The organism is Mesorhizobium sp. P2_D5 (assembly GCF_056404355.1).
In genome coordinates, this window is sequence record NZ_JBFUEE010000014.1 from 1 (window position 1) to 53,690 (window position 53,690).

Below are 53,690 nucleotides of genomic sequence, written 5' to 3' on the forward strand. Positions count from 1 at the left end.
CAGGCCAGCCACTCCCCGCCGTTTCCTTTCAGGGTGTCACCCGGCGCTACGGAAGTGTGTCTGCGGTGAGCGACGTTACCCTCGACATCTCGTCGGGGGAGTTCTTCGCGCTGCTCGGCTCGAGCGGTTCCGGCAAGACGACGCTCCTCATGCTCCTGGCGGGGTTCGACACGCCAACCGAAGGCCGCGTGCTGATGTCGGGCACGTCCGTCTCGGACGTGCCTCCGCATCGGCGACGGATCGGGGTGGTCTTCCAGAACTATGCGCTTTTCCCGCACATGTCGGCTGCCGAGAACGTTGCCTACCCGCTGAGGATGCGCGGCGTCGCACGTGCCGAGCGCGAGGCGCGAGTGAATGCCGCGCTCGGTCTCGTCAATCTTGCCGATCGCTGGTCTTCATATCCGTCGCAGTTGTCCGGTGGGCAGCAGCAACGCGTGGCGCTCGCCCGCGCTCTCGTTTTCGGCCCCGACCTCCTGCTCATGGACGAACCGCTTGGCGCCCTCGATCGAAGGCTCCGCGACCAGATGCAGCAGGAATTGAAGCGCATTCAGGGCGAGCTCGGCATCACCGTCATCTACGTGACACACGACCAGTCGGAAGCCATGGCCATGGCGAACCGGATCGGGATCATGGCCGGGGGGCGGCTTCTCCAGGTCGCCGATCCGGAAACCATCTACGCCGCACCGTCCAATCACTTCGTGGCACGCTTCCTCGGCGAGTGCTCGATTCTGCGCGTTACCGCGACGGATGGCGGCCGTGGATACGAGATCGCCGGCGTGCGCCAGTCATTGCCGTCCCCCGCGACGGCGCCTTTCGATATTGTGGTGAGGCCGGAGAACGTCTCCGTCCGCTCCGCACCCCAAATCGTATCAGACAGTGCCTTTGGTGTTCCCGCGACGATCCGCGATGTCACCTACCTCGGCGCCGGCTGGCGCGTGGCGCTGGAACTTTCCGACGGGCAGTCCCTGCTCGCCAGCATCACGCGTGGAGATGATGCGGCCGGACACCTGGCTCCCGGCAAACCCGTCATCGCGCGATGGATGCCGGCATCCGTCGCTGTTCTTCCGGCTGAAGGATCTCCCTGAAGCGGATATTAAGGAGGGTGAACCCATGACAACAAACAGACCGCATATTGGTATCTCAGCCGGCTTGCTCGCCGCGGCCAGCGTCTTCTTGTTTGCGCAGGCGGCGCCTGCAGCGGATCCGGCGGAGGTCGTTATCGCTTCCTACGGCGGGGCGTTCCAGGACGCGCAGACAAAGGCTTTCTTCGAGCCATACGCCAAAGCCACGGGTGCCAAAGTTACCGGCACCACCGGCACCGGCTATCCCAAGGTCAAGGCGATGGAGCAGAGCGGCAACATCAGCTGGGACGTCGTCTCCGCCGAGAGCCCCGCTTTTGTGAACGAGGTGAAAGACGGGCTTCTCGAACCACTCGACTATTCTGTCATAAAGGCCGACGGCATCCCGGCCGAGTTTCGCAAGCAGTACGGTGTCGGCTATATCAAGTTCGGTACGAATCTCGCGTGGAGCAAGGAGAAGTTCCCGAACGGCGTGACCGCAGCTCAGTTCTTCGACCCTGCGGTAAAAGCCCGCCGCGTGATGCCGTCGGACCCGACCTACTCCCTCGAGTTCGCTCTGATGGGTGACGGCGTAAAGCCCACTGATCTCTACCCCCTGGATGTGGATCGCGCCTTCAAGGTTATCGATCGGGTCAAGGATCAGATCGTTGGCTACAAGGGTGCCTCAGATCAGCAGGCTCTCATCCAGCAGGGCGAGATCGACTTGGCTTACATCGCGAATGGCCGAGTTAACGACGCCATCAAAGCAGGCGCCAACTGGGCTTATAGTTGGGACGCCTCGCTGTCGGATACAGAATTCTGGGCCGTGATGAAGGGCGCTCCGCATGCAGCCGAGGCGATGAAGTTCATCAACTTCGCCATCCAGCCCGAGCAGCAGGCGGAACTGACCCGGCAGATCCCCTACGGCCCGACCAATGTCGATGCGCTGAAGCTCCTCGACCCAGCCGTCGCCAAGAACCTGCCGAGCAATCCGGACAACGCGAAGCTTGGCGCAGTCCTCGATTCAGAATGGTGGCACGACAACTACGAGTCTGTGAAGGCCCGCTGGTCCACCTACATCATGCAGTGACGGCACGTCGACAGGAGCAAATGAAAATGAGGCGGAACGGGTTGATCAATTGGTGGAGCGTGTTCCTGCTCGCTCCAGCGTTCCTTCTGCTCCTCCTCGCTTTCGCTCTCCCGCTCCTGAATATCGTGCCAGAGGCGTTCGGCGGTGATGCCGTCGGGCGTTTCCTGCGGATTTTTGGGAATCCGTACCCGCAGATCATCGCAACGACGGTGCGCATCAGTCTGGAAGCAACTGCGATAACGCTCGTCGTCTCGTTTCCCTTGGCGTGGCTCTTGAGCCGGGCGAGCGGAGTGAAGGGCCTTCTTCTCGGTCTATTGGTGCTGGTTCCCTTCTTGACCAGCGTGCTGGTGCGGACTTTCGCCTGGTTGGCGATCCTCGGACAGCGTGGCCTTGTCAACGCGACGCTTCTCGGCCTCGGGCTGATTTCGGAGCCGCTCCCCCTTCTCTTCAGCGAGCCGGCGGTCGTTCTAGCCCTGGTGCACTCCTCCATTCCCATGATGGTCTTTGCCCTCGTCAGTGTCCTGCGGCGCATCGACGGGCGCATTCTTCTGGCTGCTCATACGCTCGGCGCCAACCCACTGCGCGCCTGGCTGGGCATGGTTGTCCCGCTTGCAATCCGCGGCATCCAGTCCGGTGTCACCATCATTTTTCTATTCACCATGGCGAGCTTCATTGCGCCTGCCTTCCTCGGTAACCAGCGCCAGCAGATGCTTGCACAAGTGATCCAGTCGGAAATCGAGACTGGGGCTGACTGGGCTTTCGCCGCAGCACTCGGCATTACGCTTGCCGCGACGGCGACGATTGTCGTCATGGCGCTCTCCGCGGTGGCGCGATACTTCTCGCGGTGGCAGCGTCCGGGCTCATTGCCGCCCGCCATGCCGCAACAGGGGGCAGTGCAGGCGGATAAGGCGCTTCTTCGCAAGTCGGTAGCCTTGCCAACCTCGCGTTTCCACATTCCGGCGTTTTGGCACTTCAGCGCGCGGTTTGTCGAACCGGCCTATCTCTGCGCAATATCTGTCTTCATTCTTCTTCCACTGGTCGTGCTCTTCCCGGTGTCGTTCAGTTCGGCGGACGTGCTTATCTTTCCGCCTCCCGGTTATTCGATGCGATGGTTCGAGAAGATCCTCGGCAGCCCGGAATGGATTGCGGCGGCGCTGACCAGTCTTCGCATCGGCGCTGTCACTTGTGTTCTAAGCCTCGTCCTGGCCATTCTCACAGTACTCGGTTTCGGTCGCCATTTCCGGTTTCAGGGTGCTGCCGAAGCCCTGGTACTGGCGCCCTTGAGCGTGCCGGCCGTCGTCTTCGCGCTGGGGGCCTATCTCGCCTTCGCGCGCGTCGGGCTCGTTGATACCGAGGCAGGCATCATCATCGCTCATACGGTTCTGGTCTTTCCCGTGGTCTATCTCGTCGCATCGGCGACACACAGTTCCATTGACCCCTGGCTGTCGCTCGCCGCTGCGAGCCTCGGGGCCAATCCGTGGCGCATCTTTCGCACCATCATCTTCCCACTGCTGCTTCCGGGCCTGGCCGTCGGCGCTCTGCTTGCGATGCTTCTCTCATTCGATGAATCGGTGGCTTCGATCTTCCTCAGCGACCTGTCGGTGAAGACACTGCCGAGAAAGTTGTGGGAGGGGATCCGCTTCAACACAAGCCCCGAATCCGCGGCCGTCTCCGCCATGCTGCTCGGCGCGACATGCGTCGTGGTCATCGTCGGCATGGCGGTTGTCCTCGGGCGCCGTAAAACCGCTCTGTTGTCGTTGCAAGCGCGTTCCTGAACCCGTTTCTTGACCGGTCTCAGAACGGCCCTCGTACAAGCGGCGCAGCTACGAGTGCGGAAACGGAGATCAATCATGTGCAGGACCTACCTCCATCGGAAGTACTGTGGACGCTTCGCTTCTCAGTCGGAGCAGCCGTGTATGCCTCGGTCGAAACTCATTCCAATGTTGATCCCCATCCTGGCCTCGTGGCGGCGGCGGCCAGGACGCTGGTGGGCACCACCTCCCGGGTGCCCACCGGCACCCGCGTGGTCCGGGTGCTGGGCGGCTTCCCCGAAGTCTCGACCATCCATACCACCAATGGCCGCTGGGGCCCGATGCCGTGCTCCGGCGCATCCGGCTCATAGCTCGCATAGCGGCAGCGAAACGAGCCAGCTTCTGGCGACACAGCGCACGACCCGAGCACGACTGACCTAGCTGTGGCCCTGGCCGTTGCTACCGACCAGAAACTGACGGAAGCGGTCCGATCGGCTGGCAGTAAAGAGCTCGCCTGGCGGTCCTTCTTCCTCGACCAGGCCCTTGTGCAGGAATACGACCTTGCTGGAGACATCTCTGGCGAAACCCATCTCGTGGGTTACCACGAGCATCGTCCTGCCTTCTTCGGCAAGCGCGCGCATGACGCGCAGGACCTCGCCGACAAGTTCGGGATCGAGCGCCGAGGTCGGCTCGTCGAACAGCATGACTTTGGGCCGCTGGGTAAGCGCCCGTGCGATCGCCGCTCGTTGCTGCTGGCCGCCGGACAAGTGCGCCGGATAGTGGTTGCGCTTGTCGGCAATACCCACCTTGGCCAGCATCGCCTCCGCCTCCTCAATGCATTCCGCGCGAGGACGTTTCTGGACGTGGATGGGTGCTTCGATGAGGTTCTCGAGGATAGTCATGTGAGACCACAGATTGAACCCTTGAAACACCATGCCGACGCGTGCGCGTATCCCCTGGAGCTGCCGCATGTCGGCCGGCCGCGTCTTCCCGCCCTTTTTCTCAAGCAGGATTGTTTCGCCCCCGACCTCTATGCGCCCTTCATCCGGAATTTCCAGCATGTTGATGCAGCGCAACATCGTCGACTTTCCCGATCCGGAAGAACCAAGGATCGAGACCACGTCTCCCTCCCTGGCCTCAAGGGAGATGCCCTTCAAAACCTCCAGATTGCCGAAACGTTTGCGAAGCCCGGTCCCCTCCTATGGATGAACCGTGAATTCGGCCCACATGCCGGCCCCATAGTGACCAGGCACGTTGCAGATAAGAAGGTATTTTCCTGCCTTCAGTTCGACGGTCAATGTGCCTGATTTGCCCGGATCGAGTTCCGACACCTCGCCCTTGTCGCCAGCCTTGTCTTCGTCGACCCGGTTCTCGGCCTCAAGATAAGGAAGCGGCTTGCCGGGTTCTGCAAGGTACATCACGATCATTTCATGAACCGTATCCTTGGAGTCGTTGATCACTTTGAATGTGACCTCTCCGGCCTTCACCGTGCCCGGCGAAGCCTTGATGCCCATGGTCGCCTTGGTGATATCGAGTCCTGGCGTCGCATAGGCGAGCCCCATCGGCATCTCCATACCCGCGCCCTTGTCCCACATTGAGATTTCGACAAGGGAAGCAGCCCGGACGGCGCCAGCACCGTCAGCCATGAGCATTGCGGCAGCAAGTCCGAGCGCTGCCCTCGTCGATATGGTTTTCATGGCAATCTCCTTCGGGACGGCAGCGGAAGCGCTACACCCCGGCCGTCATCCTGCTCGCGGAGTTACCCGCCGTCCTTGCGCCAAATCAAACTGACCGGCGTGACTGCTCAGTGCCGGATCGAAATTAGCGTCGCCCAGCTGCGAAGAGCGGGTCCTGAAGGAGGCGCGTCCTTTATTGTGCCTCCCTGCCGCCGGTCGAACTGCCGCCCAAGAGGCACGGAATTTGCGTCTCCACCATCACATCAGGATGAGGAGTCAATGATGCGTCAAGATGGAACAACAGCGCGAAAGGCAGCACCACGGCGCGTGCCAGAATGGCGCTTCAACAAGAGAACGTTTGAGGTTCCGTACCTCATGAAGCTCGGCAACATTGGTCGCCAGGAAGCGCTGGCTTTGATCGCCAGGCATGGTGGGGACAGAGACGAAATTACTGCCGAGCTGTTTTCGCGGAGAGGTCGATCTCAATAGCTTTCACAACTAGGTTGGACCCATGACCCACCGAGCGTTCGCCGAGAAACTCGAGGTTGCTGCTGCACATATTTCGGATGTCTCGCGCGGACCTGCAAGTCATGTTGATGAATGCAGCCCTGCGGCTGAGGAACACCTCGGGCCTTGCCTTGGAAGCCGAGGTTGACGAGGCGGTCGACTTGTTGGCGGCGCAGTTGAAGCTTTCGCGGCCTGAAGTGTTGCAAACAATCGTGCGAGATTGGTTGGTCATTGCGGGCCGGCTGGGTGCCGATGCCTTTGATGAGGAGAGCGAGACTGATGGACTGGCCTAGGCTCGGGACCCGCGACGCTCGCTGACTTTATCGCTCTTCGAACTTCGAACTCGCGCGCTTCGATCAGCCGGCGGGCCGCAATGTGTCAAGCCGGGCTTATCGCCACGATGAGGCACTTGCGAGGCGAAGAAGTCCTCCGCCATGCTATCGCTGCAGGATTTGGAGGAATGAGTAGGCGCGGTAGCGATTTTTTGGTCTCTGAGGTTAGCGGACGTCGTGATTGCGCCGTGAAGCAGTCGTTGAAACGATCAAGGCCGACGCCGGAGGCGGCCCTTCACGTTTCAAAGGCTCTGCTCTAGCTCGGCAATCCTTCTCGGGAGGCAAGCGAATTGCAGATCAGCACGAGCTTGCCCTTAACGCCTCCCTGACCGAGCAGCTCCTGGGCGCGACGAGCCTCGGTCAAGGGCATCCGCTCAGCCACCAACGGCTTGATCTTCGCGTCGCGAAGCAGCTCGAGTAAGGCGCCGAGATCTTCGCGGAACCAAGCGAGCTTCCACCGTTTCAAATATTGTATGCTGTAAGGGAGTATGCGTCGTCGGCCTGGTGAAACGAAAGCGCGGACCGCGTACCACGCAGGTCGCAATATCCCGCGAAGACGATAACGCAACCCCCCTGCCAGTTGGCCCTTCTGCAGAAATGAAGTGAAGCCATAGGCTATGACGCGGCCACCAGGCCTTAGAGCCCGAAACGAACGCCAGACATTGGCTTCGCCGACCCCGTCGAAGACGACATCCACGCCGTCGTTTGTCAGGCGATGGATCTCGTTGACGAAGTCGGCCCGCTCGTAGTCGATCGGCGTGGCCCCGAGATCTGATACGATCTGATGAGCTGAAAGAGATGCGGTTCCATACATCTCCAGACCTGCCAGGCGGCCAAGTTGCAGCAGGGCCGTGCCCACTCCGCCGGCCGCGCCATGAATAAGGACCCGTTGTCCCGCTGAGGCATGCCCAAGGCGATGCATCATCTGATAGGCCGTAACGTAGTTCAGCACGAGGCTAACTGCCTCGGCGGGATCAACACCAGTTGGAACCGGAGTGAGTTCAGCTTCCGGCAGGCAGATGAACTGGGCGTAGCCACCATGAATGGGCAGCGCCGCAACCATTCTACCAACCATCGCTCGGGACGCTCCCTCTCCGGCCTCGTCCACGATGCCTACGATGTCCCATCCTGGCGTGAATGGCAGGGTCGTCTTTTCCGGATGAATCCCCTCCCGCATCAATAGCTCTGCGAAGGAGACGCCGGCGGCGATTGTTCGCACCCGCAGCTCACCTGATGCCGGATGGGGGGCCTCTTCCTCCGCAATCTCCAGAACTTCAGGTCCGCCATGGTGGCGAACAACGACGCGCAGAGACTTCATGGCAGGCTCGGTCCAGATTGGACTCCTCCACTGACGGCAAACTCGAACGAAATGGTAGCGGGCGCGGGTATGAAGCGACTTGCTCCAGATCAAACCCACAGAAATCGGTATCCACCCACGAACAGCTGCTTATTTGCGCAGAAAGACATTGGGACGCAGCCTCGACAGTGGCTGGATCAGCTACCATTGGGCGTGAGTGGAAACAAATGACTGTTTGGGCTCACGACCCCGACCCGGCAGGTCGAACGTCCGATATCTTCGTTGCGAAGCCGGAAAGCCGCCATTCCGGTTCCGGCCAAGACGCAACGTCCGAGCAGTGGCTTGGCGATGTAGCGCAAACCGGACCTAGGGAGCGATGGAATAGTTGTGGTCTTCTTGGCCAGGCGAGCGAACCGCAAAACTGCCCGCAGCAAGGCTGATGCTAAAGCATTGATATTCCTGTCGTCAAAACCTGGGGATTTTTGGGGCTTACTCCACAGCTTAGGAGAATAATGGGCATTCAGAGAGCAATTTGCACGCTCAGGGCGCTGTGGCACTCCCCAGCTTTTGGCCACACACCCTGCAAACGCTGGGCTTCAGAGCGCCTGCCAGCGGAGCAGAGAATTGTTTGGACTTTGAAGGTGGTAGAGGGAAAGGCACTGGGAACCAACCTTCTCCACTTCGACCGTGTTCGTATAATCCCTGTCCTGCCGGCGAGACCCCGCTCTATTGGCGCTGGTGGCCCCCTCCCGGCTTTGTCGGCGGCGGGAGTAGGGGTTGGCTTGTGGGGCTCCGTCAAGCCGCACGTCCGGGGAACTGTCTTTCGAGTCGCCGGGTCCGACTGCCTGCCAGATCGCCAGGCTGGATTGTACCCGACAAATCTTGATAGGTTGCCGGTCTGGAGATCGCACGATGAACGAGGTTGAAAAGCTGGCGGTCGAGGTTGTCGCCACCGGCCTCGGCTGGCCCGAGGGCCCAACGGTGCTCCCTGACGGGCGCGTTGTCATCGTCGAAAGCTATCGCAGCCAGCTGACGGCCATAGATCATGATGGAACCGCTCGCCAGTTCGCATATGTTGCGGGAGCGCCCAATGCCTGCGTTCTCGGATCGGATGGCTTGCTCTATGTCTGCCAGAACGGCGGCACGACCGGACCTTGGCGGGCCGCGGAGATGACAAAGCCATCGATCCAGCGAGTTGCCGAAGGCGGAAAGCCGGAAATCCTGCTGACCGAAGTTGCGGGCATTCGGCTGAATGGTCCAAACGATCTCGTATTTGCTGCTGATGGCCGGCTTATCTTCAGCGATCCTGGCACTTACAAACCCAGGAACCCCGACCCCAGCTACATCTTTGCCATCAACCCCGATGGCAGTGCGTACCTTGTTCTCGGCTTCGACGAACCGACCTTCCCGAATGGAGTGGCGGTCGAGGCCGACGGCTCTATCGTCTGGGGCGAGTCCTATACAGGGCGCGTCAAGCGGCAGCGTCCGGATGGTTTCGTCGAAGACCTTGGCCGCTTGCCCGGGACGAACCCGATCCCCGACGGGCTGAAGATCGGTGCCGATGGTCGCCTTTATGTAACGGATATTGCCGCCAACGGGATTCATGTGCTCAGGCCGGACGGCACAGCGGAAGGTTTCTTCATCTGCGGCAAGGCAACGACCAACTGCGTCTTCTCGGGCGAGATGCTTTGGGTGACAAATGCCGGCGTGCTGGCGACCGGCAGCGACCCCTCCTTCGATGGCACCCTCTGCTGCATGCGTGTTCCGGGAGGCGGTGGACCGACGCACCACGGTCGCATCGGCGGTAAGAAGCCGTGAGTAGCTCCTCGACTCTCTCGAACCTAGCCCCTTTGGTCAACGGCGGTGCCCCCGTTGCGGCATCGCATGCTTCGCCGGCAGCGCTGAGGCGCCTGTACAGCGTGGCCGCGGTCCGCGACGCCGCGCGGCGGACTTTGCCGCGCCCGGTGTTCGACTTCGCCGACGGCGGCGCCGAGGATGAGCGAACGCTGCGCCGGAACGAGCAGGCTTTCAACGAGGTTGCCCTTCTGCCGCGACCACTCAATGGAGCGGCAACAAGGGATCTTTCCCTTGACCTCTTCGGAGTGAAGCTTGCCATCCCGCTCGGCATCGCGCCAACCGGCCTGGCCGGTCTGTTCTGGCCCGACGGTGAGTGCGCGGCAGCCCGAGCCGCGGCGGCCGCTGGCACCTTCTACTGCGCCAGCCACGGCTCGGTGTGCACGCTGGAGGACATAGCGGCCACTGGGACCGCTCCGCGGTGGATGCAGGTGTTCGTCTATACCGATCGCGGCTTCACCCGAGAAATGGTGGATCGTGCAAGGGCGTCAGGATACAACGCGCTGGTGCTTACCATCGACAATCAGATGCTCGGCAACCGGGAACGCGACATCCGCAACGGTTTTGCTATCCCGCCGCGCTTCGGCGTGGCCGGGACGCTTGCCGCCGCCACCAAGGCGGTGTGGCTGCTGCGTATGCGCACCCGACTCCCGAAAATGACCTTCGGCAATTACGCGCGCCCCGGCGAGACGGCGACGGTCGGCGCGCTGGCGGGCCGCATGGCCTCACTGCTCGACCCCGGGCTCTCCTGGGCGGACGTTGACTGGCTGCGCACCATTTGGTCCGGACCGTTGTTGCTGAAGGGCATCCTGCATCCCGGCGAAGCCACCGAGGCCGTGGCACGCGGAATCGACGGCATCATCGTGTCTAATCACGGCGGACGCCAGCTCGACGGCGCCGCCGCGTCGCTGGACGCGTTGCCGGCAGTTGTCACAGCTGTCGACGGGCGCATTCCGGTGCTGATTGACGGCGGCATCAGGCGAGGCTCTGACGTCGTCAAGGCATTGGCGCTCGGCGCCTCCTGCTGTCTGATCGGTCGGCCGCAGTTATGGGGGCTCGCGGTCGCCGGCGAGGATGGTGTGCGACACGTGCTCGAACTCTATCGCAAGGAGATCGACCGGGTCATGGCACTGATGGGGGCACGGACCTTGCGCGACCTCGGGCCGGACTGTCTTTCGTTCGTCCAGGCTAGGAGGCTGCCACGTGATTGAAGACCCGCCTTTGCTCACCATCAAGCGCCGTTTCGAACGGCCTGCAGCAGAAATCATCAATGCCTTTTCGGGCGTGCCCGTCAGCCACGTCATCGACGCCATGGGTGGGCGCGGGGCCCTGCACCATGCAATCAAGCCCCTATCGCCAAGTACTGCTACGCTGGTCGGCGTCGCCGTGACATGTCACTGCGGCCCCGCCGACAATCTCGCATTGTTTGGGGCGTTGGATGCCGCCGTGATTGGCGATGTCATTGTTGCGGCCACCGACAGCTTTGCCGGTGCGGCAGTCACTGGGGATCTCGTGCTCGGCATGGCACGGAACAAAGGGATCGCCGGCTTCATCACGGATGGCCTCGTTCGCGATATTGTCGGAATCGAGGCGGTCGGGTTGCCGGTCTACTGTGCTGGGGTCATCGCGAACTCGCCGGCGCGCAATGGTCCAGGCACTGTCGGATTTCCGGTGGTGCTGGGAGGAGTGACTATCTCGCCGGGAGACATACTCGTCGGCGACCGCGATGGCGTCGCCGTGGTGCCCCGCCTGGAAGCTAAGACAGTGCTGGCGCGGCTCGCCGCCGTCAGGGCGGCCGAGCAGGTTCTTGAGGCCCAGGTCCGCCAGGGTCTGGAAGTGCCCGACTTCGCTGAGGTCGTCCTCAGGTCCGACAGGACGCGCTTCGTTGACTGAAATGGGGGCGCCGAATTGCAAAAGAGATTTGAGGGGACGACATGATGGCCGACGAAGTGGCGCCTAACCGCGAGCGCGCGAAGCCCCAGTCATGTCAGTGTCGGTACCGCGGCTTGATGACCACGGTGCCAAGCGAAGCCGAGGCAAGGTCTCTGGGCGGGGCTACATAGGGGGCTCCTGCAAGACATACGCTTTACGTGATGGACATACTTCCGCCAAGGGTGGCATCGAGATCGAAACAAGCTGGAAACAGACCTGGCGGCCAGCGGAATTGGTCGGTTACGAGATCGAGCTATGCCTAGGCCATCGGGGCTTCGCGTCCCGTCAAAGGCGGCTGATGCGTTGGAAGCCACTACCGTCCTAACAGTTTCTACGAGAGGAATTAGCTATGCGATCCGCAACGGTTCTCTCGTCGTTGCTCGCGCCGGCTCTATGGGCGGTTCATCTTTTGCTCGTCGTCTGGGGACTTAACGCCGCGGCACGGTCCGAGCCGGTGTTTTGTTCCAGCGGTTCATCGATCCTGGCGACATCGAACCAGACAACGGGGACCGCGACCGCATGTCCGTTTGTGCTTGCGGGATCATCAAGCAATGGATCGGGGTGATTGGACTTTGGCTTTGCGAACTCAAAGGTATCGAGACCAATATGGGTATCAAGCTCGATGCGGCATTCCGTGCGGCTGGATTGCCCGCGCCCTCAATGCACATGGAGGCGGTGGTTGGGGGAACCAAGGGCGGATTCGAATGGTCAAACCAGACCGCCGAACTTATTGTCACGATGCTGCCGGAAATCCAGAGCCGGGGAGTTGCGACGGCCGCTGAGGTCGATATTGAAACTTTGGGACAGCGCATGCAGCGCGAAATCGAGGCGGGTAGTGTGATCGTGAGTCGCTCGGAAGTGGGCGCCTGGTCGCATGCCTTGAACAAGCCATAACAAGACTGGAGCGACAGGTAGTCCGTAACAATCCTTTCCTGGCTACCATCTCAAACGACTGCTTCGCGCCTCATCTCGGTCGTAGAGGTCAGCCTCGACGCTTCACGAAAGCGGAAATGCTTGCGACCACTTGGAGGTCGTGATCAAGCCAGGATCGGGCATTTCCCCTTGCCGGATTGTAGGCAGTCGATCAGCTCGCATTCTAACCGGCAGCCTTAGGTAGCCCGGCCGAAATGCAGACTGTGGACTGACCTGCATGCTCCATGTCGAGCCGACCGTCTAATGAGCTAACCTCCAAGCTATTCCATTCGAGCAAGTCGCCGTTGACAAGTGTGCGCCTGCTCGTGTTCTATTTCGCAAGCGCACATTTTTCCGCGTAACACATCGCGTCCGGCAAGGCCGGACAAGGGCAGCATGGCCCCGCCGCGTCTCATCGAGCATGGGGTGCGTGTGGGGCCTTTGTTTTTTGAGGTCCGGGTGAAGACGTTCAGGGTCGGTATTCTTTATTCGACCACCGGTCCCTACGGGGCGATCGGGCGCGACTGCCGCGCCGGCGCCGAATTCGCCATCGAGGAACTGGAGAAGGCCGGCAGCCCCGTGCGCATTGAGCCGGTGTTCGGCGATCCGGCCGGGCAGCCGGAGCGCTACCTCGATCTGATCCGTTCGATGCTGCGCGACGAGGGCTGCCGCAATGTGATCGGCACCATCACCTCGCTGTCGCGCAAGGATGTCATCCCGCTGGTCGAGAAATATGACGGGCTGCTCTGGTACATCTGCCCCTATGAAGGTTTCGAGGCCAACGAGAACGTCATCTACACCGGCGCCTGTCCCAACCAGCATCTGATCCCGCTGTTCGACTATATGCTGCCGCGCCACGGCAAGCGCGTCTATCTCGCCGGCGCCAACTATGTCTGGGGCTGGGAGATGAACCGGCTGGCGCGCGAGCTTCTCATGCGCGCCGGCGGCGAGGTGGTGGGCGAGCGCTGCCTGCCGATCGAGGAGACCGATGTCGGCCTGCTCATCGCCGACCTGGAGCGCCATAGGCCGGACTTCATCCTGAACAACATGATCGGCCCTTCGAGCTATGCCTTCCTTGCCGCCGTCAAGCAGCTCGCCGCGCACGATCCCGCCTTCGCGCCGGAGCACTGCCCGGTGCTGAGCTGCGACCTGACCGAATGCGAGCTCGGCGAGATCGAGCCGGGCGTGGCTATCGGCCAGCTCTCGACGGCTTCCTATTTCGAAAGCCTGGCGTCGTTCGAGAACCGCGGCTTCAAGCAACGCGTCGCCGCCCGCTTCGGCGCCGAGCGTCGCGTCTCCAGCTTCTTTGCCGGCGCCTACGCCGCCGTGAAACTTTGCGCCGAGGCGGTGTCGGAGGCCGACCGCGACGACCCTGCCAGCGTGCGCGGCTTCCTGCATGCCCGGCCGCGGCAGACTGTGCTCGGCACGCTGGCCATCGATCCGCGCACCAACCACGCCGCCTTGCCCTTCCATCTGGGCCGCATCAACGAGCGCTCCGGCTTCGACATCATCGCCTCGCATGGCGCCATCGCCGCCGACCCTTATCTCGTCGGCACGCTGCCCATCCAGCACGCCCCGCATCTGAGGGTGGTGCAATGACGCGCACGCCCAATTTCGTTTCCTGGCGCGCCGCGATCCTGCATCGCGCCGACGACAACATCGAGCGCCTGAAGCGGCAGCTTGAACGTCTCGGCGTCACCGTTCTGGTGCAGTGGAAGCCGCTCGATCTTGCCGAGACGCCGGCCGATATCGTCCTGGTCGATGCCGATCAGGGGTGGGACGATCTGTTGCCATGGAATGGCGACGATGCACCGGTTCCGGTGGTGGCACTCCTCGGCTCCGAAGCGCCGGGCCGCATCGCCTGGGCGCTGGCCAAGGGCGCCGGCGCGATCATGGCAAAGCCGGTCGTCGCCTCCTCGGTCTATCCGGCGCTGGTGCTTGCCACACATGCCCATCACGAGCGTACCGCTGTGCGGGCGCGCATTGCCGGCCTGGAGGAGCGCTTGCGGCTCAGGCCGATCGTCCATGACGCTATGCGCTCGATCATGGCCGCGCAGGGTACGGATGAGGACGGCGCCTATCGCATCCTGTGTCGCCTCGCCATGCAGCGCCGACTCACCGTCGAGCATGTCGCCGCGGCCATCGTCGCCGGGCATGAGCCCGTGCCGCGGGCGATGTAGGCGCCGCATGCGGGTTTTGCGCGAACTTGTCAGACGGCCTTCCGCCCTGTTCGGGCTGATCGTGGTCGTCATCGTTTTGCTGGCGGCGATCTTCGCGCCCTGGATCGTGCACTTCTCGCCGGACAACCAGCTCACCGACGGCCTGTCGCTCGAAGGCGCACCGCTGCCACCCAGCGGCGAGCATTTGTTCGGTACCGACACGCTTGGACGCGACCTCTTCTCGCGCGTTCTGTTCGGCGCCCGCACGTCGCTGATCATCGGTCTCGTCGCCAATGGCGTCGCCGTCGCGATCGGCCTTCTCGTCGGGCTGCTCGCCGGCTATCTGCGCGGCACCGTCGGCAATTTGCTGATGCGCTTCACCGACCTGATGATGGCATTCCCGGCGTTGCTGCTCGCCATCGCGCTCGCGGCGTTGCTCAAGCCCAGCCTGTGGATCGTCGCCATGGTCATCGCGCTGGTCAACTGGGTGCAGGTCGCCCGCATCGTCTACACAGAAACGCGCGGCCTGGTGGAGCGCGACTTCATCGTCGCCGAACGTTCGCTCGGCGCCGGCAATGGCCGCATCATCTTCCTGCACATCCTGCCGCATCTGATGCCGACAGCGATCGTCTGGGGCACGCTCGGCATCGCCACCACGGTGCTGCTCGAGGCGACCTTGTCCTTTCTCGGCATCGGCGTGCAGCCGCCACAACCCTCCTGGGGCAACATCATCTTCGAGAGCCAGAGCTATTTCCAGGATGCGCCCTGGCTGGTATTCATCCCCGGCGCGATCATCCTCGCCACCGCCTTGTCGTTCAATTTGATCGGCGACGCCTTGCGCGACATCCTCGACCCGACGCAGCGCGGGAGGCTGTAACGATGGCCGTCTTCCTCGCCCGCCGTCTTGTCCAGGCCGTGCTGATCCTGCTCGGCGTCGCCGCCATCACCTTCCTTCTGCTCTACTACCTGCCGGCCGACCCCGCCGTGCTGATCGCCGGCCGCTCAGCTACGCCGCAGATGGTGGCCGCGATCCGTCATGAGCTCGGCCTCGACCAGCCTTTGATCATGCAGTTCCTGCACTATGTCGGCTCTTTGCTGCATGGCGACCTCGGCCGCTCCTACACGCAGAAGACCGAAGTGCTGCCGCTGATCCTGGCGCGCTTGCCGGCGACGCTCGTGCTCATGGCCGCCGGCATCGTCGTCGAGGTGGCGCTTGGTTTGACCTTCGGCATCATCGCGGCGGTCTGGCGCGGTGGCTTCGTCGACCGTTCGATCATGATGCTGTCCTTCGTCGGCGTCTCGTCGCCGCAATTCGTCGTGGCGCTGCTGCTTTTATACGTCTTTGCCGCCACGCTCGGCTGGTTCCCGATGTCCGGCTTCGGCACCGCGCGGCATGTGGTGCTGCCGGCCCTCACGCTCGGCGTGCTCGGCGCCGGATGGTACGCGCGCATGGTGCGCTCGGCCATGATCGAGGTGCTGCGCCAGGATTATGTGCGCACCGCCCATGCCAAGGGTCTCAGCGGCCGCCGTGTCGTGCTCAGCCATGCGCTGCCCAACGCGCTGTTGCCGATCATCGCCATGGTCGGCATCGACATCGGCCAGTTCATGAGCGGCGTGGTGGTGGTCGAGGCCGTCTATGGCTGGCCCGGTATCGGCCAGCTCGCCTGGCAGGCCATCCAGCAGGTCGACGTGCCCATCATCATGGGCGTCACCCTGGTTTCGGCGCTGGCCATAGTGCTCGGCAATCTGCTCGCCGACTTCATCGCGCCCTTCGTCGACCCGCGCATCCGCAGCCAATAACCAACAAAACCAACAGAGGAGTGAACTCAATGAACAAATTCGCCAAAAGGATGGGCCTGGCGGCCTTGCTCGCCACCTCCGCCCTGGTGCCGGCCAAGCTTGCCTTCGCCGACACGCCGAACAATGGCGGCGACATCATCGTCACCTATAAGGACGACATCGCCACGCTCGACCCGGCCGTCGGTTACGACTGGCAGAACTGGTCGATGATCAACGCGCTGTTCTCGCGCCTCGTCGACTACAAGCCCGGCACGACGGAGCTCGGGCCGGCGCTTGCCGACAGCTACGACATCTCAGACGACGGCAAGATCTACACTTTCAAACTGCATCCGGGCGTCAAGTTCACCAACGGCCGCGAGGTGACGGCGGCGGACGTGAAGTGGTCGATCGAGCGCGCCGTCAACCCGAAGACGCAAGGCCCCGGCGCCGGCTTCTTCCACTCGATCGTCGGCGCCGACAAGATGACCGCCGGCACCGCCGACACGATGGAAGGCATCACCGCGGTCGACGACCACACGGTCAAGTTCACCCTCTCGCAGCCCGACGCCACCTTCCTCAACGTCCTGGCGCTGAACTTCGCTTCCGTCGTGCCGAAGGAGGCCGTGGAAGCCGCCAATGGCGATTTCGGCAAACACCCGGTGGGCTCCGGCGCCTTCACGCTGAAGGAATGGACGATCGGCCAGCGCCTCGTCTTCCAGAAGAACCCCGCCTATTTCGTCAAGGACCGGCCGCATGTCGACAGCTTCACCGTCGAAGTCGGCCAGGAGCCGCTGGTGGCGCTGCTGCGCCTGCAGAAGGGCGAGGTCGATATCGCCGGCGACGGCATCCCGCCGGCGAAATATCTGGAGATGAAGAAGTCGGCCGAGTTCGAGGGCATGATCGTCGACCGCCAGCAGCTCGAGACCAGCTATGTCACCTTGAACACGCAGGTGAAGCCGTTCGACAACGCCAAGGTGCGGCAGGCCGTCAACATGGCCATCAACAAGGACCGCATCGTGCGCATCATCAACGGCCGCGCCACGCCGGCCAGCCAGGTGCTGCCGCCGCTGATGCCGGGCTATGACCAGAACTACAAGGGCTATGCCTACGACCCCGAAAAGGCGAAGGCGCTGCTTGCCGAAGCCGGGTTGAAGGACGGCTTCTCGACACAGATCTACACCTCCAACACCGATCCGCAGCCACGCATCACCCAGGCGATCCAGCAGGATTTGGCGGCGATCGGCGTCAAGGCCGAGATCAAGGCGGTGGCGAACCCGAACGTGATCGCCGCCGGCGGCACGCAGGGGCAGGCGCCGATGGTCTGGTCCGGCGGCCTCGGCTGGATCGCCGACTTCCCGGATCCGTCCGACTTCTACGGGCCGATCCTGGGCTGCGGCAGCGCTGTTGCCGGCGGCTGGAACTGGTCGTGGTACTGCAACAGGGACATCGACGCCCGCGGCCAGGCCGCTGACGCCATGCCGGTACCGGCCAAGGCCGAGGAGCGCAACAAGGCCTGGGCGCAGATCTTCACCGACATCCAGACCAATGAAGCACCCTGGATCCCGGTCTTCAACGAACGCCGCGTGGTGGCCAAGTCCAAGCGCATGGGCGGCCCGGACGAGATCTACATCGATCCCACCCGCGTCATCGATTACGAAGCGATCTACGTGAACAAATAGGCTCTTCTCATCTCCCGGCGGCAGGCATCCGGCTCGCCGCCGGGACCGTCCCATGATGCCGCCTGCACGGGAGGGCGGCTTGCCCAAGACAACGAGAAAAAACCATGTGCGTGAAGTGCGACTACACCATCCATCGCGCCAGCCATCATTTCGGCTGGAACCGCGACTTCGAGCCGGCGCTGACGGCAAGGCCCGGCTCGACAATCCATTTCGAATGTCTCGATTCCTCAGGCGGGCAGTTCAACGCCAGCTCCACGGTCGCGGACGTCAGGACGATGGATTTCGGCAAGGTCAATCCGGTGACCGGACCGGTCTATGTCGAGGGCGCCAAGCCCGGCGATGCGCTGAAGATCACGCTGCGCCATTTCGAACCGTCGGGCCTCGGCTGGACCGCCAACATTCCGGGCTTCGGCCTGCTCGCCGACCAGTTCGAGGAGCCGGCGCTGCACATCTGGAAATATGACGCCGCCGCGATGACGCCGGCACTCTTTGGCCCTGGTGGCCGCGTACCGCTAAAACCCTTCGCCGGCACGATCGGCGTGGCGCCTGCCGAACCCGGCCTGCACTCGGTCGTGCCGCCGCGCCGTGTCGGCGGCAATCTCGACATCCGCGACCTTTCGGCTGGCACCACGCTCTATCTGCCGGTCGAGGTCGAGGGCGCGCTGTTTTCGATCGGCGACACCCACGCCGCTCAAGGCGACGGCGAGGTCTGCGGCACCGCCATCGAGAGCCGTATGGATGTCGAGGCGACGATCGAGCTGGTCAAGGACGCGCGGCTGCAAAGCCCGCGCTTCACCACGCCGGGACCGGTGACCCGCCATCTCGACGCGGCCGGCTACGAGGCCACCACCGGCATCGGGCCGGACCTGATGACCGCGGCGCGCGAAAGCGTCATGCGCATGGTCGACCTGCTTGCCGCGGAGCATGGGCTGAAGCCGGTCGACGCCTACATGCTCTGCTCGGTTTGCGGCGACCTGCGCATCAGCGAGATCGTTGACATGCCGAACTGGGTCGTCTCGTTCTACTTCCCAAGAATCGTCTTCAATTGATGGCGGATGCTTCCGGGCCAAAGCAGGATGCCGTCCTGACCGTCGACAAATTGTCGGTGGACGCGCTGACGCCTGAAGGGGCGAGGCGCGTCATCGACGGCATCAGCTTTGCCTTGGCGCCGGGCGAGACATTGTGCATCGCCGGTGAGTCCGGTTCGGGCAAGTCGGTGACGGCGCTTTCGATCATGCGGCTGTTGCCGCGCACCTCGCTGCGCATCGCCGGCGGCGACATCAGGCTCGATCGCCAGAGCCTGCCGCTCCTGTCCGAGCGCGCCATGCGCGATGTGCGTGGCGGCGAGATCGCCATGATCTTCCAGGAGCCGATGACCTCGCTCAATCCGGTACACTCGATCGGCGCGCAGCTGACCGAGGCGATCCGCACCCATCAGGGCGCGGAAGGCGCCAGCATCGAAAGCCGCGCCCGTGCCATGCTCGACGTCGTCCAGATCAACGACCCGGCGCGGCGCATGAAGCAATATCCGCACGAGCTCTCCGGCGGCATGCGCCAGCGCGTCATGATCGCCATGGCGCTGTCCTGCCGGCCGAAAGTGCTGCTGGCCGACGAGCCGACGACGGCGCTCGACGTGACCGTGCAGGCGCAGATCCTGAAACTGATGCGCGAGTTGAAGCGGGAATTCGGCACCGCCATCATCCTGATTACCCACGACATGGGCGTCGTCGCCGAGATGGCCGACCGGGTGGCCGTGATGCGTGACGGCCGCATCGTCGAGGCAGGCCCGGTGCTCGACATCTTCGAGCGGCCGCAAGCCGAGTACACGCGCGAGCTGCTCGCCGCCGTGCCGCGCCTCGGCGCGTACGCCGCGACCGACGCGCCGCCGAGGGTCACCGCCACCGTCCAACCAGCCGCGCCAGAGGGCGCCGCGCCGGTGCTGTCGGTCAAGAACCTCGTCGTCGATTACGGCGCTTCCGCCAGCCTTTTCCGTCGCCGCGCCGCCGAGGCGCCGGCGGTGCAGGACGTCTCTTTCGACATCATGCCGGGACAGACGCTCGGCCTCGTCGGTGAAAGCGGTTCCGGCAAATCCACCACCGGCAAGGCCGTGCTCGGCCTAGTGCCTTTCACGGGTGCAGTGACCATCGGCGGCGCGGCCATCCAGGGCCTTTCCGCCGCCGCGATGCGGCCGGTGCGCCGCGCCGCGCAGATGATCTTTCAAGATCCTTACGCCTCCCTCGACCCGCGCATGACGGTCGGTGCGGCAATTGCCGAGCCGCTCGCTATTCATAGCATCGGCACCAAGAGCGAGCGGCGTGAGCGAGTGGCCTCGCTTCTCGGACGCGTGGGGCTCGCCGCCGACCATGCCTCGCGCTATCCGCACGAATTTTCCGGCGGCCAGCGCCAGCGCATCTGTATCGCCAGGGCGCTGGCGCTCGAGCCGAAGCTGATCGTCGCTGACGAGAGCGTGGCCGCGCTCGACGTGTCGGTGCGGGCGCGCGTGCTCGACCTGATGCTGGAGCTGCAGGAGACGCTCGGGCTCTCCTATCTGTTCATCTCGCACGACATGGCCGTGGTCGAGCGCATGAGCCACAACGTCGCCGTCATGCGCGCCGGCCGCATCGTCGAGGCTGGCGCACGCCGCGCGGTGCTGTCGTCACCGCGCGAAGCCTACACGCGTGAACTGATCGCCGCCGTGCCTATACCGGTCCCACGCGTCGCAAACCCACAGAAGTAGTGTTGCAGAGACCGGCGCACCAAATCATCTCGGCCGGGTTCCGGGGTGAGCGGGTGGGTGGCTAGTGGCCCTACCGACCTTGGCTAGTTTTTCAGGGACTGAACCTGCCAGCCAAGCGGGGCATAAGAGCCTGAACCTGGGATATGCCAGCCTATAGCCTAGCACAACGCGAGAAGTCCCGATTGAGCGACTGTCGATGTGTCGGGCTTGAAGGCGAGGACACGGCTGAATCGCCGATAGCCATGCGCTCAACTCAGCTGCCTAGGGTGTGGGATACCTGCGGCAATCAGGGAATAACAAGTTCAATCAAGAATGGTCCCGTGCGTCGAAATGACATTTTCACCAGATCCGCAAAACGCCCCATCGTCACCGCCTGCGCTGCTTCGACGCCGTATCCCTTCGCCAGATCGATCCAGCGGATCGACGGGTTCTCCAGGCTCATCATGTCCGCCGCGACGCGCCCGGGATTGGCTCCGACATTTGCAAACTCGCCGAGGAGAATTGCGTATTTGCGGTTGGAAAGAATGATCGTCGTGACGTCCAGATCTTCGCGTGCCTGTGTCCACAATCCTTGTGCGGAATAAAGTGCGGACCCGTCCGCTTGCAGGCTCACGACCCGTCGGCCGGGCGCGCCAATTGCCGCTCCCGTGGCAAGAGGAATACCTGCACCGATTGCGCCGCCCGTAAGCTGCAGCCAGTCGTGCTGGGCCGCACCCTTTGTGCCGGAAAAGAAATCGCGACCGAAACTGACGCTCTCATCGACGATGACGCTTTGCTCGGGTAGAAGGGCGCTCAGCACTTGTGCGACCGCCTGCGAGATGACCGTTCCGGTCGGGGGCGATGGCTTTTCCCTGGCGGTTGGAGAGATCGCATGATCAGCAGCGCCCAGTTCGTCCGCAAGCCGTAAAAGCGCGTCGTTCAGATCGTGTTCCGGTCGGGCAAGGACATGTATGACGGCATCCCTTGGCTCGGCCGAAGCAGGTTTGTCTGGGTAGGCGAAGAACGCCACCGGACGCGTTGCGCCCACCAGGATGACGTTTGAAACGTCCGATAGCACCTTCACGGCCTGGTCTATGGAGTAGGGCAGTCGCGTGACCGGATATCGCCCTTCGCCGCGTTCGATGCGGGCATTCGAAACCGGCGCATAAAGTCTCGCACCGGTTGCGGCGGCGATCCTGCTTGCGAGTTCAAGCTGCGGCGCCCGCAGCGCCATGCCGCCAAGAATGATCGCCGTCTGCCGGCCGGACCGCAGCAGGCGCGTCGCTGTCACCACGGCGTCGGGGCTCACCTGCGGAGCGCTGGATACGGGACGGGACGACCCCACAATGCCGCCGGTACTCCAGCAGACATCCGACGGCAATATGAGGGTAGCTATGCCGCCCGGACTCTGCAGCGAGGCTTCGACGGCGGCCGCGGCATCTTCTCCTACCGTGCGCGAACTCGCTGATGTCCTGACCCATCGCGAAACCGGACGCGACCAGCCTTCGGTATCGGCCGTCAGCGGTGCGTCGAGCGGGCGGTGATAGGTCGCCTGATCGCCCACCAGGTTGACGATTGGCGTGTTCGCGCGGCGTGCGTTGTGAAGGTTAGCGAGACCGTTTGCCAGGCCCGGGCCGCAATGCAGCAAGGTTGCTGCTGGCTTGCCGGTCATTCGTGCATAGCCGTCCGCAGCACCCGTCACAACGCCTTCGAACAGGCCAAGCACACAGCGCATGCCGACAATCCGGTCCAGCGCCGCGACGAAGTGCATTTCGCTGGTTCCCGGATTGGCGAAGCATGTGTTCACCCCGCACGCCAGCAAGGTTCTGACCAGGCTCTCGGCACCGTTCATGGCTTTTTCCGTTCCATCTCTCAAGATGCGGCTTCAGAGGCTGGTTGGGCTCCGTGGTAGCGCGCTACGCCGATCCCGGAGGGAGACGTGACGGCTTTGAGGGCGGAAGCGAGATCCTTGAGTTTCTGGGGTGTGTAGGCATCGTAGTAGGCTTGGTTCTTGCGGCCGATTGCGTGCTCGGCGCTGAAGCTGCCGCCGAAGTCATTGACGACGATATCGACCACCCAGTCGCGGACGCGTCTTTCGAATGTGCTGTCGGCGGCACTGGTGCCGTCCTTCGACGCAACCAGATTGAAATGCACACCGCCATCGCCGATATGGCCGAAATCGCAGATGGAAACGTCTGGGAATTTCTGCGGGATGTCGATCGCCATTCGTTCGCAGAACGCCATCAGTTGGCCACGGCGGAACGAAAGATCAAAAGCGACAAGCTTGCCCAGATGCTTGACCCCTTCGGAAATCGCATGCCGCAGTGACCAGATCTCATGCGGTGGCCCGATGATCGCATCTTCCAGCGGACAATCCTCGCTTTCCCAGATCTCAGCGAGCACGCTTTCCAGTGTCTCGGAGAGAGGCTGCTCGCCCTTACGTGGGTCCCAACTGCGCGTGATCTCGGCCAGAATGACATAATGGGGTATCACGCCGCCCTGGAACGGGTTCCTAAGGGACGGGATATGGGCCAAAGTCGCCGCGATCGCATTCCCCGACATGCCTTCGAAGGCGGTCAGGCAAGCGCCAAGCCTTGCTTCCATGGCATTGAGCAGCGGCATGACCTTGGCCGGATCCTTTGGCACCAAAAGTGCTGCCGCCGTCTGGCGGGGAACCCTCTCCAGATTGAGAACGCATTCCGTGATCAGGCCGAAGGCACCTGACGTGCCGATGAACAATTGCTTCCAGTCGACACCGGTGTTGTTCTTGCGCAGGTCGCAATTCAGGTCGAGGACAGTTCCGTGTTCGTCCGCCAGGACGACTGTCATGCCAAGGGTATTCTTTCGGACATCGCCGAATCTCAGGAAGCGTGCGCCTCCGGTATTGGTCGCTAGCATGCCGCCCAGCCGCGGATCGGCACCGAGATCGATGGGGAAAAACAGTCCGTGTGGTTCCAATCGCGCATTGAGTTCTGAAAGCCGCATTCCTGCATCGGCACGAACGGATCGGTTGTCGAGGTCGAGTTCGAATTGTCTGGTCATCCGGTCGACGCTCAGAACCGCCTGCCGGCCGCTGGCATCGGGTGTCGATGCCGCGACCACCCCGGTGTTTCCCGCCTGCGGTACGATATGGACCCTCTCTCGCACACAATAGGAGATTGCGGCAGCAGCCTCTTGCGTCGTCGCCGGGCGAACAACGAAGGCTGACTTTCCCTGATCGAAGCGGGCGCCGCCTTCATAAGCGGCCATGTCGGTGGCGGTCAGCACGCCATTGTCGCCAAGGATGGCGCGTAGGTCTGCAACATGGCGGTCGATCTGGATGGCTGACATTCTCGTTCCATTGCTTCGCTAGGGTTGGAGCGCATCGGTGCGCCGGCGAAAGTCGATGCGCCTCAACGGGGGGAGCCGAACTGCCCGACAGGTGTTCCAGGCACGGCCACCCTGAAGCTTATCAGCGAGCCGCTGCTGGTCGTGCCGGAGGCAATCGGGGAGAGGGATGTCACAAAGAGGGTTCGCAGATCGCTGCCCCCAAAGCAGGGCATGGTGGGTGCATCGAGCGGGACAGCCACCGGTTCGAGCATTAAGCCGTCCGGCGCTATTCTGTTGAGCCGCCCCGAAGAAACACCAGCGCTCCAGTACGTGCCGTCCTGATCAACGGCCGCGCCGTCCGGCAGGCCCTTGCTCTCGTCGAGAAGGGCGATGATGCGGCCATTCGAGATGTTTCCGGTCGCTGCATCAAAATCGAACGCCTGGATGAAAGGCCCACGCGAGTCAGCGTGATACATGGTCCGTCCATCCGGGCTCCAGGCCAGTCCGTTCGAGACGTAAACCCCATCGAGGACTTTCCTGCTGCGTCCATCGAGCGTGATGCGATGAAGGGCACCTGAAGGCGCCCTTGGCACTGCATCATGCATGCTGCCGACCCAGAAACAGCCATCGGGTCCGACCTTTCCGTCGTTGAGACGATTCATGGTCATTTCCGGCTCTGGATGGACCAGAAAATCCAGACGCTGCGTTGCCGGATCAAAGAGATGGATGCCGCTGCGCAAGGCGACGACGAGTTGGCCTGCCTCTGCCATGCCGATGCTCCCGACCTCGCAAGGCATCTTGTGGTGCGCGACGGTCCCGGAGGTGGGGTCAAGGCTGTAGATGGCAGGGCGCAGGATGTCGACGAACCAGAGGATGGAACGAACGGGATCCCATACCGGACTCTCGCCAATCTCGAGCCCGAAATCGATGCAGGTCTCGAACATATTGGTTGTTGTCGGCACGTCTATCTCCACCTTGCACTCCAGGACGTCGGCATCCGGTGTCATCTCGGCATTTGATATAGCAAAATTGCTGGGCTTGTCGACTGTCGATCTCCGCTGGGGCGGTCATATTTCTTGGAAAGGGGAGTTTTTCGGTGGGATTCTGGATAAAGCTACCCGCGGCGAGCGGTCTTGTACGTAGCCAGAAATCAGCGATTAATCTCCGGAATCGCTTAACAGGAAGGGTTTCATCGCGAAACGCTCTGGGTCGCCGGGTGTGTGTCTTGTCGGCCAAAAAAGAGATTGACAGCCGTTCCTGATTGGCATTTATGATATATCAAATCAAGCCATCTGAATTGAATCAGGCGGACAACAAGGGGAATGAGCAATGATCAAAACAGCTGATATGCCCAGAACCGGGCGTGCAATCCGGACCATGCTTCTGTCGACCACGATGGCTGTGATGGTGGCCTCCTCGCTTGGCGGCGTGTCGGCGCAGGAGAAGCCGTTGATCATTGCGCGCAACCTGGCGGTCAACTCGCTCGATCCGGCGCGGACCTCCTGCGACACCTGCAATATCTTCCTCTATGCCGTCTATGAGACGCTCGTGCGCCTCGGCGACGACAACAAGACCATCAATCCGGCCTTGGCGCAGAAGTGGGAAGTCAATGGCGACAACACCGAGTTCACTTTCCACCTCAATCCGAAGGCTGTTTTTGCCGATGGATCGCCGGTCGAAGCCAAGGATGTGAAATGGTCATGGGAGCGGCTGACCTATTTGCAGGGCGGCATGGCCTGGCTGTTCGAAACGGTGAAATCAATCGAGACGCCGGATGCCCATACGGTCGTCGTCAAACTCTCCCAGCCCGACTCCGAATTTCTGGGAAAGGTGATTGCGCCATATGCTGGCATCGTGAACAGCCATGTTGCCATCGAGCATGGCGCCAAGGCTGGCAAGGATGACGCCGCCACCGACTCCGCCGAGCCCTGGTTCCTCGCCAATTCCGCCGGGAGTGGCCCCTATGCCCTGGAATCCTACAGCCCCAATGATGAACTGCGGTTCAAGCGCAACGCGGCCTATTGGGACAAGCCGGCTGCCATCGATGAGATTGTCATCAAGCAGACGAAGGACTCGGTTGCCCAGGCGCAGGTGCTGCAGAGTGGCGATGTCGACATCGCCATGCAGATCGCGCCCGACACCGCCAAGACGATCAACGCGCCTGGCGTTACCGTGGAGACTGTTCCGTCGTACAATTTCATCTACATGGCGATCAGCCCGGGAGCGAAATCCAACAAGGTGCCGATGGACGCAAAAGTCCGCCAGGCAATCGCCTACGCGCTCGACTACCAGGGCATTATCGACTTCACCATCGGCGGTGCCGGCAAGATGGTGCCGGTGGCGATCCCAAACGGGTTCCCCGGAACCGACGGTCTGCCGGTGCCCGTCCATGACGTGGAGAAGGCAAAAGCCCTTCTCAAGGAAGCGGGACTGGCGGACGGGTTTGACATCGAGTCCGTGTTTCCGAACGAGAATTACTATGGCGTCGACATGTCGACCTTGATGCAGCTCGTCCAGCAGGACCTGGCCAAGGTCAACATCCGGCTCCAACTGAAGCCGGTTACCTTCCCCGTCTGGTTGGACACCGTCAAAGGCGACGGGACATCGCTGACGGCATCCTTCTATGCGCCCGACTATTACGGCACCGACCAGTATGTGAAAACATTCGGAATGATCCCAGGCACGCGCTGGCTGAAGCGTTCGGGAGCGGATCGGGTGCAGGGCGTCACCAACATGAAGGAGAAGGAGCTGTTGGACAAAGCCGTCGCATCGCCCACCGAGGCGCGGGATAAGCTTTACAACGAGATCGCCCTGGAGATGATCAAGGATCGCGTCATCGTCCCGTTGGTCGGGCCGGACACGGTACTTGCCTACAGCAGCAAGGTGCAAGGCATGAAGTACAGCGTTACGTCAGTGCTGCCGTTGCAGGACCTCAGCATCAAGAAATAGCGCCGAGCCGCGGAGTGGCCTGATCGAGAGTTCGAATCCATGCAAGCCTACCGATACGTCTTTCGTCGCTTGATTGGGCTGCCGCCACTACTGCTTGGTGTTCTGACCGTTGCCTTCATCCTGTCGCACGGCACACAGGCCGATCCATTGTCGTCGATCCTGCCGGAGCGCCAGCTCAGCAATCCGGAGGCGGTGGCGGCCGCCAAGGCAAGGTGGGGGCTCGATAAGAGCCCGGTCGAGCAATACGTCCTCTATGTCAAGAACGTCGTCACCGGCGATCTCGGCATCTCCTTTCGCACCAAGCGGCCGGTTTCGCAGGATCTCCTGGCGCGTCTGCCGGCCACGCTTGAACTCGTCATCGCTGCCCTGCTTGTCGGGTCGGTGTCAGGCATTCTACTGGGCGTGCTGGCGGCCAGAATGCGAGACACGATCGTCGATCACCTGGTCAGGTTGTTCGCGCTGCTCGGCTCCTCGCTTCCCGTTTTCTGGTCGGGTCTGGCGGTGCTGTCGATCTTCTCCGTGCAGCTTGGCATCCTGCCGGGACCAGGCAGGCTCGATTCACGTTCCACGCCTCTCGATCCAATTACGGGATTCTATACCGTCGACGCGGTGCTGCACGGCAACATGTCCAGCTTCTTCGAGGCCTTGTCGCATCTGATCCTTCCGGCCGCTGTCCTCGGCTGGTCGATCACCGGCATTATCTCGCGGCTGGTGAGGGCGAGCATGCTCGATGTGCTCGGCCAGGACTACATCATGATGGCCAAGGCGAAGGGCGCGAGCAGCAGGCGCGTCCTCTTCCATCATGCGCTGCGCAATGCACTCATCCCGGCGATCACCGTGATCGGCTATTCCTTCGCTTTCCTGATCACCGGCGCTGTTCTGACCGAGACCATTTTCTCATGGCCCGGCATAGGCTCATACGCCGTGGATTCGGCGCGAGCCCTGGATTATCCGGCGATCATGGGCGTAACGATGCTTGGTGGCGCCGCGTTCCTGCTGACCAATCTCTTGACCGACCTTACCTACGTGCTGGTCGATCCAAGAATCAAACTCCAATAGGCGGCGAGATGGTCAATATCGTTTTCGCCCCATCCCGGCAGCGCCGCCGCCGCCGCGACCTTTGGTCCGTGGTGCCGGGCTATATCGGCCTTGTCATCATCCTGTTCTGGATCATGGCTGCGCTGACGTCGCGATACTGGATACCTTACGCACCGCTCGACATGGTCGGCCGGCGCCTGCAGCCGCCAAGCTTTGCTCACCTGTTAGGTACCGACGCGCTCGGCCGCGATGTGTTTTCGCGCACCATGGCTGGCGCTGTCTATTCGATCCCCATCGCTTTGCTCGTTGTCTCGGTCGGCGCTGTTTTTGGCAGTCTGCTCGGTGCCATCGCCGGCTTCTTTGGCGGCTGGACCAACACGCTTATCATGCGTCTGGTCGACGTGACATTGTCGTTTCCGCCCATGCTTCTGGCCATGGCCGTAGCTGCCTCTCTCGGACCCGGCCTATGGACCGCAACGCTGGCGATGATTGCCGTCTGGTGGCCGCTCTACACGCGGCTGATGCAGGCGCAGGTCATAAGCGTCAAGCAGATGGAGCATGTCGATGCCGCCATCTCATCTGGTGTCAAGCCGCGCCGGCTGCTCATCCGCTACATTCTGCCGCTTTGCTGGACGCCCATTCTGATCAACGCGACGATGGATTTCGGCCAGGTCGTTTTGCTGGCGGCCTCGCTGAGCTTCATCGGACTTGGAGCCGCACCGCCGGCACCCGAATGGGGGGCGATGGTCTCGGACGGCGCGGTCAACTTCTACTACTGGTGGATCGCGGCAGCCCCTGGGATCGCCATTCTGAGTGTCGTGCTGGCGCTGAATTTCATCGGCGACCGGGTGCGCGACATATTGGATCCGAGGAAGCATTCATGAAGGATGAGCCCCTCCTCGATGTCCGGGATCTCAAGATCGCTTTCGACACGCCGTTCGGATATGTCGACGCCGTGCGTGGTGTGTCGTTCTCCATTCGCAAGGGCGAGATCATCAGCCTGGTTGGCGAGTCCGGATCCGGCAAAAGCATCACCATGCGTGCTGTCATGGGACTCTTGCCGCGGTCCGCTCGCATCAGCGGCTCGGTGAAATTGCTCGGCAGCGAATTGATAGGCTGCCCGGCGAAGAAACTCGAGCAACTGCGCGGCTCCAGAATGTCGATGATCTTCCAGGATCCGCTGACCGCCTTGAACCCGGTGCTGACGGTCGGAGACCAGGTCGTGGAGGCGATACGCATCCACAATCCCACGCTCTCGGCGAAACAGGCGCATGACCAGGCGCTTGGGCTGCTTTTCGAAGTCGCGATACCGTTTCCGGAAAGGCGCATGCAGCAATATCCGCACGAATTTTCCGGCGGAATGCGTCAACGTGTGGTGATTGCCATCGCGATCGCGAACAAGCCGGACCTGATCATCGCCGATGAACCGACGACGGCGCTCGACGTCACGGTCCAGGCTCAGATCCTGGAACTCCTGAAGCAGCTCTGCCGCCAGCAGGGCACCGGGCTGGTTCTGATCACGCATGATCTTGGCGTTGTCGCCGGTATGGCCGAAGCTGTCTCGGTGATGTATGCCGGATCGATCGTCGAGCGTGCCGCCGTCGATGATCTGTTCGATCAGCCCGGCCATCCGTATACCCGCGGCCTGTTGGGCTCGCTTCCCGAGATGAAAGGCGAGATCGGCCGTCTCATCGACATCGGCGGTGCTCCGCCGACGGCTCAGACCATGCCGTCGGGTTGCGCGTTCAATCCGCGTTGCCATTTCGCTGTCGATCGGTGCCGGAGCGAATCGCCATTGTTGATGAAGGCCGGTGCCTCGGATGTGGCATGCCATTTGGCATCGATGCTGCCGCAGTACCACAGCCGAAGGAAAACGGCATGACATCGGCCGTCCGCGATGGTTCGGCACCCAATCAAACCGGCGACGAAATGCCTTCGCAGGGAGAGGTACCAGTACTGCTTTCGGTCAAAAACCTGGTCAAGGAATTCGGCACCGGCGGAGCTTTCTCGGGATCGAAGAGCGCGCCGGTCATCCGCGCGGTCGCCGGAGTAAGTTTCGATCTGGCGACAGGAGAGACGCTGGGGCTTGTCGGCGAATCCGGTTGTGGCAAGTCGACGCTAGCGCGCTGCATCCTGCGGCTGTCTCCGCCGACCTCGGGAGAGGTCTTCCTTAATGGCGTGAATCTCGCAAAGCTCAGTGAGGAAGAGATGCGGCGGCAGCGCCGGCATCTGCAGGTGGTGTTTCAGGATCCGTTTGCATCTCTTCATCCGCGCATGCGGATCGGCGAGATCATTTCAGAGCCTCTGGGCCTCCTTGAGATGACGAAGAAGCAACGACTGGATCGCCTTCACGAACTTGTCGACCTGGTCAAACTGAGTATGGAGCATCTTCAGCGCTTCCCGCACGAACTTTCAGGCGGTCAAAGGCAACGCGTGGGCATTGCCCGCGCGCTTGCGGTCAATCCCAAGGTGGTGATCCTGGATGAGCCGGTCTCTGCGCTCGACGTCAGCATTCAGGCCGGCATTTTGAACCTGCTCGCGGATTTGCAGGAACGGCTTGGTCTCTCCTACCTTTTCGTCGCGCACAACCTTTCTACGGTTCGTCACATCTCGAACCGGGTCGCGGTCATGTATCTTGGAAAGATCGTCGAACTCGCGCCAAGGGAACAGATTTTTGATAGCCCCAGACATCCCTACACCCTCGCCTTGCTTTCGGCTGTGCCAACAGCCGATCCAAGGAGCGAGCGTCAGCGAAAGCGGATCGTCTTGAAGGGGGACTTGCCGAGTCCTGCCGCGCCGCCAAGCGGCTGTAGGTTCCGGACCCGATGCTGGAAGGCACAGGAACTATGCGCAACCGAAGAGCCTGTGCTGCGCACGATAGGCAAGTCTACTTTCGCCTGCCATTTTCCTGAGCCAGACACGGGACAAGGTTTGTCCTGAGCGTCAGCGCAGCGATGGAACGCCTGCGCACTTATGCTATGGGAGAAAGAGCTTCTGCAGTTTGACCCCGTCTGATGAGCAGTCATGAACTCCCCAGCGATGGAAGAAATCGATCTGGAGCCTGAGGGGCCCGATGCAAACCGCGACAGTTTGTCGGAGCGCATCTACGCGCGGTTGCGCATCGATTTGATGACCGGACAATACGAGCCCGGGAGCCGGCTCAATATTCGCCGGCTTGCTGCCAACTACGATATGTCTCCAACCCCGGTGCGTGAGGCAATCGTCCAACTCGTTCGCGAGGGCGCGTTGGAATTGCGGCTTGGCCATCAGCCTCGCGTGCCGGTCCTGACCATTCCGCAGTACATCAACATCCGCGAGACCAGGGCGCCGCTCGAACGTCTGGCCGCCGAGCTGGGCGCCGTCCACATCAGCGAGGAAAACATAGAAACCCTGAAGGCGCTACACGACAGGTTCGTTCAATCCGAAAACCAGGAACGCTGGAAGGAAGCCCTGGCGGCCAACCAGGAGTTTCATTTCACCATCTACCGGGCTTCGGGCAATGATGTGCTGGTGCGCTGCATTGAAAATCTGTGGCTGCTGGCCGGCCCGTTTGTGAACAATCAATATCCTCTCGTGCGCAGCGCTGCCCACAGCGTGCATCCGCATCTGCTGATTATCGACGCTCTCGCACGCCGGGCACCCGGCGAAACCGGCGAACTGGTCGTCCGGGATTTGCGCGAAGGGTCTTATGTGATCCTCGAGAAGATCAAGAATGAGGCCAATGCAGGGCATGTGAAAAAGTCTCGGCGCAAGAAAGCCGAGGCTTGATCGGTCCGCTGTCGGCGGCCGCGTTGGCGCGGTGGGTCTCGGCCCTATTTTGAGGGTGTCGCTTTCGTCGCGCGCCGCGCCTTGAGCTTCTCTGCACCTATTACCGCATTCCGGTCCATCATCTTCCAAAGATTGCGCGGACTGGCGCCAAGCTTCTTGACGACCTTGCCGCGCTCGAGCGGCGCGAAGGCCTCGATCGTATTCTTCCGAATGGCTTCCAGGACGATGCCGGCGACAAACTCCGCGGTAACCGGCGTTCCGGCAAAGGACAGGGCCATTGCGTCGTCTTCGGCTTCCTTGTCGAGCATCGGTGTTTCGGTCGAGGTCGGATGGACGATCGTGAATTTCACCGGGCTGCCGCGCTCTTCGAGCGCGAGGGCAAGATGATAGGCACGAAGCGCGTGTTTTGCCGCCGCATAGCTCGCGATGCCAGGAAAGGGCAGGAATGCCGTCATGCTGCAGACGGTGACAAGGTGGCCGTGTCCCTGCGCCTTGAACTTCGGCAAGGCGGCCATCATGCCCCTTACGGGGCCGAAGAAGTTCGTCCGCATCGTGTCCTCGTGCTTCTCCATCGTCAGGTCACGGGCGTAGCCCGTGTGGACGATCGCCGCGTTGTTCACCAGAACGTCGAGGTGTCCGAATTTTTCCCAGACATGATCAAGGACTTGGTCCCACTGCTCTGACGAGCAGATGTCCAGTTTGACCGTTGAGGCGGCGGGACCGATCGACTTCGCAACCGTCGTGGCGCCGGGCAGGTTGATGTCGGCCAGCACCACGGTGTTGCCGGCTTCGGCGGCCAGCCTGGCGAGAGCCGCGCCGATGCCGCTTGCCGCGCCGGTGATGAGAAAGACCTTTGGTTTGGACGGTTTCATTTTGCCTCTGTCTGTTGCGGTCAGGCGCTGCGGCCTGGACGGTAAACTTGCTAGAAGTAGGTGCGGACCGAACTGATCACCTGGTAGTTCTCGTCAACGACGTGCAGTACGCGCCATTTGTCGAAGGTCAGGCACGGGTGCGAGATGCCGAAGCCGACCATGTCGCCAACCGTGAGCGGCGAGGCCGCCGGGATGGTCATGTGACAGTGTTGGTCGTTCAGCCGCGTGACGATATGGTCCGGCGATAGCTTCTGCGGCTTTTCCATACCGCTTCCAGGCCGAAACCACGTCAGCGCCACCGGTTGGTCGTCGTAGGAAACGTCGCGCTTGCCGAGCCCGGCAATCAGCTTTTCGTCCTCCGGCCGGGATTGCACGTAGGCCCAGACTTCGAGGGCCGGCGTAAGCCCACCGCGAGAGTTGGCAAGCTCGGGATTGCGTTCCCTGAGTGCATCGACGGCTTTGGCGTAAAGGACGGAATCGTGCGTTATGTAGCAGCCGGATCGCACCAGAACCATGCTCGGCCGCGACAATGCCGCGGCTCCCAGTCCTTCGACCACCACATCGTAGAAGGCGGAGCCTCCGGCACTCAGGATGATCGGATCTGCCGCAAACAGATTTTCGGCGTCGCAAAGGCGCGCAAGTGAAACCATCTGCCCGACAAAGTTTTCGACAAGCGTCAAAGTCGCCCCATTGTCGGCGCCTTTAAGGAGGCCTTCGAAGCCTTCGATGCCGCGAAGCGCGAGCAGGCCCTCGGTGCTCCCGATGTAACGAGCGAGATCCAGGGCTTCGTCACGGCTGCGGCAGCCGGTACGACCGCCGGGATAACCGAGTTCGACCAGCACTTGCAGGGGGCGGCTCGATCCTGCCTCGCGGGCGGCGTCTGCAATCGCGCGGATGTTCTCCTGCGAGTCTGCCAGAAACAGGAATTCAAAACTCGAATCGGCCGCCAGTTCGCCGATCACATAGTCGATGGCCTGCCGTCCGATGAGCTGGTTGGCCAGGAAGATCCGCTTGACGCCGAAGCTGCGGGCGACCTGGATCTGATGCAGCGTTGAAACGGTAATCGCCCAGGCTCCATCGGCAAGCTGGAGGTCGAACAGGGCAGGGCACATCGTGGTCTTGCCGTGCGGCGAGAGCACCGCGCCGGCATCGGCCAGGAAGGATTTCATCCATGCGCTGTTGTCGCGCACGGCCTTGTCCCTGAGGACCGCAACAGGGAGCGGTAGATCTTCCCGAAGGAGATTCCAGTGTTTCGCCGCGACATCGTCGATCGGTATAGGCCCGCTCACTGGGGGGACGCCTTTGTCCAGGGAGGACAAGGGGAGATCCATGGAGTTTAGAAGCGAGAGCATCGGTCGACAACCTATTTTGATATATGATTGTTACATTCTCCAGCCTGCTTGAGCAAGTAGGAGTTCTCGTCGAAATTGCGCCGGAGGCGACAAAATCGCACTCCGCAGAGAACGTGAAGGTCTTCATTAAACTCGGACACAGTCAGGAAGCGAGAGGATTGCCTAATTTTGATATTTCAAAAATGCCTATCCTCGGTTAATGATGGCTGGCGCCGCGCTCACTGAACCTCGATGGAGATTTTCTTGAAGAACGCCCTCAAAGCCCGGCTCGCGGCCGGCAGGGCCTGCCTGAACGGCTGGCTCGCAATCCCTTCCGGTTTTTCCGCGGAAGTCATGGCACGAGCCGGCTGGCACAGTGTGACGGTAGATCTGCAGCATGGCGTGCAGGATTATCTCAGCATGGTTCAATGTTTTCAGGCCATGGGCGCATATCCCGTGACGCCCATGGTTCGCGTGCCCTGGAACGAGCCTGGTATCATCGGCAAGGTTCTTGATGCCGGAGCGTGGGGTGTCATCTGCCCGATGGTCAACACCGCGGAGGAAGCCAGGGCCTTGGTCGCAGCCTGTCTTTATCCGCCAAAAGGAGATCGCTCGAACGGTCCTGTCCGCGCTGGCGGCTATGGCGAACCAGGCAATCACTATCAAGGGTTCGCCAATGATGAGCTGCTGGTTCTGCCCATGATCGAGACGCGGCAAGCGGCCGATAATCTCGAAGAAATTCTGGATGTACCTGGGATCAGCGGCGTCTATGTCGGCCCGAGCGACATGGGCCTGTCCTTCGGAATGTCCCCGACACTGGATAGGGAAGAGCCGGAGATCCTGGATATCTATGCGAGGATCATAGAAGAGACCCGCAGGCGTGGTCTGATCGCGGGTCTTCACAATGCCGCCCCTGCCTATGCCGGGCGTATGATAGGGCTCGGATTCCGTATCATTACCATAACCAGCGATGCCACCCTCCTTGGCAGGATCGCTCAGGAAACGGTCCGGCAAATTCAGACGGCTGCCGGCGAAGCAGCCCGATGATGTTCGAGGCGCCATCGGAGAGGTTGAGAAAGCTCGGTTTGACGCTGCCGCCGCCAAGAAAGCTGGTCGCCAACTTCCTGCCGTACAAGCGACATGGAGACCTGCTTTTCCTCTCCGGACAAGGCCCTGTGAGCCATGAAGGCGTGAGACATACGGGCAAGGTCGGGCTCGACGTTAGCGTGGGCGAAGCGTACCAGCATGCGCAGCTGGCCGCGCTCAATCTGCTATCCGTCGCGGATGCAGCGGCGGGCTCAATCGACCGTGTCGCAGAGATCGTCAGGGTGCTCGGATTCGTGAACGCGGCTGCAGATTTTACCGGCCATCCTGCCGTCGTGAATGGATGTTCGGACCTGCTTGTTTCAATCTTTGGAGCGCGCGGTATGCACTCACGTTCTGCAAAAGGTGCAGGTTCGCTCCCCAACAACATCACAGTGGAAATCGAAATGGTAGTTGCGCTTTCGCAATAGCGTCTGATCGACGCGAAAGGACGCATATTGGTCGCTAGTTCGACTGTTTGGCTACGGAGCCATACGAAACGATGCGGGAAGATTTCTGACTTGGTCCACGAAAAAACTCAATAAAATCAACATTATTGATACGTCCTCCGGGCCAACCAGTTTCTTTTGATAAAGAACATTTGCTTCGCGGAGGAGGGGCGCACGATAGATGCGACAACATCCAAGGTGGGTGTTTCTCTATGGGGGCGGATTCGGCGGTCACCAGAGTAAGACAAACGCCATCAGTGTGCTACCTATTGTGATACAAAAACAGGGCGCGGCGCTGGGCTCAGTACGCCACCCTCCATCGACCTAATCAATCATTTCTGCGACCGCACCGCCCTATGCAACCAGCTATGCCCACGGGCGCAACGGGGTCGCACTCAATCCCGTCGCCACGCAGCTTTCCAGGCGGCTTCGCTCGCGGCGCCGAGCCGTCAACTGACCTGAATACGGCGGGTCACCTGTCCGTTGCTCTCCCAATAGGTGTGTTTTTTGGCAATCCACGGATCGCTCATCGCCGGCTGAATGTTGCCGCTCTTATCGATCGCGCGCGAGGTGACTGTGTGCTCCCCGGCGGACGGCTTGGGCCAGTCCAGAGACCACATCTTCCAGGCGAACTCCGCCTCATCGGTGCCGTCAATGGTCGCCGGCATCCACGGCCCATCGTCGATCTTCACCTCGACCCGGTCGATCGGCGCACCCCAGGCGGCTCCGACGATCCGGTAGTCGCTGCCGAGATGGGTCACCCGGGCCGGCGCCGATTTGAGGCGTGCCCGTCCGACGGAGGTTTCCGCCCACACGGTCTCGCCATTATGGTCTTCCTCGCGGACCGTGACGTAGTCGCGTCCCATGAACCGGCTCTCGAAGCGCTGGTCGCGCACCTCGATGCGCTTGAGCCATTTCGCGTTCGCGATCCCGTACCAGCCCGGCGCTATCAGCCGCAGCGGGAAGCCGTTGTCGGCCGGCAAGGAAGTTCCGTTCATTTCGTAGCAAAGGATGTTCTTTGGATCCATGGCGTCGGCCAGCGACATGCTGCGCGCGAAATTCTGCTTGAACGTGACCTCGTCGGCTCGTTTGATCTCGCCTTCGTCTGTGCCCCAGAAGACGACCTCGATGCCGCTGTCGAGGACCCCGGCCTCCTTCAGGATCGGGGCGAGCGGCGTACCCGCCCAGCGGGCATTGCCGATTCCGCCGTTGAAAAACGGCAGGCCGGTATTGCCTGAACATTCGATTGTGAAGGTGACTTCCTCGCGCGGCCGGGCCTTGATGTCGGCAAGCGTCAGTGCCATCGGCTTTTTGACCAGGCCGGCGATTTCGAGCTTCCACGTGCTTTCCTCAATCACCGGCCTGTTGAAATGCGCGATTGAAAAGAACTTGTCATTGGGTGTCACCCATGAATCGAGGTCCTCCCAGACAATCTGATTCTTGATGACCTCTGGCACCGGGTTCGGTGGCAGTTGATCGAGCCATTTGACGACTTCCTCGCCGGGCCGTGTCGGAAAAGCGTAAGCCCGCGAGGCGTGAAGGGCGGCGATTGCGGCAAGAGCCACGCTCCCTTGAATAAGTTCTCTGCGTTGAAGATGAGGCATGCTGTTTTCCTCCCAGTTGATCCGGAACGGGCTGCAGCGTGCGTATTGGGCCGTAGCCTGATCACGGACAGGCGCACAATGAACGACTGCCCCACCCGGATCTCCGGACAGTCAGGCAATCAGCGAGGCATCTCAAGCATGTGAAGCATTGGACGAAACTCTGCTCGGGTTTCGTCCTAGGAGAGTGCGCCTTCGAAGAGGAAGTGTCCACAACCTGGACGGGACGTGATAACTTTGTGGCGTTCTAGGCCGATTCCATCCCTGCCATTTGCTGCTCGGGGGAGGTATTAGTCCGCGTCTGGCGCTCATTGCTCATGCCCGTTAGCGAGGATTATCAGCTAAGCGGCAGGAGCCAAGAGCTACGCTTCGGGTTTGCTTGGACGCCGACATAACCGGCGCAGCCCACGAGGCCACGGGCCACCTTGGGCGGCATCGGCGCCATGGTGGCACCGGACCACCAATATCTGATTGGCCGGTCTTGAGCGGCCATATCTTTAGATATGGTTGGAACACACAACCGTTGGAACTGCGGGTTTGCTGGTTGGGAACCCTTGGAAAGCGTTGGAGCACTCCAGTTGGAAGGACCGTTGGAAGCGGTTGGAACATTGAATCGGTGCGGCTGAGTTTCGCGCCTCCCACCCCATGCAAGCACAGCTATGAGCTCCGCGTGTATGGTGCGCTGCGCGACCTCCGGACCCTTGTCAGTGATGCCGCGAAGGTCGCGCTCAAACCTATTGCGCCCGTTCAGTTGCGAGCGTCGCATGACGCAATCATCGGACGCACGGATCGCTCTGGTTTGCGCGGATGCTGGCACAAATTGGATTTCGGAGGCCGCTTTGCGTAGCCGTCGACTTTGTGCCCGTCCCCGAAATTTCGAAAATAATGCGTTGCCGAAATATGCGGACTTGCCTGCGCGACTTAGGACAGCCTCGTGAAAGCCTGTCGCGCCGGAGGCTTCAAACCTCTATAATGCACGTCTTGGCGGCGCGCCGTGGGAGGGCCGCGATGCAGGAACGTCGGGAAGCGAGGCGACTGGCCGCCATCATGGCCACCGACATCGTCGGCTACTCGCGCCTGATCGAGGCGGACGAAAAAGCGACGCTCGCCGCGATCCGATCGCTCGCTCCAACGTCATTGATCCCGCAATCGCCGAGCATAACGGCCGCATCGTCAAGCTGATGGGCGACGGCGCGATCGTCGAATTCGGCTCGGTGGTCGATGCTGTCGCTTGTGCCGTGACCATCCAGCGCGACGCGCGCGCACAACAACGCGACATGCTTCCGGAACGCCGGATCGCCTACCGCATAGGTGTCAATCTGGGTGACGTCGTCGTCGAGGGCGACGATCTGATGGGCGACGGGGTCAATATCGCGGCGCGGCTGGAACAGATTTGCCCGTCCGGCGGCCTGCTGGTTTCAGCCGCCGCCTACGATCAGCTGCAAGGCAAGATCGACATCGCGTTCGACGATGCTGGCGAGCAGCAGGTGAAGAACATCACCCGGCCAGTGCACGTCTACCGCGCGCGGATCGATGGCATGGTGCACGCCTTGCCGCGCAGATCGACCCGACCTCGCTGGCTCATACCGTCTGTCGCGGTCGCGGTCCTGGTTGTGCTCTTGGCGGGTGGTGGCGCGTGGTGGTCGTGGCCGGCGACGACCGCCGATGCCAAACCGTCGATGATGGTGCTGCCCTTCGACAATCTGAGCGACGACAAGGAACAGGGATACCTCGCCGATGGCATGAGCGAGGACCTGACCACTGAGCTGGCGCGCGTGCCCGGCCTTCTCGTCATGTCGCGCACGGCCGCGGTCACCTACAAGGACAAGAAGATCCGGCCGGATCAGATCGCGAAGGAGATGCACGTCCGCTACATCCTGGAGGGCAGCGTTCGTCGTGCGGGCGACGACGTGCGCATCAATGCGCAGCTGATCGATGCGACCACCGGGACGCATTTGTGGGCCGAGCGCTTCGACGGTGCCTGGAGCGATGTGCTCACCCTGCAGAACAGGGTTGTCGACAACGTTGCGATGGCACTGGAGCTTCGCCTCGTTCGGGCCGCGGGCGATACGACCCCTGGCAGCACGGGCAATCCAGCGGCCTATGAAGCGTATCTTCAGGGACTGGAGCTCGAGGGTCGCGGCTCGCCTCAGGACTTCGTCGGCGCGCTGGCGCATTTCAAGCGGGCGATCGCACTCGATCCGGGTTACGGCAAGGCCCTGGCCGAGCTTGCTTGGATCTATGATCAATCGGCCGGCAACGAAGAGAGGGAGCGGGCGCTTGGCACGGGTCATATCGAGACCTTGCATCTTGCCTGGGGCGCGCTTCAGGAAGCGCTGAAGCATCCTTCGTCGAACGCCTATCAACTGATCGCTCGAAAGCACACGTTCAGTTGGCAGGCGGACGCGTCGATTGATGCTCTGGAGCACGCCATCGCGCTCGATCCGAGCGACGTCTGGAACTACCGCGAAATGGCGTTGGCACAGATCTTCGCCGGCCATCCGGACGAGGGGCTCGCCTATGTGGCGGCGTCGCTTCGCGTCGATCCGCGCGACGGGGGATGGCCGAACTGGCTGCGCGGCCTGGCCGCGTTCTCGCTTGGAAAATACCCGGAAGCGGTAGCCTCTCTGGAGAAGAACGTCGCGCTGGGCACAAACCCCGAATACGGCGACTTGCTGCCGCTGATGTCTGCCTATGGGCATCTCGGCGCGACCGACAAGGCCGCTTCGCTCCTGCCAAGGATCCTAGCTTACTCAAAAGCCTATGGCGACGGGGGTGGAATGACTGTTCTGCTGGCCGCCCAAAACATGACCTACATGAAGCTCGAGGACGTCATGCGCTTTCAGGAGGGGCTGCTCAAGGCCGGTATTCCGGAGCTGCCGTTCGACTTCGATCCGAGATCGCCGGACAGGCTGAACGGCGACGAGATGAACCGGCTGATGTTCGGCCATACGATCGCCGGGCGTGTGCTGGACGGCGCGACGAACGCCGGCACTATGCAGGCGAAGGATTTCAAGAGCGGGGTCCCGTGGAGCGTCACAGCGTCGGCAGATGGATCGACCTATGCCTACACATGGGGTGATGTTGCCGACAGCGGCGGGCATGCGCATTTCGAGGGCAACCGGGATTGTTTCTATTTCAGGGACACAAGGGCCTGTGCCGCGATCTTTCGGAATCCGAACGGCACGCGCGCGGAACAAAACGAATATTACTGGCTGCACCATTGGAATCTCATTGCATTCTCCGTGGCGAACTAGGGCGTGAACTCACAAACGCGCAGCCATAGGTATTTGCGCCTTCGGGCTTGGCGAACAATTAATCGCCGAACGCATATTTCTGCGGGATGATTGTCGCTCGATTCTTCTTTATTGCATATGCGGCCTTGAGATCAGCTCCAGACCTTGGTCTGACTAGGCAGAACGTCCGCTGTCGTCCTTCGGACGCCCAGAGCCCGCCATTCCGCTTTCGGCCAACTGCCATCATGTGCGAAGTCGCATCAGATTGGCTGCTTCTGGCGCTTTAGCCGGTCGCTGAAGTCGCAGAACATAATCTATGGAACGGCAATCGTGGTTCAAGCTCAAGCTCTGTCTTCGCGCACGGCATGCTTGCGTCACCAAATCGCCAGCTGCTGTAACCCTAGATCAGCCCGCGCATCGTCAGTTCAGCCTTCAGATAGGCATAATAGATCGGCGCAGCGACAAGACCCGGCATACCGAACCATGCCTCCATGAAAACCATCGCCAGAAGAAGCTCCCAGGCACGCGCATTGATCCGCGAACCGATAATCTTGGCGTTTGCGAAGTATTCGAGCTTGTGAATGACGACGAGAAAGGCAAGCGAGCCTAGCGCTGCAAGGAAGGAGATGCTGAGGCTGACAACCACGATCACCGTATTGGAGATCAGATTGCCGATGACCGGCAGAAGGCCGGCGACGAATGTCAGCGCTATCATCGTCCTGATGAATGGCAGATCGATGCCGAAGGACGGCAGAACAGCGACGAGATAGATCGAAGTTAGAAACGTATTCAACGCCGAAATCCGGATTTGCGAGAACACGATGTTGCGAAAGGCCTTGCTCAGTAAGTTGACACGATCCGCCAGCGCGTCCGCCAATGGGCCGCGCTCGCCCAATGGCGCCACCGAGCTTACCGCGATCAAGCCGCCGATCACCATGCCGACGATAATGTGGGCCACCAGGACGCCGAAATCCCGACCGACGAGTTGAAGCTGGCCGGCATGCTCGCGGAGCCATCGGGCAGCGAAGACTTCCAGTTCCTCGATGTTCGACGGAAAATAGTCCATCGCCCAAGTTGGGAGATGGACGCGCGCGGTATCGATGATTTCGGCCATCTTCTTGAGGAGTGTCACGACGTTCTCCGAACCGCCAGTCAATTGCGACACGCCGCTAAAGATCGCAGCGGCTATCAGGAGCACGAAAATCAATGCCACCAAGGTCAGCGCAAGGCTTTTCGTCAGGCTGCTGGAGACCCCGATTCGATGGAGCATCGGTGCGGCGAAATGAACGAGGTTGAACACGAGAAGGCCCGAAAGCAGTGCCGGAAGCAGGCCGAGCTCGAGAACGGCGACGAGCGCGACAAGCGCGAGCAGGCACGACGCGAGATAGAACCCTGGGAAGGTCAGCACTTTTCACCTGCAGAGGCAACCAAGTCCTCTTCGGTTTCAGTTAATTGGATACCCGGTGATGCGCAAGCGAACAAGCGCCCAATACGTTTGTGACGCTAGTCAGGTCGATAGCCACCGCCCTGGCTAACCTCCGGCATATGGTCTTGCCATAAGGCTTTCCCTATAGTCATGCGCTGTGGAACAGGTACAACATCTCGAACGGAAGCTGGTTGCTATCCTCGCGGCCGACGTGGTGGGGTACAGCCGGCTGATGGGGCTGGACGAGATGGGCACACTCTCGCGGCTCAAGGCGCTCCGGCGCGAATTCATCGAACCCTCGATCGAGGGCTACCATGGCCGCATCGTCAAGCTCATGGGCGACGGCGCTTTGGTCGCGTTCGAGAGCGTCGTCGATGCCTTAGCATGCGCCGTTGAAATCCAACGGGTCACCGCGCAGCAGAACCTCGGTGTCCCCGAAGATACCCAGATCGTGTTCCGCATCGGGATCAACCTTGGTGACGTGATCCCCGACAAGGACGACTTCTACGGCGACGGCGTCAACATCGCAGCCCGCCTGGAAGGACTGAGCGATCCGGGCGGCATCGTCATCTCGGGAACGGCCTACGACCAGGCCCACAACAAGCTCGGCCTGACTTTCAAGTCGCTCGGCGAACAGCGCCTCAAGAACATTCCAGAGCGGGTCCGTGCGTATCGCGTGCTGCTGGAACAGACCGGAGGAACCAGGAAGTCGCGCTCTCGGCGATGGCTTGTGAGTATCGCCGCTGCGGCGCTCTTTCTGGCGCTGATGGCTGGCATGTTTTTTTGGCCGCAGGCGGTTGCCCTCCTGTCTGACCACGGTTCCAACCTGACCGGTTCGGTGGCGGGCAAGCCTTCCATTGCCGTGTTGCCGTTTACCGATCTCGGCGAGAAGGCGGGCCAGGACTATTTTGCTGAGGGGCTCGCAGACGATCTCATCACCGACCTCTCGAAGATTTCGGGGCTGCTCGTCATCGCCCGCAACTCCTCGTTCTCGTTCAAGGATCAATCCCTCGATCTCGACAAGATCGCGGAGCAGTTGAACGTCCGTTACGTGGTAGAGGGGAGCGTCCGCCGGGAGGGAGATTCGGTCCGCATCAATGTCCAGCTCATCGACGCCAAAACAGGAAGTAACATTTGGGCCGAGCGCTACGACCGGGACTATTCCAAGTTATTTGCCCTTCAGGACGAAGTGATCGAGCGAATCGTTGAGGCGCTTTCGGTACGTTTGACAGCAGGCGAAAAAACTCAAATCGCCCGCCTCCCGACCCAAAATCTGGAAGCATACGATTTCTATATCCGAGCCGAGCAGAAAGTGTATGCAATCGACTACAAATCTCTCGGGGAGGCTCTCTCCCTCTATCAAAACGCAATCAAGCTCGATCCTACGTTTGCAGATGCTTACTCGGGCTATGCCCGCGCCACGGTGGACGTGCTCGGCTTCGACTACCAGGTGCTCATGCTCAGCGCCGTCGCTCGCCAGCGCTCCTACGAAGCGGCAGGGCGGGCGCTGGAGCTCAATCCGCTGTCCTCGCGCGCCTATGCTGTGCTCGGCATTCTACAGATGCTGGATAGCGAATGGGACCAGGCGATCGCGTCGGTCCAAAAAGCCGTCGCGCTGGACCCGAACGGCGCGGAGGCGGAGCTCAATCAGGCGATCGTGCTGACCTACGCAGGACAGAACCTGGAGGCGCTGGCAGCGATGGAACGCGTGTTGCGGCTCGATCCCAAGCCGCGCGCCCAGGTCTTCGACTATTACGGCTTCGTGCTCTACATGAACCATCAGTACGAGAAGGCCTTGCAGGCGCTGAGCGAGGTCCAGCCGGAAGAGCGCACCGACCTTGGTCTCGAAACGCTGGCCATGGCAAATGCGCGGCTTGGCCGCATGGCCGAGGCGCACGATGCGGCCGCAGCAATCCTGAAAAAGATGCCCGAACAGAACCTCGCTGGTTATCGTGTCGTTTACGCCCACCATCGGCGGCAAGTGGACCTCGATCACCGGCTGGGCGCCCTTCGCGCCGCGGGGATTCCCGAGCGGAGCTTCGATTTTCGCGGGCGGGAAGAGGACCGCCTGGGCGCCGCCGCGATCCGAGCCCTAACGGGCGATCGGACATGGGTAGGACATCAACACAATGGCGCAGCGTTCGTCATGGAGCTGAGTGCAAATGGGGATGTCGCACTGAGCTCGCAAAGCAGCATCATCACCGGCACGTCCAGCATGGACGGCGACCTCTTCTGCACGCAATCCACCGCGACCTTGCTCGGCCGCAAGTTCTGCGCCCCGGTCTATCGCAATCCACAAGGACGCGGCGATACGCAGGACGAGTACGCTTGGCCGGACTCCGTCACAGTCTGGTATTTCTCAGTGTCTCCGTGACGGGCGCCATTCTACTTGCGGGCTCACGACATCGCGCCGGAGCTAGTTGGCGGCCGCTCTAGCCTCGAATTCCTTCGCCTCCACTGCGGGCCATTCGGCTTCCGCTTTCGCAATGACAGGCGCCGGGTTGGCATCGAAGTCTTCCTCCAGGCCCCCCTTTCCGGAGAACAGGAAGAGCTTGCCATCGACGATGCGGAAGGCTTCCGGGTCAAGGTTCGCAGATGCCTCCTTCGCTGACATTCCCCCTGTGCAGAAGCCGCCGAACTGGGGGGCGTAGCGCACCGGCTCGGAAATGAAGGCATCGCGGTGTTGGACGCTGGCGAAATACCACGTCGCCCCGAGCCACTTCTTCGAGATCTTCGGCGAACCCATGGTCGCACGACCGTCGGTGAAATACGCCACCGGATCGTAGCCCTGTATGGCGGCGTTGCCGAAATATCCGGTGTTCACCCCGTCGCCCGCGAAGGATGCCCCAACGCCGAAGAGCAAGAGGGACGCGGTGGCTACTCCCGTGCAAAGCAAACCGTCAAACGTTCTGGAACAGTTATCTGTCATGTTTCTCCTCCAGTAACCTTTCTCGATGTCAGTTGCCGAGGGCGATGCACACCTTGTACGACGACCCCATCGTTTCCTTGGGTTGGCATTTTGCGCCGTGCTTCTTGAGCAAAGCCATCACGTCGGTGCTCTGATAGAATGTCGCGCGGCTGAGAGGCGTGTACCCGTATTCCTGGATTGCCTCGACCTGTGCGCCGCGCGAGATCAACAGCTCCGCGATGGCCGATTGGTTCTCTTCTGCTGCCACATGTAGCGGCGTGATCTTGTGCGTGCTCAACGCGTCGACCTCGGCCCCGTGCTCGAGCAGCAATTTTGCAATGTCCAAGCTTCCTGAGTAGGCTGCCGCATGAAGCGCGGTGAAGCCGCGATCGTTACGGGCTTCGATGTCGGCCTTAGCCCCGATCAACGCAACCGCGACCTCGGTCTTGCCGGCAAGCGCCGCATCGATCAGCGGGGTCTCGCGACTCTCGTTGCGATCATTCACATCGACGCCTTGTGCCAGGAGCGCGGCGACCTTGCCAGCATCGCCCTCCCGCGCAGCGTCGTTGAGCGGCCCGGCCTTCACCGGACCGACGGCAAACCAAGAAATGAAAGCAACGACCAGAGCCCGACTGACAAGCCGAAGCCAACCGGTTTCGAAAAGCCTGACCCGGATCGGGAAGGCCCTCGGCAGCAACAATCGCCTGTAGACCGTCATCGTCTAACTCTCCGGGCGCCGCTCGCCCGCGGATGGACGTGTATCAGGCCAGTCTAATATATTCGGCGCGGCGGAGCCATAGGGTTCTAGGTTTTACGCGCGTCGAAGTCGCGCGAGGTGTCCTGTGTCACGCCCAGCAGCAGCACCCGCACCACGCCAGTAGCCGCTCGCTGTCGCTTCGCGATCGAGCCGCGGCTCTTGTCCGCAAAAGGGGTGATGACATCGGGCCTCGGCTCGTGTTGGCGGTCTTTACTATGGCTATCGAAAGAATCGCAGCCGATAGCGTGACGACCTCGCATGATATATAAAGATTGTCTAATGTGCGTGCTGTTCGCCGGGGGGCAAATTCGGGCATGTCCAGTTCTACAAGCCGAAAGGTGCTGTCGAGGAGCGTGGTCGAAATGGGCCTCTTCTCCGCAGTGATGAACACCCTCGTGTTAATTCTGCCTCTCTATATGCTGCAGGTATATGATCGAGTTTTGCCCGCCGCCAACCTGGATACTCTCACCTACCTAACCTTGCTTGCGCTTACGTCGCTTTTGCTTTTCGGAGTGCTCGAAGTTGTTCGTGGCGTGTATGCAAGCCGACTCGCCGCGCGACTGGATGTGTCTTTGGGCACGTCGTCTTTTCTCGCCGCAATGAGTGGCCCCCGTGCTGGACTCGGCGATGTCCAGGCCTTGCGGGACTTAGCCACCCTGCGAGGTTTCATCGCTTCACGAACGATTTTCTTTCTCTTCGACCTCCCTTTCGGGCCAATCTTCGTGGGCCTGCTTTATTTCATCCACCCGTTGCTCTTCCTTGTGACGGTCGTTGGAGCGGTTCTCATGGTTTCCATCGCCGTGCTGAACCAGGTCGCGAGTTCGCGACCTAGCAAGGAGGCGGCGGAGAGTCTCGGCGCGGCAATGAATTCGGCGCAGGCCTTTGCGCGAAACTTCGAAACGGTCCGCGCGCTCGGCATGGTGTCCAATGCGATAGAGTTCTGGGGCACCCGTTTTTCCGGCTCTCTACACGCCTCAGATGGGCTTGCTCGCACCAACGCATTCTATGGAGGTGTGTCCCGCACAACGCGGTCGGTGCTGCAAATCGCGATATTGGGTGTCGGCGCGTATCTGGTTCTGCACAACGAGATGACCGCCGGTATGATTTTTGCGTCCTCCATGATTTCGGCACGTGCCTTGCAACCTCTTGACCAGATCATTGGAAGTTGGCGGCAGGTCATCGATGCAAATCTTGCATGGAAGCGGCTTTCAGCTGTCCAATCGAGGTCCGCACCAAAGGACAATGTTGCATTGCCAACGCCTGAAGGGGCGTTGAGCGCGGATCAAATAGTCTATCATCTTCCAGGTTCGGCCGACGGGTCGCTGCCGCTGATAAAGCGCTTGACCTTTGAAGTCGGCGCCGGCGAAACAGTCGCGATCGTCGGGCCAAGCCAGGCTGGAAAATCGACGCTGGCGCGCCTCATAGTCGGTGCCATTGAGCCCCGTTCGGGGGCGATCCGCATCGATGGCGGCGATATTCGAAGCTGGGATCCGGAGGAACTTGGCCGTCATATTGGCTATCTTCCGCAGGATGTGGAACTTTTCCCAGGGACCATCGGCCAGAACATTGCGCGTTTTGTGCCAAATGCGCCTGATGAGAAATTGGTTCAAGCAGCTCAGCAGGCGCAGGTGCATGAGCTTATCCTGGGTCAGAGGGATGGATATTCGACAGTGATCGGCCCGACCGGCGTTCGCCTCTCGGGTGGCGAGCGTCAGCGCATTGGGCTTGCGCGCGCCTTTTACGGCGATCCCAAGATACTGGTTCTAGACGAGCCCAATGCAAATCTTGATTCCGACGGCGAAGCCGCACTCGAGCGGGCGATCCTCCAGGCGCGTTCGCGAAAAACGACCGTGCTCGTCATAACCCACCGTCCCTCCCTCGCTTCCAAATGCGATCGTATACTCATGCTGCGCAGTGGCCAGGTCGAGATCTACGGTTTGACCAAGGACGTGCTCGACCAACTTGCCCAGCGGCGCGGCCAAGCGGCGGCGGCCGCTCAGTCGCATGACAACGAAGGAGTGGTGCCTTTCCCGTCACCGGCTCGCGTGGAGGTGAAAGTCGCTAATGACGGTTCCTAACCAAACCACCCAGATGGGCGCCAAGGTGTATCGCTGGCAGCGCAACATCGATACGCGCACGGATCGGATCATGCTGGCGGGATATGCAAGCGTGGCCGTTTTCGTGCTCGGCTTCGGGTTCTGGGCAGCCACTGCACCGATTGCCGGAGCAACGATCGCGCCGGGTGTGGTCGCGGCAGCAGGGCAGAATGTCATGATCCAGCACCTCGAGGGAGGCGTGGTCAGCAGCATCAAGGTCCGGGAGGGTGACAGGGTCTTAAGAGGCCAGGCCCTGATCGTGCTCGATCCGACGGTGGCGCAGTCCCAGCTCAACCGCGTTCTCAAGCAGTGGGTAGCACAAAAAGCTGAAATTTCTCGGCTCGAAGCGGAGCGCGACGGCCTTGATAAAATTGTCTTGTCTAGTGACCTCGGAGCCTATTCAGGCGCTTCCGAATACAGCGATGTCTTCGGAGAACAAAACAAGGAATTTCAGGCGCGGCTAGCGCGTTACGGCGCGGAACAGGGGATTCTGAAGCAAAGGGTGGCAGCTCTTCAGGACGCCGTTGTTGGGTTAAAGGCTCAGAAGGAGGCGGCGGAAAATCAGCTTGCGATCGTCAACGAGGAGACGGAAAGAAAAAAAGACCTGCTGAAGAAAGGACTCACCAATCGTTCCGAATATACCGATCTTCTGCGCAGCACTGCCGAGCTGGTCGGCCAGGCAGGATCTCTGGAAGCACAGATTGCCAGCTCGGCCACGCAGACTGTGGAAGCGCGTCAGCAGATTGAACGGCTTACAACCAGCCGGGTCGAGGATGCTGTCACGGAACTGAACAAAGCCCGGGCCCAGGTCGCGGACCTCGAGGAACAAATCAACGCCGCTCGATCGGTCCTGGAGCGGACGACCATCCGGGCGCCGGTGGACGGTATTATCGTCCGATCTCTTTACAATGCCGAAGGCAGCGTCATCCGAGCGGGGGAGGTGGTTATGGAGCTTCTGCCGACCACCAACGAGCTCATCATTGAGGCCAAGATAAAGCCCGAAGACATCGACTCAATCCGGGTGGGGCAGGACGCAAACATGATGTTCACGGCGCTCAATGCGCGCACGACGCCAAAAGTGCCCGGAAAGGTGTTCTACATTTCGGCGGATCGGCTGATCACACCCAGCACGGGACTGCCTTACTTTACCGTCCGGCTGAAAATGGCCGACAAGCTCCCACCGCAGGTCAAGCCCGAGCAGATCTATCCAGGCATGCCGGTCGAGACATTCATCTCAACGGGCGAACGAACGTTTTTGGCTTATCTGACCAAACCCCTGGTGGATTCGTTTCAGCGAGCCTTTCGGGAGAGATAACCGCTCCGCCTCCTGGATATCGGAAGTTCAGATGTGAAGCGGGCGCCGGAATGATCCGGCGCCCGCTTCACATTGGGCCTGCGGCCTTCAACGTCAGACGAAGTGGAAGTCGTCCGCCGGATTGTACCCAACCACTGTCCGCCCAGCGCCGTCGTCTGCTACGGTGAAGCTGTCCGCATCGTAAGTGCCGATGATTTGGAGCGCGGCATTATGGGTGCCGTCCGAAACGGTCAACGTTCCTCCACTTCCATCCTGGTTTGCCTGATAGACAGCGGATGTTCCGGTGCCGTACCAGATATCTCCGAGGTCTACTTTGTCGTCATTGGTGATGCCGGCGATGCTTCCGCTGAAATCAAATGAATCATCCAGCCGCAGTGTGCCGGCTGCATCCACACCGAAAATGACGTCTGCGGACGAGGCGGCGTGAAACTCCAGCTGTGACATGTTTCCAATCATGGCATCGCCGTCGCCGGTAACCTGACCACCTATCGCGACATTGCCGCCATTGGCCCAGATCAATCCGGAATTGGCGACGGCACCGTTGATCGTCAGGCCGCCCGACCCCGTCGCCTCCAGCGTTCCCGAGTTGACGACGGTGCTGCTGCCGGTGTCGATAATCAGTGCATGGGTGCCGGTGGCGATGATCGCGCCCTGATTGTTCAGAGCCAGCAGGCCGCCGCCCAGTTGGCCAGCGCCGGAGATGGTGTTGTCGACATTGGTCAAGGTGACATCGGCAGCCGTGCCCGAGATCACGTTCGCATCGCTGTCGGACAGGACGATCTGTCCGCCACCTTGCAGCGTGATACCGTGCTGGATCAGCTGCAGCAGGGTGTCGTTGCCGGCCGACTCGAGCGAGATAAGGCCGGTATTGTTGATTGTGCCGCTCAGTGGCAGCAGCGCGCCGTCGCCGATCGTCATGGTCCCGGCATTGTTCATCACCGGCGTCTGGTCGAAGACGAAATTGCTTCCTGTGAGCGCGCTCGAATGCACCCCGTCGAGCGTGATCGACTGGCCATCTCCAAGCGTGATCATCGCATTGCCGTTGGGGTCGTCCGCCATATGCGCCTGGACATCGGCGAAGCTCGCAAAGCCGGAATAGCCGATGAGATCGACATGGTCCGCGGCCGTGTCGAAGCTGTGCACCGTGTCGTTGCCAATCGGCTGCGAGAAGACGAACAGGTCGTTGCCGTGCGAGCCGGTCAGCACGTCGTCGCCGGACCAGGCAAAGATCGGCGAACCCGGCGCGTAGGCTTCGACATTGTCGGCGACGAACTTGGTTCCGATCGTGCCGTCTGCATCCGTCCAAGTCATCGAGACGTCTAGCACAGCCGCCCCGCTGAATTCGGCCGGCGTGGTGACCGTCAGCGATTGCACATCGTTGCTCTGAACTGTCCATGTGCCGTCGCCGTTGTCGGTACCCCCGCTGATGCTCCAGCCCACAGGGACGCCGGAGACGACGACCACGATGGCATTCGCGACATCCCCCGAAGGGTTCGTTAGGGCCAGATTGATCGGCTCTCCGGCAACGCCGGCGGGCTTTACGTGGGTGTTGGTGATCAATGTGGCAAGATTGGCCACTGTGACCCCGGAGAGATCGACAAGGATGTCGTTCGCCGAATTCGGGGTGGCACCAACTTGTTCGTAAACATAGGTGTGGGCCGTTCCGTTTATCGTAGCGGTGAACGCCACCGTCGCACCCGCAGCGCCGATATCGTTGTTCTGCAAATACTGAACTGCAGCGGCGACTCGCGACGTGTCGGTGGCACTCAGATTTAGCGCTGCACTGAAGCTGTTGGCATCATCAAAGGTGATGATGCCGTTCGAAATCGTGTGCGACTTTATGGTTTGACCACCAATGGTCAGCGTCGAATCGGTTCCATTGACGTTCGCGCCCGTCGCGGCTGCCGGGGTCCCTTGCAAATCGAGGAAGTCCGCGGCCGAGGCAAAATCGGTAACCACGTCATACCCTGTGATCGTACCGGCGTTGCCGCTACCTCCGACAATGGCCAGCGATTGTCCGGAATTGACGATGAAGGTGTCCGCACCTCCGCCACCCGTTACGGTGTCGGCACCGCCGCCGCCCGTAATGGTGTCGTCTCCGTTGCCTCCACCGCCGTTGATCGTGTCATTGCCGGATCCGCCGGTCAGGGTGTCATCACCGCCGTTTCCGGAACTGCCGGTAATATTGAAGGCCCCGGTCGTGACTGCGCTTGCGTCGACGACAAGGTCTCCGTTTCCTGTAATACCGGATCCGTCAATCGTCAGCGTACCGTTGTTCTGAAAGGTGGACGCGAAGATGAACGTGTCGGTATGATTTCCGTTGTTGGAATCGATCAACACGAGCGATTCGAAGTTCGTGAGCAGCGTAGTACTTCCCGTGCCATCCCCAAATGTATGAGTCCCGAGGCTGCCGTCGGATATGGTCAACGTATCGTTGCCTGAACCGCCAGTTATCTTGTCGCCATTGTTCAGAGTGGCATCTGTACCATTTACGTTGTTTGTGCCGGACGTGTAGAAAACGGTATCTGTGCCCGTCGTCAGCGTGAACGGGTTTGGGCTGTTTACGGAATTCACGGAAATTGCAATCGTGTCCGTGTCGGTTAGCGCTCCAGCGTCGCTGGTTGCGACCTGGATGGACGCGGAGCCGCTGAAGCCCGATGTCGGTGCGAAACTCAGCCCGTTCAGTGCAGCATTGATGGCGGCATCCGTGCCGCTGAACGTCATCGTGCCGTCAGAGGTGCCGTCGCCGACTGTGAACGACAGGCCAGAAGTGCCATTGAGCGTGATGGCCCCGTTGGTTGCGGCCAGCGTCACTGTGTGGCTGGTATTGTCCACATCAGAAACACTGATGGCGTTGCCGTTCGCCGTGCTGAACACCTTTGCCGTATTCGTGTTGGTCGTCTGTGCAGCTGGCACACCATTCACCGGCGCGTCGTTGGCGCCGTCGATGGTGACGACGAGCTGTGCTGTGTCGGTGAGGTTGCCCGGATCCTTGACTGTGTAGGTGAAGGTGTCGGTCAGCGTGCCGCCGGCATTGAGCGCCTGGACGGTGGCATTGCCGTTGTTGACGGCATAGCTGTAGCTGCCGTCGGGATTGAGCGTCAGCGTGCCGTACTGGCCTGCCAGGCCGGTGCCGACCGTGCCGTTTGTGCCCGAGCCGGCCTCGGTGCCGGTGCGGATCGCCGAAACCAGCAGCGAGACGGTGGCGTTGTCGACGTCGCTGTCGGCTCCCGGCCCAGTGGTGATAACGTTGCCGGTCGCATTGGTGCCTGCGGTGCCGTTGGCGGTGCCGCCCGCCTCAGTGGCCGAGCCGATGTCGTTGGCCGCTACGGGTGCGTCGTTGACCGGCGTGACGCTGATCGTGACGCTGTGCGAGACACTGCCGTCGGTGCCGTCGCTCGCAACGACGGTGACGGTCCGAGCCGTGGTCGTCGGCGCGTCGCTGGTGTTGTTGTAGACGATCCCGTCGAGGATCGTCTGGTAGGTGGCCTGGGAAGCCGAGCCGGTGATCGACAGAATGCCGGTGCTTGCGGTGTAGAGCACCGTCAGTCCGGCTGCGGCCGCCGTGGCGCTGGCGTTGAGCGACAGGGATTCGATTGCATTCCCATCGGGTCGCGCCGTGAGCGTCGCCGTCAACGACGTCAGGTTCGCCGAGTCGACGTCCGTCACCGTCGCCAAAGGCGCGATCACCAGCGGCGTCTGCTCGGTGAACGAAGCCGTTGCGTCATTGCCGGCGCCCACGCCGTTCAGATCAATGACCGGCGCGTCGTTGGTGCCGGTGATGGCGAAGTTCACTGCGGTGCTGGCGGTGCCGGTGCTGCCGTCCTTGACATAGACAGTGAAGTTGTCGCTGACGCTGGCGCCCTGCGCCAAGCCATTGGTGTCGGTGTCAGCGTTGTCGAGGGCGTAGCTCACCACGCCCGTGCCGGTGGTCAGTGTGGCGGTGCCGTAGGTGCCGGTCTTGGTGTAGGTCACCCCGCCATTGCCAGTCGCCCAGCCATTGGTGGTCAGTGCCGTGCCGTCGTAGACAGCGGCGTCGCCTGCGTCTACATCGCCCTTGGTCAGCGCGATGCTGGCCGAAGCCGTACCCGGTGTACCAGCGCCGGCTTCGACCAGCTGTACGCTCTGCGGGCCAGCGGTGACAGTTGGGTCGTCGTTGGTACCGGTCACCGTGATCTGCAGCGTCGTAGTATTCGACACCGCATTGAATGGATCCTTGTCGGTGTAGGTGAACGTGTCTACCGCTGTCACCCCCGCGGCGAGGCTGTTGGCGGTGTCCGCCACGTAGCTGTACGAGCCGTCGGTATTCAGCGTCAGGTGACCGTAGGTGCCGGCGAGCGAGCTGCCGACTCCCACGCCCTGCGTTACGGCGCCGGCGCCCGCGACCACACCGGACACCACCAGCGTGTTGTTGGCATTGTCGACGTCTGTGTCGGCCACCGATCCACTCGTGGTGCCTCCGATCACACCATTCGCGGCAGACATAGTGAGGGTCGCATCTTCCAGCACTGCTCCGGTGTCGGCGTTGGCGACCGGGCTGTCGTTGGTGCCGGTGATGGTGATGGTGACGGTCTGCGTCGCCGTCGCACCCTTGTCGTCGGTCACCGTGGCGGTGAACGTCTGCGTGTCGCTGGCGCCCTCGGCCAGATGATCGGCCGCGCCCTGATCGAGCGTGAAGGTCCAGTTGCCGGCCGCGTCGATGGCGAATGCGCCATAGGTGCCCGTCGTCGAGCCGCTCCAGGCCGCCGTTGCGCCGTCGTCGACATCGGTCGACGCCAGCGTGCCGCTGGCCGACGGATCGCCGGCGACA

The 53,690-nt window shown here is 61.4% G+C and carries 42 protein-coding genes; 29 read left to right on the top strand and 13 right to left on the bottom strand.

All coding sequences use genetic code 11. From position 1 onward, the window contains the following. The 4 genes from AC1DYW_RS32560 to AC1DYW_RS32575 all read left to right on the top strand — a co-directional run. Positions 1-1,085 (top strand): ABC transporter ATP-binding protein (locus tag AC1DYW_RS32560; RefSeq protein WP_477228912.1); only part of this gene is annotated, 1,085 nt, incomplete at its 5' end. A 25-nt stretch (positions 1,086-1,110) separates the two neighbouring features. Then, on the top strand, positions 1,111-2,148 hold the full coding sequence (locus tag AC1DYW_RS32565) for an ABC transporter substrate-binding protein (protein ID WP_477228913.1): 1,038 nt from the start codon (positions 1,111-1,113) through the stop codon (positions 2,146-2,148). A 59-nt stretch (positions 2,149-2,207) separates the two neighbouring features. After that, complete coding sequence (locus tag AC1DYW_RS32570) at positions 2,208-3,923, top strand: ABC transporter permease subunit (protein WP_477228914.1); 1,716 nt, start codon at positions 2,208-2,210, stop codon at positions 3,921-3,923. 77 nt (positions 3,924-4,000) lie between these two features. After that, a complete protein-coding gene (locus AC1DYW_RS32575) occupies positions 4,001-4,270 on the top strand; it encodes a hypothetical protein (RefSeq protein WP_477228915.1) in 270 nt (89 codons plus the stop codon). A gap of 66 nt (positions 4,271-4,336) precedes the next feature. Here the strand turns inward: AC1DYW_RS32575 and AC1DYW_RS32580 are convergent, their stop codons facing one another. Together AC1DYW_RS32580 and AC1DYW_RS32585 are read right to left on the bottom strand one after the other, a co-directional pair. Next, on the bottom strand, positions 4,337-5,065 hold the full coding sequence (locus AC1DYW_RS32580; protein ID WP_477228945.1) for an ABC transporter ATP-binding protein: 729 nt from the start codon (positions 5,063-5,065) through the stop codon (positions 4,337-4,339). A gap of 33 nt (positions 5,066-5,098) precedes the next feature. Further along, on the bottom strand, positions 5,099-5,596 hold the full coding sequence (locus AC1DYW_RS32585; RefSeq protein WP_477228916.1) for a sulfocyanin-like copper-binding protein: 498 nt from the start codon (positions 5,594-5,596) through the stop codon (positions 5,099-5,101). 569 nt (positions 5,597-6,165) lie between these two features. On the opposite strand from AC1DYW_RS32585, the gene AC1DYW_RS32590 reads away from it, so the two are divergent. Continuing rightward, positions 6,166-6,375 (top strand): hypothetical protein, encoded by a 210-nt coding sequence (locus AC1DYW_RS32590; RefSeq protein ID WP_477228917.1) that lies wholly within the window; start codon positions 6,166-6,168, stop codon positions 6,373-6,375. A 295-nt stretch (positions 6,376-6,670) separates the two neighbouring features. Here AC1DYW_RS32590 and AC1DYW_RS32595 read toward each other — a convergent pair whose 3' ends face one another. Next, the gene (locus AC1DYW_RS32595; RefSeq protein WP_477228918.1) at positions 6,671-7,732 is read right to left on the bottom strand and encodes a medium chain dehydrogenase/reductase family protein; all 1,062 of its coding nucleotides are present in this window, start codon (positions 7,730-7,732) and stop codon (positions 6,671-6,673) included. A gap of 891 nt (positions 7,733-8,623) precedes the next feature. On the opposite strand from AC1DYW_RS32595, the gene AC1DYW_RS32600 reads away from it, so the two are divergent. From AC1DYW_RS32600 to AC1DYW_RS32650, 11 genes are all read left to right on the top strand, one after another. Further along, complete coding sequence (locus tag AC1DYW_RS32600; protein ID WP_477228919.1) at positions 8,624-9,529, top strand: SMP-30/gluconolactonase/LRE family protein; 906 nt, start codon at positions 8,624-8,626, stop codon at positions 9,527-9,529. Between the two features lie 101 nt (positions 9,530-9,630). After that, on the top strand, positions 9,631-10,776 hold the full coding sequence (locus AC1DYW_RS32605) for an alpha-hydroxy acid oxidase (protein WP_477228920.1): 1,146 nt from the start codon (positions 9,631-9,633) through the stop codon (positions 10,774-10,776). Further along, a complete protein-coding gene (locus AC1DYW_RS32610; protein WP_477228921.1) occupies positions 10,769-11,458 on the top strand; it encodes an RraA family protein in 690 nt (229 codons plus the stop codon). The genes AC1DYW_RS32605 and AC1DYW_RS32610 overlap by 8 nt, the downstream gene beginning before the upstream one ends. A 498-nt stretch (positions 11,459-11,956) precedes the next feature. Next, complete coding sequence (locus AC1DYW_RS32615) at positions 11,957-12,391, top strand: hypothetical protein (RefSeq protein ID WP_477228922.1); 435 nt, start codon at positions 11,957-11,959, stop codon at positions 12,389-12,391. A gap of 477 nt (positions 12,392-12,868) precedes the next feature. Further along, a complete protein-coding gene (locus tag AC1DYW_RS32620) occupies positions 12,869-14,008 on the top strand; it encodes a transporter substrate-binding protein (RefSeq protein ID WP_457152775.1) in 1,140 nt (379 codons plus the stop codon). Beyond that, entirely contained in the window at positions 14,005-14,589 is a 585-nt protein-coding gene (locus tag AC1DYW_RS32625; RefSeq protein WP_477228923.1) for an ANTAR domain-containing response regulator, read from the top strand. Before AC1DYW_RS32620 ends, AC1DYW_RS32625 begins: the two co-directional genes overlap by 4 nt. A 7-nt stretch (positions 14,590-14,596) precedes the next feature. Next, on the top strand, positions 14,597-15,445 hold the full coding sequence (locus AC1DYW_RS32630; protein ID WP_457152773.1) for an ABC transporter permease: 849 nt from the start codon (positions 14,597-14,599) through the stop codon (positions 15,443-15,445). 2 nt (positions 15,446-15,447) lie between these two features. Then, a complete protein-coding gene (locus tag AC1DYW_RS32635; protein WP_095088311.1) occupies positions 15,448-16,368 on the top strand; it encodes an ABC transporter permease in 921 nt (306 codons plus the stop codon). 29 nt (positions 16,369-16,397) lie between these two features. Next, positions 16,398-18,026, top strand: coding sequence for an ABC transporter substrate-binding protein (locus tag AC1DYW_RS32640; protein ID WP_477228924.1), 1,629 nt, complete (start codon positions 16,398-16,400; stop codon positions 18,024-18,026). A gap of 104 nt (positions 18,027-18,130) precedes the next feature. Further along, positions 18,131-19,075: an acetamidase/formamidase family protein gene (locus AC1DYW_RS32645; RefSeq protein ID WP_477228925.1), complete on the top strand. Its 945-nt coding sequence runs from the start codon at positions 18,131-18,133 to the stop codon at positions 19,073-19,075. Next, positions 19,075-20,763: an ABC transporter ATP-binding protein gene (locus AC1DYW_RS32650; RefSeq protein ID WP_477228926.1), complete on the top strand. Its 1,689-nt coding sequence runs from the start codon at positions 19,075-19,077 to the stop codon at positions 20,761-20,763. The genes AC1DYW_RS32645 and AC1DYW_RS32650 overlap by 1 nt, the downstream gene beginning before the upstream one ends. A 286-nt stretch (positions 20,764-21,049) precedes the next feature. Here AC1DYW_RS32650 and AC1DYW_RS32655 read toward each other — a convergent pair whose 3' ends face one another. From AC1DYW_RS32655 to AC1DYW_RS32665, 3 genes are all read right to left on the bottom strand, one after another. After that, entirely contained in the window at positions 21,050-22,594 is a 1,545-nt protein-coding gene (locus AC1DYW_RS32655; RefSeq protein ID WP_477228927.1) for an acetolactate synthase large subunit, read from the bottom strand. A gap of 20 nt (positions 22,595-22,614) precedes the next feature. After that, positions 22,615-24,072, bottom strand: coding sequence for an FAD-binding oxidoreductase (locus AC1DYW_RS32660; protein WP_477228928.1), 1,458 nt, complete (start codon positions 24,070-24,072; stop codon positions 22,615-22,617). A gap of 62 nt (positions 24,073-24,134) precedes the next feature. Next, positions 24,135-24,995: an SMP-30/gluconolactonase/LRE family protein gene (locus AC1DYW_RS32665; protein ID WP_477228946.1), complete on the bottom strand. Its 861-nt coding sequence runs from the start codon at positions 24,993-24,995 to the stop codon at positions 24,135-24,137. A 385-nt stretch (positions 24,996-25,380) separates the two neighbouring features. Here AC1DYW_RS32665 and AC1DYW_RS32670 point away from each other — a divergent pair, with 385 nt between their 5' ends. The 6 genes from AC1DYW_RS32670 to AC1DYW_RS32695 all read left to right on the top strand — a co-directional run bounded on the left by AC1DYW_RS32670 (position 25,381) and on the right by AC1DYW_RS32695 (position 31,806). Continuing rightward, positions 25,381-27,000: an ABC transporter substrate-binding protein gene (locus AC1DYW_RS32670; RefSeq protein ID WP_477228929.1), complete on the top strand. Its 1,620-nt coding sequence runs from the start codon at positions 25,381-25,383 to the stop codon at positions 26,998-27,000. Between the two features lie 39 nt (positions 27,001-27,039). Next, a complete protein-coding gene (locus tag AC1DYW_RS32675) occupies positions 27,040-28,059 on the top strand; it encodes an ABC transporter permease (protein ID WP_477228930.1) in 1,020 nt (339 codons plus the stop codon). Between the two features lie 8 nt (positions 28,060-28,067). Further along, positions 28,068-28,922, top strand: a complete 855-nt coding sequence (locus AC1DYW_RS32680) for an ABC transporter permease (RefSeq protein ID WP_477228931.1) — start codon at positions 28,068-28,070, stop codon at positions 28,920-28,922. After that, entirely contained in the window at positions 28,919-29,920 is a 1,002-nt protein-coding gene (locus AC1DYW_RS32685; RefSeq protein WP_457154499.1) for an ABC transporter ATP-binding protein, read from the top strand. The genes AC1DYW_RS32680 and AC1DYW_RS32685 overlap by 4 nt, the downstream gene beginning before the upstream one ends. A 47-nt stretch (positions 29,921-29,967) precedes the next feature. Beyond that, the gene (locus AC1DYW_RS32690) at positions 29,968-30,978 is read left to right on the top strand and encodes an ABC transporter ATP-binding protein (protein WP_477228947.1); all 1,011 of its coding nucleotides are present in this window, start codon (positions 29,968-29,970) and stop codon (positions 30,976-30,978) included. Positions 30,979-31,062: 84 nt separating this feature from the next. After that, entirely contained in the window at positions 31,063-31,806 is a 744-nt protein-coding gene (locus tag AC1DYW_RS32695) for a GntR family transcriptional regulator (RefSeq protein WP_457154500.1), read from the top strand. 44 nt (positions 31,807-31,850) lie between these two features. Here AC1DYW_RS32695 and AC1DYW_RS32700 read toward each other — a convergent pair whose 3' ends face one another. Together AC1DYW_RS32700 and AC1DYW_RS32705 are read right to left on the bottom strand one after the other, a co-directional pair. Next, a complete protein-coding gene (locus tag AC1DYW_RS32700) occupies positions 31,851-32,678 on the bottom strand; it encodes an SDR family NAD(P)-dependent oxidoreductase (protein ID WP_477228932.1) in 828 nt (275 codons plus the stop codon). A 50-nt stretch (positions 32,679-32,728) separates the two neighbouring features. Continuing rightward, the gene (locus AC1DYW_RS32705) at positions 32,729-33,868 is read right to left on the bottom strand and encodes an amino acid deaminase (protein ID WP_477228933.1); all 1,140 of its coding nucleotides are present in this window, start codon (positions 33,866-33,868) and stop codon (positions 32,729-32,731) included. Positions 33,869-34,273: 405 nt separating this feature from the next. Between AC1DYW_RS32705 and AC1DYW_RS32710 the strand changes: the two genes are divergently transcribed. Both AC1DYW_RS32710 and AC1DYW_RS32715 read left to right on the top strand, forming a co-directional pair. Continuing rightward, positions 34,274-35,056, top strand: a complete 783-nt coding sequence (locus tag AC1DYW_RS32710) for an HpcH/HpaI aldolase family protein (RefSeq protein ID WP_477228934.1) — start codon at positions 34,274-34,276, stop codon at positions 35,054-35,056. Continuing rightward, entirely contained in the window at positions 35,053-35,523 is a 471-nt protein-coding gene (locus tag AC1DYW_RS32715) for a RidA family protein (protein WP_477228935.1), read from the top strand. Before AC1DYW_RS32710 ends, AC1DYW_RS32715 begins: the two co-directional genes overlap by 4 nt. 467 nt (positions 35,524-35,990) lie before the next feature. Here AC1DYW_RS32715 and AC1DYW_RS32720 read toward each other — a convergent pair whose 3' ends face one another. Then, positions 35,991-37,145 carry a sulfite oxidase gene (locus tag AC1DYW_RS32720; RefSeq protein WP_477228936.1) on the bottom strand — a complete coding sequence of 385 codons (1,155 nt, stop codon included), beginning with the start codon at positions 37,143-37,145 and terminating at the stop codon, positions 35,991-35,993. Between the two features lie 1,005 nt (positions 37,146-38,150). Between AC1DYW_RS32720 and AC1DYW_RS32725 the strand changes: the two genes are divergently transcribed. Both AC1DYW_RS32725 and AC1DYW_RS32730 read left to right on the top strand, forming a co-directional pair. Next, positions 38,151-38,324, top strand: a complete 174-nt coding sequence (locus tag AC1DYW_RS32725) for a hypothetical protein (RefSeq protein WP_477228937.1) — start codon at positions 38,151-38,153, stop codon at positions 38,322-38,324. Next, positions 38,324-40,399: an adenylate/guanylate cyclase domain-containing protein gene (locus AC1DYW_RS32730; protein WP_477228938.1), complete on the top strand. Its 2,076-nt coding sequence runs from the start codon at positions 38,324-38,326 to the stop codon at positions 40,397-40,399. The genes AC1DYW_RS32725 and AC1DYW_RS32730 overlap by 1 nt, the downstream gene beginning before the upstream one ends. Before the next feature lie 379 nt (positions 40,400-40,778). On the opposite strand, the gene AC1DYW_RS32735 is transcribed toward AC1DYW_RS32730, so the two are convergent. Beyond that, on the bottom strand, positions 40,779-41,786 hold the full coding sequence (locus AC1DYW_RS32735) for an AI-2E family transporter (protein WP_477228939.1): 1,008 nt from the start codon (positions 41,784-41,786) through the stop codon (positions 40,779-40,781). A 175-nt stretch (positions 41,787-41,961) separates the two neighbouring features. On the opposite strand from AC1DYW_RS32735, the gene AC1DYW_RS32740 reads away from it, so the two are divergent. Then, positions 41,962-44,178 (top strand): adenylate/guanylate cyclase domain-containing protein, encoded by a 2,217-nt coding sequence (locus AC1DYW_RS32740; protein WP_477228940.1) that lies wholly within the window; start codon positions 41,962-41,964, stop codon positions 44,176-44,178. A gap of 42 nt (positions 44,179-44,220) precedes the next feature. Here the strand turns inward: AC1DYW_RS32740 and AC1DYW_RS32745 are convergent, their stop codons facing one another. Next, the gene (locus AC1DYW_RS32745) at positions 44,221-44,733 is read right to left on the bottom strand and encodes a YHS domain-containing (seleno)protein (RefSeq protein ID WP_457154845.1); all 513 of its coding nucleotides are present in this window, start codon (positions 44,731-44,733) and stop codon (positions 44,221-44,223) included. A 28-nt stretch (positions 44,734-44,761) separates the two neighbouring features. Further along, positions 44,762-45,430 (bottom strand): ankyrin repeat domain-containing protein, encoded by a 669-nt coding sequence (locus AC1DYW_RS32750; RefSeq protein WP_477228941.1) that lies wholly within the window; start codon positions 45,428-45,430, stop codon positions 44,762-44,764. Positions 45,431-45,783: 353 nt separating this feature from the next. On the opposite strand from AC1DYW_RS32750, the gene AC1DYW_RS32755 reads away from it, so the two are divergent. Together AC1DYW_RS32755 and AC1DYW_RS32760 are read left to right on the top strand one after the other, a co-directional pair. Beyond that, positions 45,784-47,547 carry a type I secretion system permease/ATPase gene (locus tag AC1DYW_RS32755; RefSeq protein ID WP_477228942.1) on the top strand — a complete coding sequence of 588 codons (1,764 nt, stop codon included), beginning with the start codon at positions 45,784-45,786 and terminating at the stop codon, positions 47,545-47,547. Continuing rightward, positions 47,534-48,880, top strand: a complete 1,347-nt coding sequence (locus tag AC1DYW_RS32760) for an HlyD family type I secretion periplasmic adaptor subunit (RefSeq protein WP_477228943.1) — start codon at positions 47,534-47,536, stop codon at positions 48,878-48,880. Before AC1DYW_RS32755 ends, AC1DYW_RS32760 begins: the two co-directional genes overlap by 14 nt. Positions 48,881-48,973: 93 nt before the next feature. Here the strand turns inward: AC1DYW_RS32760 and AC1DYW_RS32765 are convergent. After that, the coding region (locus AC1DYW_RS32765; RefSeq protein WP_477228944.1) for a beta strand repeat-containing protein at positions 48,974-53,690 on the bottom strand (4,717 nt) is incomplete at its 5' end.

Excerpts from the sequence above, each read along its gene's own strand:
- AC1DYW_RS32565 (WP_477228913.1), top strand. The coding sequence starts at position 1,111 with ATGACAACAAACAGACCGCATATTGGTATCTCAGCCGGCTTGCTCGCC.
- AC1DYW_RS32585 (WP_477228916.1), bottom strand. The coding sequence starts at position 5,596 with ATGAAAACCATATCGACGAGGGCAGCGCTCGGACTTGCTGCCGCAATG.
- AC1DYW_RS32590 (WP_477228917.1), top strand. The coding sequence starts at position 6,166 with ATGTTGATGAATGCAGCCCTGCGGCTGAGGAACACCTCGGGCCTTGCC.
- AC1DYW_RS32595 (WP_477228918.1), bottom strand. The coding sequence starts at position 7,732 with ATGAAGTCTCTGCGCGTCGTTGTTCGCCACCATGGCGGACCTGAAGTT.
- AC1DYW_RS32600 (WP_477228919.1), top strand. The coding sequence starts at position 8,624 with ATGAACGAGGTTGAAAAGCTGGCGGTCGAGGTTGTCGCCACCGGCCTC.
- AC1DYW_RS32625 (WP_477228923.1), top strand. The coding sequence starts at position 14,005 with ATGACGCGCACGCCCAATTTCGTTTCCTGGCGCGCCGCGATCCTGCAT.
- AC1DYW_RS32630 (WP_457152773.1), top strand. The coding sequence starts at position 14,597 with ATGCGGGTTTTGCGCGAACTTGTCAGACGGCCTTCCGCCCTGTTCGGG.
- AC1DYW_RS32635 (WP_095088311.1), top strand. The coding sequence starts at position 15,448 with ATGGCCGTCTTCCTCGCCCGCCGTCTTGTCCAGGCCGTGCTGATCCTG.
- AC1DYW_RS32640 (WP_477228924.1), top strand. The coding sequence starts at position 16,398 with ATGAACAAATTCGCCAAAAGGATGGGCCTGGCGGCCTTGCTCGCCACC.
- AC1DYW_RS32645 (WP_477228925.1), top strand. The coding sequence starts at position 18,131 with ATGTGCGTGAAGTGCGACTACACCATCCATCGCGCCAGCCATCATTTC.
- AC1DYW_RS32650 (WP_477228926.1), top strand. The coding sequence starts at position 19,075 with ATGGCGGATGCTTCCGGGCCAAAGCAGGATGCCGTCCTGACCGTCGAC.
- AC1DYW_RS32655 (WP_477228927.1), bottom strand. The coding sequence starts at position 22,594 with ATGAACGGTGCCGAGAGCCTGGTCAGAACCTTGCTGGCGTGCGGGGTG.
- AC1DYW_RS32660 (WP_477228928.1), bottom strand. The coding sequence starts at position 24,072 with ATGTCAGCCATCCAGATCGACCGCCATGTTGCAGACCTACGCGCCATC.
- AC1DYW_RS32665 (WP_477228946.1), bottom strand. The coding sequence starts at position 24,995 with ATGTTCGAGACCTGCATCGATTTCGGGCTCGAGATTGGCGAGAGTCCG.
- AC1DYW_RS32670 (WP_477228929.1), top strand. The coding sequence starts at position 25,381 with ATGATCAAAACAGCTGATATGCCCAGAACCGGGCGTGCAATCCGGACC.
- AC1DYW_RS32675 (WP_477228930.1), top strand. The coding sequence starts at position 27,040 with ATGCAAGCCTACCGATACGTCTTTCGTCGCTTGATTGGGCTGCCGCCA.
- AC1DYW_RS32680 (WP_477228931.1), top strand. The coding sequence starts at position 28,068 with ATGGTCAATATCGTTTTCGCCCCATCCCGGCAGCGCCGCCGCCGCCGC.
- AC1DYW_RS32685 (WP_457154499.1), top strand. The coding sequence starts at position 28,919 with ATGAAGGATGAGCCCCTCCTCGATGTCCGGGATCTCAAGATCGCTTTC.
- AC1DYW_RS32690 (WP_477228947.1), top strand. The coding sequence starts at position 29,968 with ATGCCTTCGCAGGGAGAGGTACCAGTACTGCTTTCGGTCAAAAACCTG.
- AC1DYW_RS32695 (WP_457154500.1), top strand. The coding sequence starts at position 31,063 with ATGAACTCCCCAGCGATGGAAGAAATCGATCTGGAGCCTGAGGGGCCC.
- AC1DYW_RS32700 (WP_477228932.1), bottom strand. The coding sequence starts at position 32,678 with ATGAAACCGTCCAAACCAAAGGTCTTTCTCATCACCGGCGCGGCAAGC.
- AC1DYW_RS32715 (WP_477228935.1), top strand. The coding sequence starts at position 35,053 with ATGATGTTCGAGGCGCCATCGGAGAGGTTGAGAAAGCTCGGTTTGACG.
- AC1DYW_RS32720 (WP_477228936.1), bottom strand. The coding sequence starts at position 37,145 with ATGCCTCATCTTCAACGCAGAGAACTTATTCAAGGGAGCGTGGCTCTT.
- AC1DYW_RS32725 (WP_477228937.1), top strand. The coding sequence starts at position 38,151 with ATGCAGGAACGTCGGGAAGCGAGGCGACTGGCCGCCATCATGGCCACC.
- AC1DYW_RS32730 (WP_477228938.1), top strand. The coding sequence starts at position 38,324 with ATGGGCGACGGCGCGATCGTCGAATTCGGCTCGGTGGTCGATGCTGTC.
- AC1DYW_RS32745 (WP_457154845.1), bottom strand. The coding sequence starts at position 44,733 with ATGACAGATAACTGTTCCAGAACGTTTGACGGTTTGCTTTGCACGGGA.
- AC1DYW_RS32750 (WP_477228941.1), bottom strand. The coding sequence starts at position 45,430 with ATGACGGTCTACAGGCGATTGTTGCTGCCGAGGGCCTTCCCGATCCGG.
- AC1DYW_RS32755 (WP_477228942.1), top strand. The coding sequence starts at position 45,784 with ATGTCCAGTTCTACAAGCCGAAAGGTGCTGTCGAGGAGCGTGGTCGAA.
- AC1DYW_RS32760 (WP_477228943.1), top strand. The coding sequence starts at position 47,534 with ATGACGGTTCCTAACCAAACCACCCAGATGGGCGCCAAGGTGTATCGC.